This is a genomic window from Chloroflexota bacterium, assembly GCA_014360805.1.
Taxonomy (GTDB): Bacteria; Chloroflexota; Anaerolineae; order DTLA01; family DTLA01; genus DTLA01.
In genome coordinates this window covers 1-57,671 of sequence record JACIWU010000001.1, presented here as the reverse complement: position 1 = coordinate 57,671, position 57,671 = coordinate 1, and the positions used below count along the sequence as shown (strand labels likewise).

At 64.7% G+C, this 57,671-nt stretch carries 53 protein-coding genes (1 of these 53 running past the window's edge); 14 read left to right on the top strand and 39 right to left on the bottom strand.

Annotation, left to right across the window (positions count from 1 at the left end):
* On the bottom strand, window positions 1-494 hold the 5' portion of the coding sequence (locus H5T65_00265; protein MBC7257663.1) for a DJ-1/PfpI/YhbO family deglycase/protease. 280 nt of this gene lie to the left of the window's left edge; only the first 494 of its 774 coding nucleotides appear in the window; its start codon is at window positions 492-494; the stop codon falls past the left edge of the window.
* Between the two features lie 349 nt (window positions 495-843).
* Here H5T65_00265 and H5T65_00260 point away from each other — a divergent pair, with 349 nt between their 5' ends.
* The 5 genes from H5T65_00260 to H5T65_00240 are packed head-to-tail and all read left to right on the top strand — an operon-like array spanning window position 844 to window position 6,440.
* Window positions 844-1,107, top strand: coding sequence for a (2Fe-2S) ferredoxin domain-containing protein (locus H5T65_00260; protein MBC7257662.1), 264 nt, complete (start codon window positions 844-846; stop codon window positions 1,105-1,107).
* Entirely contained in the window at window positions 1,104-2,822 is a 1,719-nt protein-coding gene (locus tag H5T65_00255) for a 4Fe-4S binding protein (protein ID MBC7257661.1), read from the top strand. Before H5T65_00260 ends, H5T65_00255 begins: the two co-directional genes overlap by 4 nt.
* Window positions 2,819-3,994 (top strand): SpoIIE family protein phosphatase, encoded by a 1,176-nt coding sequence (locus tag H5T65_00250; GenBank protein ID MBC7257660.1) that lies wholly within the window; start codon window positions 2,819-2,821, stop codon window positions 3,992-3,994. Before H5T65_00255 ends, H5T65_00250 begins: the two co-directional genes overlap by 4 nt.
* A 48-nt stretch (window positions 3,995-4,042) precedes the next feature.
* Window positions 4,043-4,606: an ECF transporter S component gene (locus H5T65_00245; GenBank protein ID MBC7257659.1), complete on the top strand. Its 564-nt coding sequence runs from the start codon at window positions 4,043-4,045 to the stop codon at window positions 4,604-4,606.
* Between the two features lie 25 nt (window positions 4,607-4,631).
* Window positions 4,632-6,440 (top strand): DUF4445 domain-containing protein, encoded by a 1,809-nt coding sequence (locus H5T65_00240; protein ID MBC7257658.1) that lies wholly within the window; start codon window positions 4,632-4,634, stop codon window positions 6,438-6,440.
* A gap of 21 nt (window positions 6,441-6,461) precedes the next feature.
* Here the strand turns inward: H5T65_00240 and H5T65_00235 are convergent, their stop codons facing one another.
* The 20 genes from H5T65_00235 to H5T65_00140 form a co-directional block, all read right to left on the bottom strand.
* The gene (locus tag H5T65_00235) at window positions 6,462-7,775 is read right to left on the bottom strand and encodes a hypothetical protein (GenBank protein MBC7257657.1); all 1,314 of its coding nucleotides are present in this window, start codon (window positions 7,773-7,775) and stop codon (window positions 6,462-6,464) included.
* Between the two features lie 69 nt (window positions 7,776-7,844).
* A complete protein-coding gene (locus H5T65_00230) occupies window positions 7,845-9,353 on the bottom strand; it encodes a glycosyltransferase family 39 protein (GenBank protein MBC7257656.1) in 1,509 nt (502 codons plus the stop codon).
* 34 nt (window positions 9,354-9,387) lie between these two features.
* On the bottom strand, window positions 9,388-10,902 hold the full coding sequence (locus H5T65_00225) for a glycosyltransferase family 39 protein (protein MBC7257655.1): 1,515 nt from the start codon (window positions 10,900-10,902) through the stop codon (window positions 9,388-9,390).
* A gap of 98 nt (window positions 10,903-11,000) precedes the next feature.
* Complete coding sequence (locus H5T65_00220; GenBank protein ID MBC7257654.1) at window positions 11,001-11,474, bottom strand: hypothetical protein; 474 nt, start codon at window positions 11,472-11,474, stop codon at window positions 11,001-11,003.
* 122 nt (window positions 11,475-11,596) lie between these two features.
* Window positions 11,597-12,433 carry an ABC transporter permease gene (locus tag H5T65_00215; protein MBC7257653.1) on the bottom strand — a complete coding sequence of 279 codons (837 nt, stop codon included), beginning with the start codon at window positions 12,431-12,433 and terminating at the stop codon, window positions 11,597-11,599.
* Window positions 12,430-13,353: an ABC transporter ATP-binding protein gene (locus tag H5T65_00210; GenBank protein MBC7257652.1), complete on the bottom strand. Its 924-nt coding sequence runs from the start codon at window positions 13,351-13,353 to the stop codon at window positions 12,430-12,432. The genes H5T65_00215 and H5T65_00210 overlap by 4 nt, the downstream gene beginning before the upstream one ends.
* Window positions 13,354-13,634: 281 nt before the next feature.
* Entirely contained in the window at window positions 13,635-14,774 is a 1,140-nt protein-coding gene (locus tag H5T65_00205; protein MBC7257651.1) for a zf-HC2 domain-containing protein, read from the bottom strand.
* A gap of 21 nt (window positions 14,775-14,795) precedes the next feature.
* Window positions 14,796-15,344: a sigma-70 family RNA polymerase sigma factor gene (locus H5T65_00200; GenBank protein MBC7257650.1), complete on the bottom strand. Its 549-nt coding sequence runs from the start codon at window positions 15,342-15,344 to the stop codon at window positions 14,796-14,798.
* Between the two features lie 89 nt (window positions 15,345-15,433).
* Window positions 15,434-16,009, bottom strand: coding sequence for a response regulator (locus H5T65_00195; protein MBC7257649.1), 576 nt, complete (start codon window positions 16,007-16,009; stop codon window positions 15,434-15,436).
* Window positions 16,010-16,302: 293 nt separating this feature from the next.
* Entirely contained in the window at window positions 16,303-18,519 is a 2,217-nt protein-coding gene (locus H5T65_00190; GenBank protein ID MBC7257648.1) for a molybdopterin-dependent oxidoreductase, read from the bottom strand.
* Window positions 18,516-18,995: a (2Fe-2S)-binding protein gene (locus H5T65_00185; GenBank protein MBC7257647.1), complete on the bottom strand. Its 480-nt coding sequence runs from the start codon at window positions 18,993-18,995 to the stop codon at window positions 18,516-18,518. Before H5T65_00185 ends, H5T65_00190 begins: the two co-directional genes overlap by 4 nt.
* A 1-nt stretch (window position 18,996) precedes the next feature.
* Window positions 18,997-19,869, bottom strand: coding sequence for an FAD binding domain-containing protein (locus H5T65_00180; protein ID MBC7257646.1), 873 nt, complete (start codon window positions 19,867-19,869; stop codon window positions 18,997-18,999).
* Window positions 19,870-19,981: 112 nt separating this feature from the next.
* A complete protein-coding gene (locus H5T65_00175) occupies window positions 19,982-20,677 on the bottom strand; it encodes an NAD-binding protein (GenBank protein ID MBC7257645.1) in 696 nt (231 codons plus the stop codon).
* Complete coding sequence (locus tag H5T65_00170; protein ID MBC7257644.1) at window positions 20,674-21,342, bottom strand: TrkA family potassium uptake protein; 669 nt, start codon at window positions 21,340-21,342, stop codon at window positions 20,674-20,676. The genes H5T65_00175 and H5T65_00170 overlap by 4 nt, the downstream gene beginning before the upstream one ends.
* A gap of 11 nt (window positions 21,343-21,353) precedes the next feature.
* Window positions 21,354-23,195 (bottom strand): APC family permease, encoded by a 1,842-nt coding sequence (locus tag H5T65_00165; GenBank protein MBC7257643.1) that lies wholly within the window; start codon window positions 23,193-23,195, stop codon window positions 21,354-21,356.
* 128 nt (window positions 23,196-23,323) lie between these two features.
* Window positions 23,324-23,728: a zinc ribbon domain-containing protein gene (locus tag H5T65_00160; protein MBC7257642.1), complete on the bottom strand. Its 405-nt coding sequence runs from the start codon at window positions 23,726-23,728 to the stop codon at window positions 23,324-23,326.
* Between the two features lie 27 nt (window positions 23,729-23,755).
* Entirely contained in the window at window positions 23,756-24,439 is a 684-nt protein-coding gene (locus tag H5T65_00155; protein MBC7257641.1) for an MBL fold metallo-hydrolase, read from the bottom strand.
* Window positions 24,440-24,458: 19 nt separating this feature from the next.
* Complete coding sequence (locus H5T65_00150) at window positions 24,459-24,722, bottom strand: type II toxin-antitoxin system MqsA family antitoxin (protein ID MBC7257640.1); 264 nt, start codon at window positions 24,720-24,722, stop codon at window positions 24,459-24,461.
* Window positions 24,709-25,374 (bottom strand): deoxyribose-phosphate aldolase, encoded by a 666-nt coding sequence (deoC, locus tag H5T65_00145; protein MBC7257639.1) that lies wholly within the window; start codon window positions 25,372-25,374, stop codon window positions 24,709-24,711. Before deoC ends, H5T65_00150 begins: the two co-directional genes overlap by 14 nt.
* Before the next feature lie 183 nt (window positions 25,375-25,557).
* Entirely contained in the window at window positions 25,558-25,962 is a 405-nt protein-coding gene (locus H5T65_00140) for a YbaK/EbsC family protein (protein ID MBC7257638.1), read from the bottom strand.
* Between the two features lie 257 nt (window positions 25,963-26,219).
* On the opposite strand from H5T65_00140, the gene H5T65_00135 reads away from it, so the two are divergent.
* The 3 genes from H5T65_00135 (at window position 26,220) to H5T65_00125 (ending at window position 28,626) form a co-directional block, all read left to right on the top strand.
* Window positions 26,220-26,891, top strand: coding sequence for an LON peptidase substrate-binding domain-containing protein (locus tag H5T65_00135; GenBank protein ID MBC7257637.1), 672 nt, complete (start codon window positions 26,220-26,222; stop codon window positions 26,889-26,891).
* A 16-nt stretch (window positions 26,892-26,907) separates the two neighbouring features.
* On the top strand, window positions 26,908-27,744 hold the full coding sequence (locus H5T65_00130; GenBank protein MBC7257636.1) for a hypothetical protein: 837 nt from the start codon (window positions 26,908-26,910) through the stop codon (window positions 27,742-27,744).
* Window positions 27,745-27,807: 63 nt separating this feature from the next.
* Window positions 27,808-28,626 carry an inositol monophosphatase gene (locus H5T65_00125; GenBank protein MBC7257635.1) on the top strand — a complete coding sequence of 273 codons (819 nt, stop codon included), beginning with the start codon at window positions 27,808-27,810 and terminating at the stop codon, window positions 28,624-28,626.
* On the opposite strand, the gene H5T65_00120 is transcribed toward H5T65_00125, so the two are convergent.
* Complete coding sequence (locus tag H5T65_00120) at window positions 28,616-29,431, bottom strand: class I SAM-dependent methyltransferase (GenBank protein ID MBC7257634.1); 816 nt, start codon at window positions 29,429-29,431, stop codon at window positions 28,616-28,618. The two genes, H5T65_00125 and H5T65_00120, sit on opposite strands and share 11 nt — an antisense overlap.
* Window positions 29,432-29,636: 205 nt before the next feature.
* On the opposite strand from H5T65_00120, the gene H5T65_00115 reads away from it, so the two are divergent.
* The 4 genes from H5T65_00115 to H5T65_00100 all read left to right on the top strand — a co-directional run bounded on the left by H5T65_00115 (window position 29,637) and on the right by H5T65_00100 (window position 35,219).
* Window positions 29,637-30,215 carry a GNAT family N-acetyltransferase gene (locus H5T65_00115; protein ID MBC7257633.1) on the top strand — a complete coding sequence of 193 codons (579 nt, stop codon included), beginning with the start codon at window positions 29,637-29,639 and terminating at the stop codon, window positions 30,213-30,215.
* Between the two features lie 138 nt (window positions 30,216-30,353).
* Window positions 30,354-32,069 carry a hypothetical protein gene (locus H5T65_00110; protein MBC7257632.1) on the top strand — a complete coding sequence of 572 codons (1,716 nt, stop codon included), beginning with the start codon at window positions 30,354-30,356 and terminating at the stop codon, window positions 32,067-32,069.
* Between the two features lie 102 nt (window positions 32,070-32,171).
* Window positions 32,172-33,896 (top strand): ABC transporter permease subunit, encoded by a 1,725-nt coding sequence (locus tag H5T65_00105; protein MBC7257631.1) that lies wholly within the window; start codon window positions 32,172-32,174, stop codon window positions 33,894-33,896.
* A 3-nt stretch (window positions 33,897-33,899) separates the two neighbouring features.
* Complete coding sequence (locus H5T65_00100; GenBank protein MBC7257630.1) at window positions 33,900-35,219, top strand: AAA-associated domain-containing protein; 1,320 nt, start codon at window positions 33,900-33,902, stop codon at window positions 35,217-35,219.
* 18 nt (window positions 35,220-35,237) lie between these two features.
* Here H5T65_00100 and H5T65_00095 read toward each other — a convergent pair whose 3' ends face one another.
* The 7 genes from H5T65_00095 to H5T65_00065 form a co-directional block, all read right to left on the bottom strand.
* On the bottom strand, window positions 35,238-35,567 hold the full coding sequence (locus H5T65_00095; GenBank protein MBC7257629.1) for a hypothetical protein: 330 nt from the start codon (window positions 35,565-35,567) through the stop codon (window positions 35,238-35,240).
* Between the two features lie 22 nt (window positions 35,568-35,589).
* Window positions 35,590-36,510 carry a WD40 repeat domain-containing protein gene (locus H5T65_00090; GenBank protein ID MBC7257628.1) on the bottom strand — a complete coding sequence of 307 codons (921 nt, stop codon included), beginning with the start codon at window positions 36,508-36,510 and terminating at the stop codon, window positions 35,590-35,592.
* Between the two features lie 281 nt (window positions 36,511-36,791).
* Window positions 36,792-37,217, bottom strand: a complete 426-nt coding sequence (locus H5T65_00085) for a GyrI-like domain-containing protein (protein MBC7257627.1) — start codon at window positions 37,215-37,217, stop codon at window positions 36,792-36,794.
* 61 nt (window positions 37,218-37,278) lie between these two features.
* Window positions 37,279-37,860 (bottom strand): zinc-ribbon domain-containing protein, encoded by a 582-nt coding sequence (locus tag H5T65_00080; GenBank protein MBC7257626.1) that lies wholly within the window; start codon window positions 37,858-37,860, stop codon window positions 37,279-37,281.
* Window positions 37,861-37,922: 62 nt separating this feature from the next.
* Entirely contained in the window at window positions 37,923-39,392 is a 1,470-nt protein-coding gene (locus H5T65_00075; GenBank protein MBC7257625.1) for a bifunctional metallophosphatase/5'-nucleotidase, read from the bottom strand.
* Window positions 39,393-39,458: 66 nt separating this feature from the next.
* Window positions 39,459-40,055 carry a hypothetical protein gene (locus tag H5T65_00070; protein ID MBC7257624.1) on the bottom strand — a complete coding sequence of 199 codons (597 nt, stop codon included), beginning with the start codon at window positions 40,053-40,055 and terminating at the stop codon, window positions 39,459-39,461.
* Between the two features lie 86 nt (window positions 40,056-40,141).
* Window positions 40,142-40,786, bottom strand: coding sequence for a hypothetical protein (locus H5T65_00065; protein ID MBC7257623.1), 645 nt, complete (start codon window positions 40,784-40,786; stop codon window positions 40,142-40,144).
* A 325-nt stretch (window positions 40,787-41,111) separates the two neighbouring features.
* Here H5T65_00065 and H5T65_00060 point away from each other — a divergent pair, with 325 nt between their 5' ends.
* The gene (locus H5T65_00060; GenBank protein ID MBC7257622.1) at window positions 41,112-43,274 is read left to right on the top strand and encodes a hypothetical protein; all 2,163 of its coding nucleotides are present in this window, start codon (window positions 41,112-41,114) and stop codon (window positions 43,272-43,274) included.
* A gap of 148 nt (window positions 43,275-43,422) precedes the next feature.
* Here the strand turns inward: H5T65_00060 and H5T65_00055 are convergent, their stop codons facing one another.
* The 5 genes from H5T65_00055 to H5T65_00035 form a co-directional block, all read right to left on the bottom strand.
* A complete protein-coding gene (locus tag H5T65_00055) occupies window positions 43,423-43,944 on the bottom strand; it encodes a type II toxin-antitoxin system HicA family toxin (GenBank protein ID MBC7257621.1) in 522 nt (173 codons plus the stop codon).
* Between the two features lie 821 nt (window positions 43,945-44,765).
* Window positions 44,766-47,324: an alpha-glucan family phosphorylase gene (gene glgP, locus H5T65_00050; GenBank protein MBC7257620.1), complete on the bottom strand. Its 2,559-nt coding sequence runs from the start codon at window positions 47,322-47,324 to the stop codon at window positions 44,766-44,768.
* A gap of 190 nt (window positions 47,325-47,514) precedes the next feature.
* Window positions 47,515-47,874, bottom strand: a complete 360-nt coding sequence (locus H5T65_00045) for a helix-turn-helix transcriptional regulator (GenBank protein ID MBC7257619.1) — start codon at window positions 47,872-47,874, stop codon at window positions 47,515-47,517.
* 106 nt (window positions 47,875-47,980) lie between these two features.
* Window positions 47,981-48,313, bottom strand: coding sequence for a hypothetical protein (locus H5T65_00040; protein MBC7257618.1), 333 nt, complete (start codon window positions 48,311-48,313; stop codon window positions 47,981-47,983).
* Window positions 48,310-49,563 (bottom strand): hypothetical protein, encoded by a 1,254-nt coding sequence (locus tag H5T65_00035; protein MBC7257617.1) that lies wholly within the window; start codon window positions 49,561-49,563, stop codon window positions 48,310-48,312. Before H5T65_00035 ends, H5T65_00040 begins: the two co-directional genes overlap by 4 nt.
* 528 nt (window positions 49,564-50,091) lie before the next feature.
* Here H5T65_00035 and H5T65_00030 point away from each other — a divergent pair.
* A complete protein-coding gene (locus tag H5T65_00030; GenBank protein MBC7257616.1) occupies window positions 50,092-52,953 on the top strand; it encodes a S8 family serine peptidase in 2,862 nt (953 codons plus the stop codon).
* A 15-nt stretch (window positions 52,954-52,968) separates the two neighbouring features.
* Here H5T65_00030 and H5T65_00025 read toward each other — a convergent pair whose 3' ends face one another.
* From H5T65_00025 to H5T65_00005, 5 genes are all read right to left on the bottom strand, one after another.
* Entirely contained in the window at window positions 52,969-53,595 is a 627-nt protein-coding gene (locus H5T65_00025; GenBank protein MBC7257615.1) for a DUF47 family protein, read from the bottom strand.
* Window positions 53,596-53,623: 28 nt separating this feature from the next.
* Window positions 53,624-54,619, bottom strand: coding sequence for an inorganic phosphate transporter (locus tag H5T65_00020; GenBank protein MBC7257614.1), 996 nt, complete (start codon window positions 54,617-54,619; stop codon window positions 53,624-53,626).
* A 135-nt stretch (window positions 54,620-54,754) separates the two neighbouring features.
* Window positions 54,755-56,335 carry an L-aspartate oxidase gene (nadB, locus tag H5T65_00015; protein MBC7257613.1) on the bottom strand — a complete coding sequence of 527 codons (1,581 nt, stop codon included), beginning with the start codon at window positions 56,333-56,335 and terminating at the stop codon, window positions 54,755-54,757.
* Window positions 56,336-56,359: 24 nt separating this feature from the next.
* Window positions 56,360-57,418: a quinolinate synthase NadA gene (gene nadA, locus H5T65_00010; GenBank protein MBC7257612.1), complete on the bottom strand. Its 1,059-nt coding sequence runs from the start codon at window positions 57,416-57,418 to the stop codon at window positions 56,360-56,362.
* On the bottom strand, window positions 57,415-57,671 hold a 257-nt coding region (locus H5T65_00005; protein ID MBC7257611.1), incomplete at its 5' end, for a nicotinate-nucleotide diphosphorylase (carboxylating). The genes nadA and H5T65_00005, both read right to left, overlap by 4 nt.

Below are 57,671 nucleotides of genomic sequence, written 5' to 3'. Positions count from 1 at the left end.
CTACAGAAGTAGGGAAGGTCGTCGGGCATGCGCGACGTGATGAGGTTCCCGTCGCGGACGACCGGCTCGTCAACCCAGGTGGCGCCTGCGTTGATCATGTCGTCCTTGATCGCGAAGAAACTGGTTACCCGCCGCCCTTTGAGAATGCCCGCGGAGATCGGCACCCAACCCGCGTGGCAGATGGCGGCGATGACCTTGCCCTGCTCAAACGCCTCACGCACGAGTTTCAGGACAGCAGGGTAGCGGCGCATGCGGTCGGGCGCGTAGCCCCCAGGGATAATGACCGCGTCAAAGTCGGCGGCGGACACCTGGTCTGCCGGCACATCCACGGTAACTGGGTACCCGTGTTTGGACGCATACGTGGGGCTACTGCCTGTGCCGACGATTTTTACCTCGGCTCCGGCCTCGCGCATTCGGAGCGTCGGATACCAGAGTTCCAGTTCTTGGTACATCTCTTCGGCCAATACAGCCACGCGTTTTCCCTTGAGCGTCATGAGCAAACCTCCTTGTGGTCGCAAGATTTGACAGGGAGTATCGGACACATACAGTATAGCGGATACGCCACGGGGGCGCAATCGCGGGGGGTAGGCCAGTCGGGTATGGAAATCCGACCTACGGGTGGGTGGGCGGCTCTATCGTTAGCCACCGGGGTTCGGCAATGTCGGGTGCGGGAACCTGATCTGCGCCTTGGCTCGTTCCAGATTTCACGAATGGATTTGGCAACTGCGCCGGTTTGTGCTACAGTAGGTGGGCGCTGGTCCGTGTGGGGTGCGAAAGTGGTGTTGACATAATTGTCCATCCGTCGCAGTGATGCTCTGCCCATCAGGCACCAGGGAGGTTGCGATGATTACGGTTACGATCTGCGTTGGAAGTTCTTGCAGCGTGCGGGGTTCGGACGAGTTTGCGGACGCGCTGGAGCGGCTGATTCAGAAGGCGGGGTTGGAAGACCGCGTGCGGCTGGTGGGCGCGTTTTGCATGGAGCAGTGTTCCAAGGGCATCTCGGTGAAGGTGGGAGACCAGCAATATCGGGAGATTCATTTTCTGGAGGCGGAGTCGTTCTTTGAGAAGGAGATTCTGCCTCGTCTGGAGCGTGAGAAGAAACCATGACGCATTCCGTAGTGAGCACAAATGTCGCGCGTTGCCGCGACTGTTACCGATGCGTACGGACTTGCCCCGTGAAGGCTGTCCGAGTGCAGAGCGGGCAGGCGCAGGTCGTGGCGGAGTTGTGCATTGTGTGCGGCTCGTGCGTGCGCGCGTGCCCGCAGGGCGCCAAAAGCGTGCGCGACGACCGTCCGGCGGTGCGCGAGGCGCTGGCCGCAGGCCGAACGCTCGTCGCCAGCGTTGCGCCCTCGGCGCCGGCCTATTTCGGCATCCAGTCCTTCGCGCAGATGGAGCAGGCTCTGCGCGCGTTGGGGTTCTCGGCGGCGCACGAGACGGCCTTCGGCGCGGAGATGGTGGGCCATGCGCACCGCGAAGTGATGGAAGCCGAACCCAGTCGGTGGCCGGTGATTACCTCGTCCTGCCCTGTGGTGGTGAATCTGATTGAGATTTACTACCCCGATCTGATCCCGCATCTGGCCCCTGTGGTTTCGCCCATGATCGCGCACGGGCGTTGGCTGCGCCAGCGGTATGGCGAGGAGGCCTTTCTCGTCTTCATCGGGCCGTGTTTCGCCAAGAAGGGCGAAATCCGCGAAGAGGCGGTTGAGGGCGTGATTGACGCGGCGCTGACCTACGAGGAACTGTCGGAATGGCTGCAATCGGATGCGGTTGCCATGCCTGCGCCCCCCGATTTGCACGAGCACGTGCCCCGCGCCAATGCCCGCGTGTTCCCTGTGGAGGGGGGCCTGGTGGGCACGGCGAATCTGGACACCGATATTCTTGCGAGCGAAATCGTAACGACATCGGGGCTATCTGCCTGTGAAGACGTGCTCCAGAGCATTCGCGCCGGAACCCTGCGGGCGTCGCTCGTGGAACTCATGGCCTGCGAGGGCGGGTGCATCAACGGCCCGGGGATGGGCAAGGACATCGGCGTGTACCAGGCGCGACAGCGGGTGCTGGAGTATGCGGCGCGGCGCCAGCCCCAACCGCTGCCGTCTCGGTCGGAGTGGCCGCCGCTAACTCGGACCTATCGGGACAAAAGCGTTCCGCTGCCGGATTTTACCGAGGAGCAAATCCGCGAAGTCCTGCATCGGGTGGACAAGTACACGCCCGAAGACGAACTGAACTGTGGCGCGTGCGGCTATCCCACCTGCCGAGACAAAGCCATTGCTACCTTGCGCGGGCTTGCAGAGGCTACGATGTGCATCCCGTACACGCGCAAGCGGGCCGAGTCGCTCCGCCAGGTGATCATGGCTGTAACGCAGGACCCGGTGATTACGGTGGACACGCGGCTCCACATCCAAGACATGTCGCCCTCGGCAGAGGCGATGCTACGGTGTTCGCTCCCGCAGGTCATGGGGCACCCGCTGGACGAGGTCGCCCCGCCCGTCGTATTGCAGGGGTTTGAGTCGGTGCGCCGAACCGGCCAGCCCATCATCCGCCAGCGCCTTGCCCTCAACGGCCTCATCGTGGAGCAGACTATCGTCGCCGTGAAAGACCAGAACCTTATCGTGGGCATCCTGCGGGATGTTACCGAGCACGAGCAGCAGCGAGCCCAGTTGGAACGCATTCGCGAGGAAACGCTCCAGCGAACCCAAGAGGTGGTCATCAAGCAGATGCGCGTGGCCCACGAGATCGCGCAATTGCTGGGCGAGACGACGGCGGACGCGAAGATCATGCTGTCGCGGCTCGCCAAGTTGTTGGAGGAAGAGTCCGAGCCATGAGGCTGTTTGTTGAGATCGCGTGGAACAGCCTGGCCAAGCACGGGGAGGAACTCTGTGGCGACTGCGTGCGCGTGGCCACGACGCCGCAGTCCTTCATTGTTGTGCTTTCGGACGGCCTTGGCAGCGGGGTGAAGGCGAACATCATGGCCACGCTCACGGCGGAGATCGCTGCCTCCATGTTCCAGCGCGGCGCGTCGGTGGAGGAGGTCATCAGCACGCTGGTCGCCACGCTGCCCGAGTGCAGCGTGAGGAAACTGGCCTACGCGACCTTCGCGGTGCTGCTGGTGCAACGAGGGCGCGACGCCTATCTCGTGGAGTACGATACCCCGCCCCTGATTCTGATTCGGGAGGGGAAGATATGGGACGTGCCCCGCGTGGAGCGTGAGGTGGAGGGGCGCAAGATTCACGAAGCGCATTTCCTTCTGCAAGAAGGCGACTACATGGTGATGGTCAGCGATGGCTACGTGCATGCGGGGGTAGGCGGGTTGTACCGCCTGGGCTGGGGCTGGCAGAATATCGCCGTGTCGGTTCGACGTTGGGCGCAGACGGCCGGGGACGCGCATAGCCTGGCGCGCGCCCTGTCCAACACGGCCCTGCGGCTGTACGAAGGGAAGCCCGGCGACGACAGTACGGCGGTGGTCATGCGCGTTCGGCGGACCGTCGTCGCGAATGTGTGGACCGGGCCACCCGCCGACCGCTCGCAGGATGAGGCCGCCGTCGCGAAACTGATGAAGGCGCGCGGGGCGAAGGTCATCTGCGGGGGGACGACCGCCCAGATCGCGGCGCGCGTGTTGGGGCAAGAACTCCGGGTGGACTGGGTGCCGCCGAGCAAACGCAAGGGCGGCGCGCCTCGGGCGCGCGGCACGCCCCCCACAGCGCGGCTGGACGGGGTGGATTTGGTTACCGAGGGCATTCTCACGCTGGGGCAGACGGTGAGCCTGCTGGAGCACGCGCAGACGGCGAACGACGTGCCTCCAGGCGAGGATGCGGCCAGCCGCCTCGCGCGAATTCTCCTCTCCGCGGACGAGATTCATTTTCTGGTGGGCACAGCCATCAACCCCAATCAGGTGGCGGATGTGATTCGGGGCGAGTCCATGCGGATGCTCTACGTCAAGGAGTTGATCCGCCAGTTGGAGCAAAGGAACAAATCGGTTACACTGGAGACGATCTAGCACCGGCGGCATGCCGCAGTTGCATGCATATCTTTGGGGAGACGTAAGATGGAGACCAAGTCGCTCGTTTGGAATCGGAGTGCGGCCTGGATGGCCGCGGCGAAGTTGGCGCTTGCCCTGGCGGCGGCCCTCGCCATCACCAACATGGGGTTGCCGCAGTACCTTACCGGCCCGCTGGTCAACGCGCTGTTGCTGTTGACGCTGGAGTGGTGTGGGTTGAGTCAGGCGATTGTGGTGGGCATGGTTACGCCGATGGGCGCAGCGCTGCGGGGCATTCTGCCCCTGCCGCTGTGGGTCATGATTCCGTTCATCGCCGTGGGCAACGCGGCCTTTGTGAGCGTGTTCCGCCTGTTGCGGGGGCGCAGCCGCATCGCGGCGCTGGTGGCGGCGGCGGTGGTGAAGTTCGCCTGGCTGTACGCGGCGGTCGGGGTTCTCGTCGCATGGCCGCTGCGGGTGGCCGTCGGCGGCGAGGTGGCTACCGTCGCCATTCCGCAAGCCCTTGCCAACATGATGCGCTGGCCGCAATTGGGCACGGCTCTGGCCGGTGGGGTGATCGCGTTTGGCGTGCAGGCGCTCGTGGGGCTGAGCCAGCGCCGCCGTGGTCGTTCGTAGGAGGCTCGTGGTGGGCACATGCTGGATTGACTTTGAGCCGCTTGGACTGCGATCGGAGTGCGCTTCGGGCGAGACACTGCTGGACGCGGCCAGGCGCGCGGGTGTCGCGCTTGCCGCGATCTGCGGCGGAACCGGGTCGTGCGGGCGCTGTCGCGTGCGCGTGATGGCCGGCGATGTCTCGTCGCCATCCGAAACCGAGATTCGCAGACTGGGCGCTGACGCCGTTGCGCAGGGAATGCGACTGGCGTGCCAGACGCGCGTTCGCGGGGGCGTGAAGGTGTACGTCCCCGCCGATTCCCTCAGCACCACGCAGCGCCTACAGGTGGAGGGCCAGGCCGTCCAGGTTACGCCGAACCCGCCGGTTGTGGCCTGCGCTGTGGAACTGCCGCCCGCCGCCCTGACCGACCTCCGCGCCGATGCCGTTCGTCTGCGCGACGCCTTGCGCGGGACGTGCGGCTTCGCCGATGTTGCGGTGGACTTCGCGGCGTTGCGGCCATTGGCGGATCGCCTGCGGGCGCAGGGGTGGCGAGGCGTGGCGCATGTTCGCCGCGTGGGGGGCAAGGCGGAAGTGGTGCGCTTCGGCCCGCCTGATGAGCGGCCGCTGGGACTTGCGGTTGACCTGGGCACGACCAAGATCGCCGCGCACCTGGTGGATTTGGAGAGCGGGCGTTCGCTGGCCGCCGACGGCGTCATGAACCCGCAGATTGCCTTTGGCGAGGACGTGATGGCGCGCATCGGCTACGCCATGCAGGGGGAGCAGCAGGCGCGGGAGTTGCAGCAGGTTGTGGTGCGTGCCATCGGGGATTTGGCGGGCGCGCTGTGTCGGCGGGTGGGGCGAACGCCCCGTGAAGTCGTGGAAGCCGTCGTCGTGGGCAATACGGCGATGCACCACCTGTTCCTGGGCCTGCCCGTGAGCCAACTGGGCGCGGCTCCCTACGTCCCCACCGAGAGCGCCGCGCTGGATGTGAAGGCGCGCGACGTGGGCCTGGACATCGCGGAGGGGGCCTATGTGCATCTCCTACCCAACGTGGCGGGGTTTGTGGGCGCCGATCATGTGGCGATGCTCCTGGGCACGCGCATACCGGACATGGAAGGCATCGTGCTGGGCCTTGACATCGGCACCAATACGGAACTGGTGCTGAAGACGCCGTCGCGACTCATCAGTTGCTCCACGGCGTCGGGGCCGGCCTTTGAGGGTGCGCATATTCGCGACGGGATGCGCGCGGCCTCGGGCGCCATAGAGTGGGTGAGCCTGGACGACGGCCAGGTGCACTGGCAGACGGTGGACAACGCGCCGCCCGTCGGGATATGCGGGTCTGGCGTGCTGGACGCGGTGGCGGCGCTGCGGCGGGCTGGCGTGCTCACGGCTGCGGGCAAGATGCTGGATCACCCCCGCGTCCACAAAGGGGCCGACGGGCCTGAATTCGTGCTGGCGACGCCGGACGAGTCGGGGCACGGGCGAGCGGTCGCGCTCTCTCGCAAAGACGTGAGCGCGATTCAACTGGCGAAGGGGGCCATTCGCGCGGGCATTGAACTGCTGATGGCCGAGGCGGGCGTCGCCGTTTCCGATGTGGATGCGGTGATCCTGGCAGGCGCGTTCGGCACGTACTTGAGTGTGGACAGCATTCTGGAAATCGGGCTTCTCCCGCCGGTGCCGGCCTCTAAGGTGCAGCAGGTGGGGAATGCGGCGGCGGTGGGCGCGCGGCTGGCGCTGGTGTCGCTGGACGAGCGGGAGCGCGCGCGTGCCATCGCAGCCCGCGCGGACTACCTGGAGTTGACGATTCTGCCCGAGTTTCCGGACACGTTTGCGAAGGCTATGCTTCTGCTGCCGTAAGGTTTCCTCGACTCCGCGTGCTCACGGGCGCATGACAATGGGCAAGTAGCGGAGGAATGGCGTTGGCGTGGGAGTTGGCGTTGGCGTGCTCGGTGCGGTGGGCGCGGCGGTGGCGGTCGCCGTGGGTGTGGCTGTCGGGGCAGGCGTGGCAGATGGATACAGGGGCAGCGGGGAATCGGCGGCCTGCCAGCAATACACAATGCCCTCGGACGGGAAAAACGGCTCCGAGTCGGTCCACACGGCGTGAAGGATGCCCCGGCTGTCCAACGCAAGCGCCGGCCAGAACGAGTACCCCCAGTTATGGGACAGTTCTCGCACGCCGGACCACGCCGCCCCATTCCACCGGATGTAGTAGATTTCCCACTGATCCACCACGAGGTCGTCCCAAAGCACGTGGAGCACGTTGGCGTCATCCACGACGAGGTCAATTTGGCTACTGGCGCCGCTGGGCATGATGACGACATTCCGTGCGGGGGACCACTCGCCGACATCCCACATGGCCGCATGCAACTCCGACGTGCCGGTGGCGTTATCTTCCCACACGGCAATCACGCGGCCCTGTCGGTCTCCGACGACCGCCGGATGGCGCGAGAACGAGGGGTTGCGCGACACGTTGGCGACGGGCGCCCAGCCGTCCGGCGTAAGGTAGCGATGAAGGATTTCGGGCGCGGCCGGCATACCTTCCTGCCAGGCCACATGCACATTCCCGTTGGCATCCAGCGTGATGTCGGGGTCCTCTGACCGTCCGGGCGTGTTGGACAGATTCAGCGGCGCAGCCCACCCGTCGCCTTGGCCGGACGTGTAGAGAACCTCGCGGTTTGTGCCGGCTTTCTCCACCCACGTTACGTGCACCCTGTTGGCGTCGTCCACGGCGATGGCGGGGGCCAGCGACTCGGTGGCAGCGGATTGCGAAAGGTTGCGGGGCGTGGACCAGGCCGAGCGGTTCCACGATGTGTAGTAGATGTCGGACTGGCCCTCGTTGCCTTCGGCCCAGACGACGTGGAGCCATCCGCGCAAGTCGGCGGCAACGCGGGGTGTTCTGGATGCGTCCGCCGAGTTGCTGAGGTTGACGGGCGAAAGCCAGGCGTCGCCGTGCCGCCGCGCGAGAAAGATATCGCCGTTGGCCTCGCGTTCCCAGACGGCGTACACGTCCCCGAAGGGATCGGCCGCGATGTCAGGGTTGATGCAGCCATATGGCGAGATGGGCACCCAGTGGGTCCATGCCTGCGCATGGGGAAGGACTGCAATCACGGCCAGCCATGCACCGAAGGCCGCAAGCAGCAACAGGAGCGACAGGGTTACCCGATTGGACTTCCGGGCCGGCGACGTTGCCATAGGTGCCTCCTTTCAGCGCGGGCAGGCGCGCGAGTGGCCGGCCGTCGCGCCGCATCCCCCGCAAGGGGTTTACCACTGCTTCAGGGTGGCTTCCAATTGCTGGGGCGTGAGTGTGGCGGAGTAGAGGTAGAGTTCCATGCTGGTGAACCCTCGGATTCGCAGAGGCTTTTCCGCTTCCAGCCAATGGGCCACATCGGGCACGTAGCGCCGGAGCGCGCTTGACCAATCCACTATCCACACACGCTGATGGGCTTTTGCTGCATCTTGGATGGTTTTCAGACTGCGAAGGGGCTGGATATGGTTTTTCAACTCAGGTGCGTAGAATTCCACATCAAATGTCATGCGGAGGAGTACTACGTCCCCCTGTGCGACGTTACGAAGAAGATATCGCCCTACACCGCGCCAATCCTGCTTCTTGTGCCGATACACCTCCGAAATCGGTGTTGCCAGCGTCCATGCTGCGAGTGCCACGAGCAATACTACTATGAGGGTGTTCATGGCCTCCGTCGGCTCTCTGCGGACGGAACGGGCTGCTCCGCGCATGCCTTCTACCGCCCCCGCCGCCCCCAGGAGTATCAGCAGCGGCGCAAAGGGAAGGAAATGGCGAGTGGGGAAGAAGTGGGAACCCAGGTAGTCCAGTACGACTGCCACGGCCATTCCGCCGAGGACTACCAGTGCGAGCAGCCCCATGTTATTTCGTGCGGCCGAGCCACCCCTGATGCTCAAGCCCACGCTCACCAGCACACAGGCCCAGACGAAACCCACGAATACGGTCAGCGGGCGGAAGTTTGCGATGAGGGCATCGCCGCCGCGGGGTACGAAGGCTGCCGAAAGCAAGACGCTCTTGCTGGGCATCTGGAACGCATAGCCCGATCTGAACTGGTCTGCCAGTACCCAGGGCAGGAACAACAGTCCCGCCGCGCCCGCCGCGATGACATACGGGAGCAGGCGGTTCCACGGCAGGCGCTTCACCAGCGCCATCAGCGCCAGATACGCGCCATGAAGAATGCCCACAATGGCCACGTAGTAGTGGGAATACATCCCGATGACCAGGGTGATCCCGTACAGCGCCCACGCCCCGCGGGTATTCCTACTCACGGCATGGTAGAACGCGAAGGTCGCCAGCAACACCATGAGCGCGGGTAGGCTGTACGGGCGCACCTCTTGCGAGTAGTAGATGTGGGACGGAAGGATGGCGAGGAGCGCAGCGGCCAGGAATCCCGTCGTCTTGTCAAACATGCGCTTGCCGAGGAAGTAAACCGTCGCGACGGAGAGGACGCCCCAGAGCACGGCCGGCAGGCGTAGGATGCCCTCGGAGCGGCCGATGTAGTAGTACACGAAGTGGGTAACAAGGTAGTCTAGGGGTGTGCTCCCATCATCAAGCAGGGCGGCCTTGAATACCCGAAGGAGCGGCACGCGGGAATGGTTGATTTGGGTCAGTTCGTCAATCCAGAAACTGTCCTGCTCCAGTTGGTACAGGCGCAGGGCGAGGGCGGCGAGGAGGATGGCGCCCAGGAGGATGACCTCGTGGTGCCGTCGCAGCCATGCGAGTGGCGTATGGCGGGTTTCGGTTGTCATGAGAATCCTCCCTTGCAAGGGTTCATAATACATCTTACCACTGCTTCAGAGTCGCTTCCAATTGCTGGGGCGTGAGTGTGGCGGAATAGAGGTAGAGCCGCAGGCCGCTGAACCTCTTGACTTCCAGCGGTTTTGTGGCTTCGATCCACGCGACCACGTCGGGCACGTAGCCATATCTGCGCCACACGGTTTCCGCCAGGATCCACACGCGGGCATGTTTGTTGGCCTGGGTCTGGATTGTACCCACGTCTGTGAGCGCGATAATCTGGTTGGCTAGTTCGGGTGCGTAGTAGTATTTGAAATACGGATGGCGAGCGATGATGACATCGTTTTGGTGGGCATACTGGATTAGATACCGGCTTGCGGTTCCCCAGTCTTCCTTCTTGTAACGGTAGATGTCCGACAGCGCGCCGGAAAGAGTTCCGGCAGCGAAGAGGACGAGTACGACAGCGGCCGCGGCCGCGACGGCATCGCCGGGCAGGTGCGGCGCCAGGCGTCGCGACACGGCGCGAACGATGGCGAGCGCCCCCGCCGACCCCAGGAGTATCAGCAGCGGCGCAAAGGGAAGGAATTGGCGGGTGGAGAAGAAGTAGGGTGCTGTGTAGTCCAGTGTGACAACCGCTGTTAGTCCGAATAGAACGACCACAGCAAGGAGCCCTATGTTATTCCGTGCGGCCGAGCCTCCCGTGATAACTAGAACGACTCCCGCAAGTGCGGAAAGCCACACGAACCCTGCAAACCACGTGAGCGGATGTAACAGGGTGAACTTGTAGTTCACCCCTGTGGACACAAACGGTGCGGAGAACAAGGTACCTACGCCCGGCATGCGAAAAGTTTGGGATGTCGTGATCGTGTCCGACAGGGGCCAGGGCAGGAACAGCAGTCCCGCCGCGCACGCCGCGACCACGTACGGGAGCAGGCGATTCCACGGCAGGCGCTTCGCCAGCGCCATCAGCACCAGGTACGCGCCGTGGAGAATGCCCACAATGGCCACGTAGTAGTGGGAGTACATCCCAATGACCAGGGTAATCCCGTACAGCGCCCATGCCCCACGGGTGTTCCTACTCACGGCATGGTAGAACGCGAAGGTCGCCAGCAGCACCATGAGCGCGGGTAGGCTGTACGGGCGCACCTCTTGCGAGTAGTAGATGTGGGACGGGAGGATGGTGAGGAGCGCGGCGGCCAGGAATCCCGTCGTCTTGTCAAACATGCGCTTGCCGAGGAAGTAAACCGTTGCGACGGAGAGGACGCCCCACAGCACGGCCGGCAGGCGCAGGATGCCCTCGGAGCGGCCGATGTGGTAGTACACGAAGTGCGTGATAAGGTAGTCTAGAGGCGCTGAGCCATCATGTCCCAGGGCGGCCTTTGGCACGGCCCACCACGGGCGGCGCGCGGCCTGAACTTGCATCAGTTCATCCAGCCAAAGGCTGCTGCGCTCCAGGCCGTACAGGCGCAGGGCGAGGGCGGCGAGGAGGATGATGCCCAGGAGGATGACCTCGTGGTGCCGTCGCAGCCATGCAAGCCGGGTATCGCGGGTTTCGGTTGTCATGGGAATCCTCCGATATGCAGTATTCGCATGGGTCGGTGTGTGGAGTTTAGCCTCCATCGGTTCAAGCGTCAAGCGGGTGGCTGCACGGGCAGGCGGCGTCAGGCCATACTGCGAGAGCCCGTAGGCGGGCCGGAAGCCCGGCCTGCGGGCGCCCTTCGCGCGAGGGCGTAGGCGGCGGCGAGCAGCGCCAACCCCGCTGCATCAAAGGCGACGAACCGCATGCCCGTGGCGCGGAGGGCCTCGTGTCCGGGCACCAGCGTCGCCAGCATCCACGTCTCGCCGGCCAGGCCGATGGCTTGCATGGCGAGGATGACCCGGAAGCAAGCGCGATGGCGTCGGGGGTGCCGGATGACGGGCAGGAACGGCACTTGCCACATGAGGAACAGGATGCCCATCCCGCGCACGAGAGCCTCGCCGCCAGCGCCGATCACCTCAAAGGCGGGGGCGTAGCGGGCCGGGGCCAGGGTGAACGGGAACGCCGCCGACAGGTTCCAGGCGCACACGACGGCGACGGCAACCCGCGCCGCCCAGATGGGCCAGGCCGCGCGTGTGTTTCTGACGATGCCCGACATGGGGTTATGCCTCCGCGTCGCGAATCGAGACTTGCGAGCGAAGTGTAGCACAAAGGCGCGGCAAGGCAAACCGCGGGTGGCGCGAAGGCGAGATTCGCGTGGGTTCGCGGTTCCTCGTGAGCCTACAGGTCCTTGCGGCTGAAGTTGCGAATGGCGAACGCCAGGGCGGCAGCCAGGTACGCCAGCGTGTACACCACCATGGCCAGGCTGGGTTGTGCGTTGCTGCCGAACGGGCTGACGTTGAACGTCCGCAGGATGGGCGGCTGCATCAGGTACGCCGCCCAGCGCCAGATGGCCTCGGAAGGCATGATGAGGCTGCTGAGGATGCCGATGTTCACGACGGTCTCGTTGTGCATCATCGCGCCGAACTGCTCCATCCACCCGCCGATGAAGGCGACGCCGAACAGTCCGAGCACGAAGACGCCGTTGGCGAGCGTGGACAGGAACGTGCCGCCGAGCAGCGACAGGTGCAGCACGATGAATCCTTCCAGGATCATCAGCAGGCTGCCGCGCAGGACGTTCGGGGGCGTGTAGTTGGTGAGGAGTCGGGTGGCCAGCACGACCCCGCCGATCATGAGGGCCGCGTACAGGACAAGCATGACGGCGAATCCCAGCCACTTGCCCAGGAGGATTTCGGCGCGGCGGATGGGCTTGGCGGCGATGGCGTGGATGGCGCCAGAGGCCACTTCGCCTGCGACGGTGTCCACCGATGTGAGGACGGTCATCACGATGATGAGGAAGTTCACCGCATACAGCGCCATCATGACGAGCATGTTGAGGCCGGTGAGCGTGCCTTGCGGGTACCGCTCCATCCCCTCAAGGATTTCGCCGCGCAGGAAGTAGAGTCCCAGCGCGTAGATGGCGAGGAAGGCGAGGCCGAGTAGGACGGCCGCCCACATGATCTTGCGGCGGCGCGCCTCGTGGAACGTGAGTCGGGCGATGAGCGCGATGCGGTTCATTCGGTCTCTCCCGAAGTGCCCACAATCTGCATGAACAGGTCTTCCAGGGAGATGCGTTCGGGCGTCAGGGCGTACAGGCGCGCGCCGCTGGCGACGATCCAGTTGGCGATGGCAGGCAGGCTGTCCTCTTCGTCCACGACCATGTGGATGTGCTCGCCGTCGGCGCGAATCTCGCGGCCCCAACGGTTCAGGCCGTCCAGGGTCTCGGGCGTAATGCCCGCAGCGCGGATGCGCACGGCAGTCTCGCCCTGTGCTAGTTGGCGCAGGCTGGCCGTGCGGACGACGACCCCCTCGCGGATGAACGCCACGCGGTCGCAGGTGATCTCCACTTCGCTGAGGAGGTGCGAGTTCAAGAACACGGTGCAGGCACGCTCGCGCAGATGGTGGATGACGTCGCGCACCATGCGTCGCCCGATAGGGTCAAGGCCCGACGTGGGTTCGTCCAGGAAGACCAGTTCGGGGTCGTTGAGCAACGCCTGGGCCAGTCCCACGCGCTGGAGCATGCCTTTGGAGAAGGTTTTGATGCGCTGGTCAGCGTGGCGAAGGAGGCCCACCATGTTCAGGAGTTCGGGAATCTGGGCGCGGCAGGCCGCATCCGTCATGCCGAGGAGCCTGCCGTGGTAGTGGAGCAACTCCCGTGCGGTAAGCCAGTCGTAGAAGCGGAAGTGCTCAGGGAGGAATCCGACTTTGCGGCGGACTTCCATGTCGGCGAGGGGGCGGCCCAGGATTCGCCCCGCGCCCGCGGTCGGCGCGATGAGCCCCAGGAGCATCTTCACGGCGGTGGTCTTGCCTGCGCCGTTGGGGCCGAGGAAGCCGAATATCTCGCCGCGCTGGACGCTGAGCGACAGGTCGGCAACGGCCACTTTGGGGCCGTACTCCTTGCGGAGGCTACTGGTCTCAATGGCGAGCGATGTGGTCATAACGTCAGTTTACCATAGGGCGCCTAGAATGCCAAAGGCCAGGGGCGCGGCGGAACCCTCACCCTAACCCTCTCCCAAGCCCGCCCGACGCTGAAGCATCGGGCTGAATGGGCGAAGCCCTGCGGGCTATTCGCAGCCCCGAAGGGGCTTTGCTCCTTGAGCGCGGGGGTTTAGCCCCGTGCCCATGCCGGCCTCACACCCCTCAATCCCCCTCTCCGCGAGCGGAGAGGGGGTGGCCGAAGGTCGGGGGTGAGGTGTGTGGCCCGCGAGTGCCCCTCACCCTAGAACATGGACTCGGCGGCGGCCAGCAGTTCCTGCGCCGAGGCCGCCCCCTCCAGCCCGTACACGATGCCATCCTTGGCGAAGACGAGCAGGTAGTGCCCGGAAGCCTCCTCTGCGCTGTCACTGATGAGCACGCCGCGCGTGCCTGCCACGGTTACCTCTTCGTAAGAGGCGTAGCCCAGCGGCACAGGGATGATGAGCGTGTTGGCCCAGTCAATGACCGCAGCCATCTGGCGGGCCTGATCCGCCGGAATGCCGGCCAGTCGCAGGCCAAACTCGCCGATTTGCTGCAAGTCCAGGTTCGGCGGCAACTGAACCTCGGGCGACATGGCCTGGACTACGGTGAGCCAACCCCACTCCGATGTGTAGTTGGCGGCGAGTATCTTGGGCACGGTTACGTCCAGCACCGCCCCGTCCAACCCCGGCGGGATGGGGACGTCCGTCTTGCCCAGGGCCTCCCGAACGGCCAGCACGTAATCCATGTCCACACGCGCGCGGAATGCGAACTCGCCCTGGATGCTCATGCTGGGCTGGGCCGTGTATCCTTGGGGCAGTGCCGACGGGAGCCGCACCGCGAACCCCAGGGCCGCGGATGCTTCCTCGGGGGAGGCGACGGGGATCGCTGGCCCTGGTTCCTTGGTGACGGTGAGTTGATCCGAGAACGCGGATTGCAGCAGGTTCTCAAACGTCGGGTTCTCCAGCGCCGACACGTTGATGGGCACGGCGACGAACTTGCGGACACGGAAAATGCCCAGGAAGTCCGAGGCCGCCGTCCGCAATGGCGGGTAGAAGATGAACAGCGATGCGATGACAAGGACCGCGAGGCCGATCCAGACGGGCTTCCAGCGGCCCAGGTTGTTGTGCTTTCTCATGGGAGCGTGTCTCCTTTCGTTGTGTTCGTGGACGTTGTGTTGCTGGCGGAACCGCGCGAGGGCCTGGGACGGATGGGTGGGCACGCGGTCCTCCGGGGGCTGCAGGGTGGACATGGCGGCTGCGGCGTGGCTGCGGCGGGCTTCCAGCCTCGCCAGCCGCTCGCGGCACGCGACGCATGCGCGGAGATGTTCGGCGATGGTGCGCGTTTCTTCGGACGATGTTTGCTCGTCCAGGTATGCGCGGAGAGTGCCTTCAGGGATGTGCATCTCTGCCTCCTCTCGCAAACTTCACATGCTGCCCGGCGCGTCGCCGCGGTAGTGTCTGGCGAAGGTGCGTTCGGCGCGGGCAAGCAACGTTCCCACTGATGAGACTTTGACCCCGACGATTTCTGCGAGTTCCGCGTAGGCGTATCCCTGGTGCCGCAGGAACAGTATCTGCGCCTGGCGGAATGGCATTCGGGCCAAGGCCTGCTGCACCTCTCGCCGCGTCTCCTGCCGAAGGGCTTCCGTCTCCGGATTGGGTGTGGTTTCCACCTGCTGCTGCCACACGCCCTGCCTGCGCTCCCGCCGCGCCCGTTCTCGCAGTGCATTGTAGCCCAGGCGTGTCGCCACGCGCATGAGCCAGGCGGCCAGGTTGTGCTCTCGTTCTGCGGCCAGCGGATGCCGGTAGAGCCGCCAGAACGTCTCCTGCGCGATGTCCTCCGCCTCGTCGGTGGAGCCGAGCAGGTTTCGTAGCGCGCGGACCAGTGGGCCGTAGTGGCGCAGGAAGATGTCGGCGAAGGCCGTCTCGTCGCCGTCCTGCCACCGTTGTAGGAGAAGCGCGTCGGAAATGTCCACGTACCCTTGTCCTTTCGGGTCTACGCGCGGCGAACTCAATAGAATAACACCGCAGGGGGCGATAATGTGACACTGGGCCGCTGCCCGGGCTAGCGGTGGCGGGCCACAAGTTCCTGCGCTTTTTCGCTCAGGGTCTTCATGTCAAGCGGCTTGAAGAGGCATTCGTCGGCGCCGGCCTCCAGGGCCTGCTCGTATATGCCGGGGTGCTTGTAGCCGGTGATGCACAGGATGGCAATTTTGCGCAGTTCGGGGTCGCTTCGCACGAGGCGACAGACTTCAAAGCCGTCAATCCCCGGCAGCATGAGATCCAGGACCAGAAGCGCCGGCGTGAAGCGGAGCAGTTTCATGCCGGCCTCCACGCCATCGGATGCCGTTTCCATGCGCCATCCGGGGAAGGCAGGCCGGAGGGCCAGGAGCACGACTTCCAGGATGGAAGGCTCGTCGTCCACGACGAGGATGACGTTTCTGGGGCCGGGCGCGTCCGTACCGTAGTGCTCGGCCAGGAAGCGCGCCAGGTCAGACTCTGCGATGCGGTAGTGGCCGCCAGCGGTCGTGAGGGCAGGCTGTAGTTTCCCGGACTTGATCCAGTGAAGCACCGTGGTACGGGTTACGCCGGCCCGAGTGGCTACTTCGCCAGTGCTGAGAAGAGTGCCCTTCTTTGCCAATTTTCCCCCCACCTGAAGCACGGACGCGAAATGCCCCGTGCGCCCCTGCGCATCGGGGCTTTCCGTTTCTTACATTTTCTATTATAGCACAACTTGCGTTTAGGGATGCAATCGCGGGAAGCCGCAAAATACCCCTCGCCCTGGCCTTCTCCTCGCTTGCGCGGGGCGAGGGGACGGGCGGCTAGGGAAAGCCGCCCTACGTGTTCTCTCCATGCGGGGTACCCCTCACCCCAGCCCTCTGCCCGCAAGCGGGGCGAGGGAGCTGGCCCAGGCCGCAGATCGCGGGTGTTCGGCTAGCCCCTGCTATGAATCGCGCGCCAGACCATTTCGCTGGTGGCCGGTATGCGATTGAGCCAGACACCTGTGGCGTCGTGGATCGCATTGGCGATTGCGGCGGCTGTGGGCAGAGTCGGCGTCTCGCCCAGGCCCTTCGCGCCGAAGGGGCCGGTGGGGTCTTCCACTTCTACGGCCAGGGAGACCAGTTCGCGCGGCATGTCCAGCACGGTCGGGATGAAGTACTCGCTGAAGTGGCGGGTGCGCGGCCGTGCGTCCTGCTGCATGTACTCCTCGGTCAGGCCGTAGCCCACGCCCATGTGGACGCCGCCGGCCACCTGGCCGAAGTATTGGGCCGGATTGACCACCCTGCCCGCGTCGTGAGCGGCCCACATTTTCAAGACCTCTGTCTCTCCCGTCTCGGTGTCCACCTCCACGAGGGCGATCTCGGTGCCGTAGGAGTAGGCGATGTGCGGATTGCATTGCCCTGTCTCGGGGTCATAGGGCGTCGTGGGGCGATGGGAGCGGCCGTGGTACAGGTATCGGGCCGACACGGTCGGTTCGCCGCTTTCCTCCAGCAGGATGCGCTCGCGCTTTTCAAGTGCCGCCTTGCAGGCACCGTACACCGCGTTACCCGTGATGTACACATGGCGCGAGGCGGAGGAACTGCCTGCGTTAGGGACGTCGCTGGTGTCAATGAGGGCGATGCGCACCCTGGACACCGGAATGCCCAGCGTCTCGGCGGCGATCTGGGCGAGGGCGGTGGTTACACCCTGGCCTACCTCCACGGCGGCGGTCTTGACCGTTGCGCTGGCGATGCTGCCGTCCATCTTGAGGCGGAGGATGACTTCGGCCTCCGACTTGTCGTCAAAGCCGAAGGAGTAGCCGACGTTCTTGTACGCGCAGGCGATGCCGATGCCGCGCTTCTTGTGCGGGGCGGACGGCTGGCCCAGGTCGGGTTTGACCCAGTGCTCGCCTTCCTGCCGCCAGCCGGCAGCCAGGGCTGCCTGCCGCAGCGTTTCCTTGATGCCTACGCCGCCCCACATGGCATTGCCGGTGATGCTGATGTCGCCGTCGCCCAGCAGATTCTTCATGCGCAGTTCCACCGGGTCCATGTGCAGGGCTTCGGCCAACTGGTCCAGCATTCTCTCGTACATGACCGGCGGCTGCGTAGCGCCGAACCCGCGCATCGCCATCGTAACCGCGTTGTTCGTGAAGACGGTGTAGGCGTCCACGTGCGCGTGTGGGTACTTGTAGGGCCCCGCGGCGAAACTGGCCGCATTGTTGAGCACGGGGACGGACGTGGATGCGTAGGCTCCGGCGTCGGAGACAAGGCGAATCTGGACAGCCGTCAGGATGCCCTCGCGCGTGGCTCCGACCTTGTACTGGAAGTAGAACGGGTGGCGCTTACCTGTACGGGTGATGGACTCCTCGCGGTCCCACACCATCTTCACCGGCCGGCGCATGACGAAGGCGCAGAGGGCCAGGAGATGCTGGATGTACATGTCCTCGCGCCCTCCGAATGCGCCCCCGACTGCGGGCACAATTTCCCGCACCTTGTCCTCCGGCAGGTCCAGCATGCGCGCGATCTGGTGCAGGTCGTCATGGGGCCACTGGGCGGAAGCAATAACGGTAACGCGCCCCTCCTCGTCTATGTAGCCGATGCCTGCTTCCGGCTGCATGTAGGCGTGCTCCACGAAAGGCGTGGAGATTTCGCTTTCCACGATGACATCGGCCTGCGCGAAACCCTCTTCTATGTTGCCCTTGCGTATAGGAATGTGGTGTAGAATGTTGCTGGGGCGGTCTTCGTGAATGCGAGGGGCGTTCTCCTGCATGGCGGCGAACACGTCGGACACCACCGGCAGCGGTTCGTAGTCCACCTGCACCAGATCCCGCGCCTTGTAGGCGGTGCGGCGGTCTTGGGCCACGACGATGGCGATGCGGTCGCCCACCCAGCGCACCTTTTCGCCTTCGCCCACCAGAACGGGCTGGTCGGGGATGTTGATGCCGTAACTGTTGACGGGCACGTCGTTGGACGTGAGGATGCGCACGACGCCCGGCAGCGCCTCGGCGGCCGACGTGTCAATGCGTCGGACGATGGCATGAGGGTGAGCGGCCCAGACGACGGCGGCCCAGAGTTGCCCCTCCATGTTGAAGTCCTGCGGGTACTTGCGGGTTCCCTTGACTTTCGCGACGATGTCCAGGCGAGTATGCGGCGAGCCAATCGCTTTGCTCATGATCGCTCCTCCTCTGCGAGGCGTTTCGCGGCCAGGGCCACTGCGTCCACGATCTGGTAGTAACCTGTGCAGCGGCACAGGTTGCCCGATATGCCGTGCATGATCTCGTCTCGTGTGGGGTTGGGGTTCGCATCCAGCAGCGCCTTGGTAGCCATGATGAAACCAGGGGTGCAGTATCCGCACTGCGAGGCGGTGGCGTCCACGAAAGCCTGCTGAATGACGTGCAGTTCTGTGTCTTCGGTAAGTCCCTCTATGGTAACCACACGGCGCCCATGGGCCTTCATGGCGGGGGTAATACAGGATGTAACTGCGACGCCGTCAATGAGCACGGTGCAGGCGCCGCACTCGCCTTCGCCGCAGGCTACCTTTGTGCCGATGAGGCCGAGCCGGTCGCGCAGAACCTCGGCCAGCGTTTCGTCCGGGTAGATTTCAACGTGGACGTCGGATCCGTTGACGTTCATCATCAGCGTGTGCATCTTATCGCCTCCCGTGGCATTCCTGGGCAGCCGCAGCCAGCGCGCGCCGCACCAACACCCCGACCATGGCCGTCCGGTATTCGCCAGAACCGCGTATCAGGCTGTCGCGCGGTCGGGCCTTGGCGGCGGCGAGTCGCCCGGCCTCGGCGAAGACCGACTCTTCTGCCTTCTTGCCGATGAGGTAAGCCTCGGCGTCGGCGGCGCGGTAGGGCGTGGGCGCGACCGGCCCGATGGCGATGCGCGCCCACTTGATGGCGTCGCCGGCCATCTCCAGCACCACCGCCACCACGAGCGTGGGGAGCGTCAACGCTTTGCGGCGGGCCAAGCGCTGGTAGTTGCATCCGCAAGCGCCTGTGAGGGATCTGAAGCGGACGGCCGTTACCATCTCCTGGCAGGGGTTGATGGTGCAGACACCGACGCCGCGGTACACGTGGGCGATCGGCTCCCATCGCCGGCCTTCGGGGGTTGCGACTTCCAGTTCGGCGTCCAGCGCGAACAGGGCCACAGCGCCGTCGGCGGCGGGCTGCGCGTTGATCACATTGCCCACGAGGGTGCCGGCGTTTCGGATTTGCGGGCCGCCGACCTGCGCGCAGGCCATGGCGAGGATGGGGGCCTTCTCGCGTATCAGAGATGACGCTGCGATCTGGGCGTGGGTAACTTGCGCACCGACGACGATATGGCCGTCTTGCTCTTGGATGTAATTCAGGCCAGGGATGCGGGTGATGTCCACAATGACGGTGGCGGGACATTCGCCGCGCTGGCTTTGGAGCACCAGGTCTGTGCCTCCCGCGATGAGTTGGGCACGCCCCTCATACTGGCCTAGCAATTCCAGCGCGTGCTCTACCGAGGTCGCAAACAGGTATTCTTGCCACATGCGTTACCCATCCTTTCGTCAATGTCCTCCGTGCAGTGACACTGCGCCGGAGTGTGCGGTTATCGCCGATGACCTCGCCCGCGCTGCGCCGATGCGGGCCATTGCGGCGGGGTCAGTCTTGAGTCTCTACGGCTTCTGCCCGCGCCGGATTGGCCAGCAGGTTGCGGAAAGCCATGTGCGAGCCGGTTCGCACCAGCGCGAGGATCTCATCGTGAGCCTGGAGAACCGTATCCCCTCGGGGCACCAGGATGTCGCCTTCGCGGATTGCGCCGACGAGGAGGCAGTCTTTGGGGAGCGATAGGTCGGCCACGCGCTTGCCCTCGGCCGGCGCGCCAGGTTCCAGTTTCTCGGTAACGAGCGAAATCTCCCCTTTGCGGAGCCGGAGGAGAATCATCATGTCGCCCAGCGACATCTCTTCCACAATGAGTTTGGCCAGCAAATCCGTCTGGTTGACCGCCACGTCCACGCCCATCTCGGGTGTGAACAGCCAGGCGTTGCGCGGGTTGTTGATGCGGCCGATAACGCGCGGAATCTTGTAGACGGTTTTCGCCATGAGGGCGATGGCCAGATTCACCTCGTCGTCGCCTGTAACGGTTACGAGGACGTCGGCGCGGTCGGCGTGGGCCAAATCCAGAGTCTCACGGCGCAGGCCGTCTCCGTCCACGATAGCCTCGGTTGGGAGTTCGCGGTGAAGGCGCGCCAGCACTTGGGGGCGGTTTTCCACAACGTATACTTCATGCTGGCCTTCCAGGAGCAGCGCTGCCAGGTACGAACCGACCTTGCCGCCACCTACGATGACGACTCTCATGATCGTTCCTCTTTCTTGAGATTTTCCAGCCAGGCTTTGAATTTGTCCAGGTAGTCCGACGCGACGGCCAAGCGCAGTCGGTCGCCTTCTGCCAGCGACGTGTCCATCGTAGGCAAGGATGCCGCACCGCCGTGGAGCACCGCTACATCCGTCGTCTGGCCTGGGTGGACAAACTCCTTGACGAGGCGGCCCACCAACCCCTCGGTGGCCTGAACCTCTACAACCTGAACCTCGCCGTTGCCCAGGCTGCCCACGACGCTCAGGGTGGGCTGGCACAGCAACTGTTCCAGGCGCAGCACCCGCCACGTTACCGATGACACGGTCGCCACGCCCATGCTCTTGTAGAGCGAGGCTCGTTCGGGTTCGTAGAGTCGCGCGACCACGTTTGGCACCTTGAAGGCGAGTTTCGCAATGCGGCACACGATCATGTTGGCTGCCTCGTCATTGGTGAGCGCGGCCAGCCCTTCAGCATCCTGGATGCCCGCTCGCAGGAGCACATCGCGGTCAAAGGCAAGCCCTTCGTAAGTGCGCCCGCGGAATCCCGCGCCAAGCCTGGAAAACGCGCGCTCGTCCTTGTCAATGACGGCCACCTGATGCCCCTTGCGGCATAACGATTGCGCCAGCGTTGCGCCGGTGCGCCCACACCCCACGACAATGAATTTCATCGGAATTGCCTCTATTCCTCAAGATGGAACGGGACGTCGGTTACCATGACGTCGCGCCGGAATACAAATGCCAGGTGGATGAGGATCGCCGTCTGGTTGTGCAGCAGATTGTGCCACGGCCTGGCGGGGACGAATTGTGGCAGCACGATGGTTACCACCTGGTCGCGGCGATTGGGGTCATCCACCTTGTCCACATACTCAATCAGCGGGCCGATGATGGAGCGATACTCGGATTTCAGCGTTACGAGCCGCACGCCTTCGCCCCAGTCTGCCCACTTTCGCTGTACCTTTGGCGTGTCGGCGGGGTCTACTTCCACATACACGGCCGTAACGTCGTCCGAGATGGAGCGGGCATAGTTCAGGGCGGCGATTACCCCCCGATGCACGTCGGCGATGGGGACGATCACGCGGTGCCGACGGATCGGCGGGAGGCTGCCACGGTTCTCCAGGGACAGTTGCTTTGCGACCCGCTGGTAATGGCGGTGCACCGCCAGGAAGAAGGAGATGAAGATCGGTATCCAGAGCAGGACGATCCAGGCGCCCAGGGCGAACTTTGTCGCGGCGATCACGATGAGCACCACGCCGGTCGCCAGCGCGCCAAGCCCGTTGATGGCCGCCTTGAGTTGCCAATGGTGGGTTCTCAGACGCCACCATCGCACGACCATTCCCGCCTGTGAGAGCGTGAACGACAGGAATACGCCGATGGCATACAGCGGGATGAGGCGGGTGGTCTGGCCGCCGAACAGCACAATGAGGGCCGACGACGCCAGCGCCAACGTGATGATCCCGTTGGAGAACACGAGCCGGTCGCCCAGGTTCGCGAACTGGTGCGGCATGTAGCGGTCGCGGGCCAGGATGGACGACAGGCGCGGGAAGTCGGCGAAACTGGTGTTTGCCGCCAGCACCAGGATGAGCATGGTGGCTACCTGGAGCGCGAAGTACAGCGGCGAGCCTTCGCCGAGCACATACCGGCCCAGTTGGGAGACAAGCGTCTCGTGTGTCATCTCATTGGGCACGATGCCAAACTGGTGGGTGAGGAACGTGATGCCCAGGAACATCGTCGCCAGGAGCGCCGCCATGGCGATCAACGTCTTGCCGGCGTTGTCGGACTCAGGCGGCTTGAAGACGGGCACGCCGTCGCTGATGGCCTCAATGCCGGTGAGGGCCGCGCACCCGCTGGAGAAAGCCCGCAGGATGAGGAACAGGGTCAGTCCTTGCACGGCGGGGTAGTCTATGCGCGGGGGCTGGGCGGGCGGCATTCCCGCGGCAATCCACCGCGCAAACCCCACCGCCAGCATGGATAGCATGATGGCCAGGAAGAGGTACGTGGGAATCGCGAAGATGGTGCCCGATTCGCGCACGCCGCGCAGGTTCAGGGTCATGATGAGCGCGACGAAGAAAAGCGCCAGCAGAATTCGGTGCGGATACAAGGCCGGAAACGCCGAGGTGATGGCGGCCACGCCGGCGGTGATGCTCACGGACACGGTGAGCACGTAATCCGTGAGAATGGCCGCGGCTGCTGTCAGCCCCGGCAATTGGCCCAGGTTCTCGTGGGCGACGATGTACGCGCCGCCGCCTTTCGGGTAGGCATGCACTGTCTGATAGTACGAGAACGCCACGATGACCAGAAGCGTGGCAATGCCCAGGGCGATGGGCCAGGCAAGTCCCACGGCTGCGCTGCCGGCGACGATGAGCATGAGCATGATCTCTTCGGTCGCGTAGGCCACCGAAGACAGCGCGTCGGACGAGAAGACGGCCAGTGCCTTCACTTTCGTCAGACGCTCATGTTTTAGTTGTGCAGTGGCCAGCGGTCGCCCAATCAGGATGCGCCGCAGGCTGAATGAACGAGCCACGTGGTTTTCACCCGCTTCCGACTGATAGAAATACCCCGCAGGAACAATTCGGTTCACGGCCTACGGGGTATCTCATTCTAGGTCATTGTGATATCCTTGTCAAACGCTAGGTCGCTAGCCGAGTGCGGTCAGGACTTCTTGCGCCCCCACACGTACCAGACAACCCCGCCCCCAATCATGAGCACCAGGGCTGGCAGCACACAGCAGAGGCCGGCAGTCGCCGTGATCCAGCCCGAGTCGGTGTCGGTCGCCATCATGGACGCTCCCAGCATCACCAGGGCGCCCACGCCGCAAGAGACGGCCCCTATGAGGATGAGGATGATCCCCGTAACGATGGCCCACGTCCGATTGTCCGACGGGCCAGGGGCGGGGCGTGGGATTTTTTCGGCCGGCGTTTCTGCGGAAGGCGTGGCCTGGGCGGGGGGCGGCACGAAGGTGGGCAGGCCGCACTCGCCACAGTACCGGTCGGTAGGGCGCAGTTCGGCGCCGCAGTTGGCGCAGCGTCGGACGGGTTGGGGCGCTTCTTCTGTCATCTCATACCTCCTTGGAGTTGGGCAGTGCTACAGGCGGGCTGCGAAATCGGCGACCACAGCGCGGGCGTCGTGCAAGAGTGCCGGGCCGTGCCCGAACCCGCACACATCAAACTCGCACTGGGCAATTCGCTGGATGGACTGGATGGCTTGGGCCATGTCGGTGGTGTAGGACTTCAGCGGGAGGGCCAGCCGCCCGCCGAAGTGAGTCATGGCGTCGCCGACGAACAACACCCCCTGCGCGGGAAGGCGATAGCACGCGCTGCCGGGCGAGTGGCCGGGCGTGTGGATGACCTCCAGCCCGAAGACCGAGTCGCCATCCGCGACCGGGTGCGATACCGGTGTGGGCCGGGAGGGCATGAACACCCGAACAATCGGGGCCGTGAGCCGATCGGCCCAACTCGGATTGGTGGGGCGGCGCACCTCGCGGCCTTCCACCAGCGCGACCTCGGCCTGGTGCGCTACGACCGCCGCGCCGGTCTGCCGCACAAGCGCGTGCAGCCCTCCGATGTGATCGCCGTCACCGTGGGTGATAAAAATGGCTTTCACCGCCGACGGCTCAAATCCCAGGCGTCGGATGTAGGCGAGCACGCCCTTGGCCGCCCATGCGATGCCCGTGTCTATCAGGATCAGCCCGTCGTTTGCTATAACCAAGTAGGCGTTGCTGACGGGCGGGATGCCTTCTATCTGATGGACGTTCGGCGCGATCTCCACGAGAACGGCTCCAGTGAGTTCACATAATGCGATGACTGCGGCGGCCGTAGGGGATGTGGCGGACGTCGGTGCCGTAGCGCAGCAACTGGTCCAGTCGCCAGACCTGGTCGTCCTGGAACACGGTTTCGCCGCAGAAGTCGCAAATGTCGGCGGTAACGTTGGGCACCACGATCAACTGGTCCTCGTGCCATTCGGCATGGGACGTTCGGCGGGTGCGAATCTGTCCGATGTGGCAGATAGGGCAGATGCGCTTGGGTTCTGAAGCGGCATTATCCTTGGACACTCTGCGCCTCCTGCATGATTTTTACGCTGGCGCTGGCGCCGATGCGGTTGGCTCCTGCGGCGACCATCTGCCGAAGCGCCTCCAGCGTGCGGATGCCGCCAGCGGCCTTGACACCCATGTCGGGGCCGACGGCGTGCCGCATGAGGGCCACGTCCTCCACGGTGGCGCCTCGCGGGCCGAAGCCGGTGGAAGTCTTCACGAAATCGGCGCCTGCCCGCTTGGCCAGGGTGCAGCCCCGTATCTTTTCGTCGTCGGTGAGGTAGCAGGTTTCCAGAATCACCTTGCAGAGCGCGCCGGCGGCGTGGCACACATCCACCACGGCGGCGATGTCGGCTTCCACCAGGTCGTCGTCTCCCGCCTTGAGCGCGCCGATGTGGATTACCATGTCAATCTCGGACGCCCCGTCCCGTATCGCTTGCCTGGCCTCAAACGCCTTGACTTCGGGCGTAGTGGCGCCCAGTGGAAACCCGACAACCGAGCACACCTTGACTTGGCTTCCCTTGAGCAGATCCCATGCGAGTTTGACATAAACGGGATTCACGCATACCGACGCAAAGCCGTACTCCCTTGCCTCGGTGCAGAGTTGCACGATCTGCTCCGGTGTTGCCTCGGGCTTGAGCAGCGTGTGGTCAATCAACGATGCGATGTTCATTTGCGTCTCCGGATGTTGCTGTTCTTGCGGCGCGTGGCTATCTGTGCCGCGTGCCCGCGATGCGAATGGTATATGAGGTTGGCGCGGTTGTCAAGCGGTTCGCCTCGCCAAGCCCGATGATTTTCGCAACTTCTTCGCCGGAAGCGACCGTTCTGGGGGCGTCTTTGCCCTGCCCTTGGTTGCCTACTTTGCGAATGCCCCCACAGTCGGCGATGCCAGGCGGGCGTAGTCGGCGTATTTCATCCTGAACGTGTCGGTGTGCGTGCCGACGGCGAAGACGATCTCTTCGTTGGCGGCCAGCCCCTCGTCCACGTAGGTGGGAATGTTGTACAGGTTGCCGAAGGGGGGCATGGAGCCGACCTCGCAGTCAGCGAACAACTCGGCGAAGTCGCTTTCTCTGGCCAACGTCATGGACTTGGCGCCTAGCATCTGCGCGGCCTTGTGCAGGTCAACCATGGCGCTGGCCTGGAGCACCAGCATCACCGGTCGCTCGTCCGCCTTGACGATGACCACCTTCGCCAGTTGCTTGCCCGACACGCCCTGGGCCGCCGCCACTTCCTGCGCGGTGTAGGCGGTCGGGTGGGTCATGGCCTTGAAGGGCACGCCCTTTTCTGTCAGGTACTGGGCGAGTCTGTCCTTGCATCTCATCTCCACTCCCTCCTGTCTGGTTGGACTGTGGAGGCGCCGCGAGCACGATGGGCGCTGCGTGGCGATGGGTGCGTTGGATTGGCGGGCCTCGCGCGATTCTCCTCTGCCTCTATGATACACCCACTGGGCGAAAGCGTCAATGCCCGTTTGGCGCTTTGTGGGTGCGTGGATAGAATGGGCACAAGGATGGGATGCTTATGGACGAAATCCCTCTGTTCCCATTGCGCACGGTGCTTTTCCCGGGAATGCTCATGCCGATCAACGTCTTTGAGCGGCGATACCTGGAGATGATCGCGACCTGCCAGGCGGAGGGCCGCGTGTTCGGCGTTGTCCTCATCAAGGAGGGGCAGGAGGTAGGCGAGCCCGCGGTGCCGCATCGCGTCGGCACCTCGGCTCACGTCATCCGCGCGGAGCGGAATGCCAACGACGGGGGCCTGACTATCGTCGTGGTGGGCCGCGAGCGGTTTGTGATTCGCGAAATCCTCCAGAAGCGCCCGTACCTGGTGGGAGCGGTGGAGCCGTTCCCCCTGGAAGGCGTGGACGATCCCAGGGTCGGCCGCCTGGCGCATCGGGTCAAGGATGACCTGCGGGCGTACATGGGGTTGCTGGGGCGGGTGTCGGGCACCGTGATCCAGGTGGAGCAGTTGCCCGATGAGCCTGAAATCTTGGCATGGGTGATCGGCGTTGCGCTTCAAATCTCTTCGCTGGAGCGGCAGGAACTGCTGGAGTGCGCCGATTTGCCCGCGCTCCTTGGGCGCGAGTTGCGGCTGCTGAACGTGGAGCAGAAGTTGTTACAGTTCATGGCGCGCACCGAGGACGACCAGGAGCGCTGGAACACGTTCCCGTTCACCCAGCGGCCCCCGAATTGACGGAGTTGCGATGCGCATGGACATTGACCCGCCCGCGATGACGCCCTCGCCCCTATCCGCAGAGCAGATTGAGGTTCTTGCGCGCCATCCCTCGGACAACCCCCTGGTGGAGAAGCGCGCTCACTATCTCCTGCGCAGGCTGAGCAAGACTATTCGCGACTACGACATGATTCGCGGCGGCGACCGCGTGGCGGTGGCCGTGTCGGGCGGCAAGGACAGCCTGTCGCTCCTGGATTTGCTGTTGCGCCATCGGGCCATCGCCAAGGACAAGTACGAAGTCATCGCCATCCACGTGGCGACGGAACCGCCTTGCGGCGGGTGTCTTGCGCCAGATGATTTGGCCGCCCTGTGTCGCGCCTATGGCGTGCCGCTGTTCGTGGAGCGTGTCGCCGAAGCCGAGTTGCGCGACCGCGAGCGGGGGGAGATCACGTGTTTCGGCTGCGCGTTCCAGCGGCGAAAGGCGCTGTTCATCGCCGCGCACCGCGAGGGGTGCAACCGCATCGCCTTCGCGCACCACCGCGACGACGCGGCCACTACGGCCATGCTGAACCTGTTTCGGCATGGCATTCTGCTGGGCCTGGAACCGGTGCGGGTCATGTTCGGCGGCGTGCTGACCCTCGTCCGTCCGCTGCTGGGGGTTGACGAGAGGCGGCTAGTGGAGTTCACCCAGGCGCGGGGAATCCCGCCGCAAGTCTCGCGATGCCCCAACGCGGCGACATCCGAGCGGGTGCGCATGGCGGCCATCCTGCGGGAACTGGAGCGGGAATGCCCATCTGCCAAGGCGAATCTGCTGAAGGTCGTCGCGCGCGCTATGGCGCCAGGCTCTCAAAACGAAGCGGTTGCGCGCGAGTAGCGGCGGAGCGGGCATCGGCAGCCGCAATCCCCCTCGCGGGACTTTACCTTGGCAAGGAGCGATATGGATTTCAACGAGTATACTCGGTTTGCCGTGCAGATTGCCCAGGAAGCAGGCGCGGAACTGAAGCGCCGCTTCCATGACCATCATAACGTGCGAAGCAAATCCACGCCCAACGATCTGGTAACCGAGGCGGACGAGGTGTCGGAGAAACTCCTCGTGGAGCGCATCCGTCGGCGGTTCCCCGACTACGGCATCCTGACCGAGGAGGGGACGTCCACGAGCAGCCTCGCCAGCGAATGGCTGTGGCTGCTGGATCCGCTGGACGGCACGGTGAACTACGCCCATGGCTTGCCGAGTTTCAGTGTGAGCATCGCCCTGGTTCACGAGGGGCGTGTCGTGTGCGGGGTGGTGTACAGCCCGTGCCAGGACTTGCTGTTCGTGGCCGAGCGTGGGAAAGGCGCGTGGCGGGACGGGAAGCGGCTGCACGTGTCCAAGGCGGCGTCGCTGGCGCAGGCCATGCTGAGCACGGGATTCCCCTACCGTATGGTAGGCAATCCCGAGAACAATCTGCCCGAGTTCGTCCAGGTTGCGTTGCGGGCGCAGGCCATCCGCAGGCTGGGTGTGGCGTCGCTGGATTTGGCTTGGGTGGCGGCGGGCGTGTTGGATGGCTACTGGGAGCCCAACTTGCAGCCCTGGGACTGGGCGGCGGGGGCGCTGCTGGTGGAGGAGGCAGGGGGGCGCGTTACGGACTATGAGGGCCGCCGGTGGACTGTGGGGACGGCGCGGCTGGTGGCGACGAACGGCCGCTTCCACGGCGAGTTGCTGGAGGTGCTCCGACACGCCGGCAATGAGCAGTCTGGCGCACCGCTCACCCCGTAGCCCGCTCCGTCTTCCGCGCGCGGATCATGATGGACGGGATGATCCTCGCGCGGATGAATTCGGGCCACCGGTGCACGTTGACTGTTTGGAGGAGGTACTCGTACAAGAAGATGGGCCCCATCAGTGCCAGCGGGAGTTGCAGCACGAAGCCCCAGCGCGGCAAGAATCGCGGCTCCAGCCACGTTACCGCGAAGCCGTGGCGCCTGACCAGCGGACAGATTTCCGCCAGCAAATACACGTGGAGGTGAAACCCCACCGACCGTCGGCCATGCCATAGGCGCGAGGGAGTGAAGAACAGGTAGCACCCATCGGGTTTCAGGACCCGATGAACCTCGGCGAGGTGTCGGCTCAGGTCGGCGGGGGCGAGATGCTCCACCAGGTGCTCGCTTACCACGTAGTCAAACGACGAAGCCTCGTACCGAAGATCACGCGCATCGCCGTATTCGTAGCGAAGACTGAGCCCCTCCTGGCCCGGCCTGGCGCGCGCCCGCTCCAGGGCGATGGTTGAGACATCAATGGATACGACGGAATTCCCGCGTTGCGCCAACAGGTAGGAGGTGGCCCCATCGCCACAGCCCACTTCCAGCACGCGCTTTCCGGTGCCGATTTCGCGCAGCACGGCGACTCGCGAGCGGTCCATGCCGCGGGGGTTGACCTGCGCGTAGATGTCTCCTTCGCCGCCCTGTTCTTCCAGAAACCAGGCGTGCAGTTCATCGTAGGCCCGCTGGAAGTCCTCGGTCGTCGGATTGTGCAGCAGGCGCTCGCGCCACTTCTGTTCTATTTCGTACTCTCGTTGCGTCTTCACTCGCTGTTGGGGCATCTGCCGACCCTCCGCGCTTCTGTACATAATTATAGTATAGCAGGATTGTATCCCGCATGCAAGCGCAGCTTGAGGCCGGTGCCATCTACGCGAGCCGCCTGTGGCGTGCTTGCGGATTCTTCGCTTTGACACCGGCTACGGTTCTGCTATGCTGCGTGCAAAAGCGGCGCTGTGCCACGGGGAGGGCGGGATGGAAGTCGGGAGTGAGTGGGAGTTTCATCCGGTAACCCCTGAACGTTGGGGCGACCTGGAGGCGCTGTTTGGCCCGCGGGGCGCGTGCGGGGGTTGCTGGTGCATGTGGTGGCGGCAGACGCGGGCAGAGTTTGACCGGCAGAAGGGCGAGGGCAACCGCCTGGCGATGAAGGCCATCGTGGAGGCGGGGTGGGTGCCGGGTATCCTGGCCTATGCTGGGGGCGCGCCCGTGGGCTGGTGCTCGGTGGCCCCGCGCGAGGAGTTCTGTGCGCTGGCGCGGTCGCGGGTGCTGCGGCCGATTGACGACCAGCCGGTGTGGTCGGTGGTCTGCTTCTTCATCGCGAAGCCGTACCGACGTCGCGGCCTGACCGTTGCCCTGCTACGGGCCGCCGTGGACTACGCTGCGGCGCACGGCGCTCGCATTGTGGAGGCCTACCCGACGGAGCCGAAGAAGGCCGATGCGCCTGTCGTGTTCCTGTACATGGGGACGGTGTCGGCTTTTCGCAAGGCCGGTTTCGTGGAGGTGGCACGCGGGTCAGCGTCGCGGTTCATCATGCGGTACACGATTCGCGGCTGATGCCTTCGCCGTGCGCGGCTCTGCGCAGAACGCGAGGGGCCTGGCGCTGTTGCCAGGCGCAATGGGAGAGGCGCGAGCACGATGTTTTTCGCTGCGTTTGTTGGGGAGCCGACGGGCTCGTCTGCGTGGGCCGATGCTATGCAGCGGCACGCCGCCTGGTTGGGTCTGTCGGCGCATCTGTACTCGCGCCTGTTGGCGGACGGCAGGACGTTTGCCTTTGGCTGGGCCAGCATCCGCGCGCCCGACACAGCAGCACTCGTGAGGGACGGGGCGCAACGCTGCACCATTGTCCCATTGGACGTGCCGACCCGCGAGCACGCCCTGACCGAGGAACCCCCCAAGGGCTTCGGTACCCATGCAACTCGCATGGACGTTTCGCTGACTTCGGGGGAGGTGTGGGTAACAGTTCCCGTGCTATCTCTGGAGAAATTCTACTACGCGCGAACGGGCGACGGTTGGGTACTGAGCAACGACCTGCGCCTGATTGTTCGCATCGTCGGGCTTGACATAGACGTGCGTGCGGTCTACACGCTCTTCCAGTATGGCTCTGTCCCTTCGCCGTTGACCCTATCGCGCAACGTGCTGCGGGTCGTTCCAGGGCACACGTTGATTCTTCCCGCCGACTCGGGCGAGGCGCGACTCCAGCGTTTCTTCAGCATCGGCGACTTGGTGGAGGAGAGGCGGGAGCGCGATCCGGAGGAGTACGTCCTTGTCGCCATGGATACGGCGATCGCCCGCACGCAACCGCCCGTGGTGGTGCATTTCAGCGGCGGCGTGGACTCGGCGCTCGTGGCGGCGCGGCTCGCGGCTCTGCGTCGCACGGACGCGCGCTTGCAGCGCTTCACCCTGGGGCCATCTGACCCATTCCATGAAATGGCTCCCGCCATGGCCCGGCACCTGGGCCTGGAGTTTGAAGAGGTGTACTGGAATCCGGCGGAGATTGTCCCTATTCTGCAGAGTCTGGCGCAAGAATATGCCGCGCCCCTGGCCGACCCTGCATCTCTGCCCACGTTGATGCTGATACAAGCCATGGCGCAATGGGCAAGCCTGCCTACGGCGGTGCTGACCGGCACGGGAGCGCAGTCGCTGTTCGCATCGGGGCGCAAAGCGCGACTGTTCCGGCGGCTCTATGCTGTGCCGCGCGCCTTGCGCCGATTGGTCGCCGCAGCATATCCGGCGGGCCTGTGGCGTGGCACGTCCAGGCTGAGTTGGTTCGTCGGCGCAGTCAACAAGACGGCGCACCTACCCGCGGAATATGCGGCGGCAGGCGGCCATTCCAGCATGGACGGGTTTGCGTTTCGCATTCCGCCGCACGTGCGCGCCGAAATGGAACGAGCCGCACTCGCGGAACTGGACGCGCTGGCCGGGGACGCCGACCTGTCCGACCGCATCTCTATTTCCGGTGGGCTTCGCAATAGTATGTGCCAGTGCGGCGCGCGAGTGTTTGACCCGCTCCGTAGGCGCGGCGTAGGTACGGTGATGCCTTTCCTGGAGCCGGAGACGGTGCGCGCCGCCTTCTCGCTCTCGTGGGACGAAAAATGCCTCGGCGGTGAGCCGAAGGGGCTGCTCAAGGAACTCCTGGCGCGGCAAGTCCCGCGCGAGTGGGCCTATTGGCCCAAGGGGCGGTTTCTGCTCCCGTACTACGAGACCTTCCGACATTCGGCTGCCCGCGATTACGTTCGGGATGTGGTCTTCGCCAGGGACAACCCCATTCTCTCGTTCTGCAACGCTCGGAATGTAGAGGCCATCTTCCGCCGAGTGGAGGCGGGCCAGCCGATGCATGTCGGCGTGAGGCCGTTTGTGTGGACGGTTACGTTCCTCTCGGCGTGGCTACACGGCCTGCGTGCGGGGTGAGGACGTTGCCACCGGTTGGCAGTAATTGACAGCAGGGTGACTCGGCGCTAGAATACGCTCACCCGCCGAGGACGCGGAATCTCGTGTTGCGAGTGAGTGCCCATGGCCCGACCCCCGCGCCTTCTCCGAACCGAACAGCCACTGCATCGGCCCCTGACGTGGGGTGATGTTCTGGCTCTTCTGTTGGTCGCCGTTCTGCTATATGTGGGCGTGCGACTGGCGTTCGGCGCTCCGGTTGTGGTGGAAGGGCCGACCATCTCGCTGAAGCCGACGGCGCTGCCCTGGTATGCTGTGCTGTCGGTGGGCCGCATGTTGGCCGCCTACGCGCTGTCCATGCTGTTTACGCTGACCTACGGGCGCTGGGCCGCGTACAGCCGCCGTGCCGAGTCGGTGCTCATCCCCTTGCTGGATGTGCTGCAGAGCGTGCCCATTCTGTCGTTCCTGCCGGTAGTGCTCTTGAGTTTGAGCGCCATCTTGCCCGAGAAGATGGCGGCGGAACTGGCTTCCGTTGTCCTCATCTTCACCAGCCAGGTGTGGAACTTGACCTTCGCGTGGTACCAGTCGCTGAAGACGATCCCGCAGGAACTGCGCGAGGCCGGCACCATCTTCCGTTTCAACGGCTGGCTGCGATTCAAGGCGCTGGAACTGCCTTTCGCGGCGATCAGCCTGATATGGAACAGCATGATGAGTTGGGCGGGCGGGTGGTTCTTCCTGATGGCCGCGGAGATCTTCACCGTGGGCCAGCGCGACTTTCGTCTGCCCGGCCTGGGCGCGTATCTCCAAGAGGCAGCCAATCAAGGCAATGTAGGCTCTATCCTGTGGGGCGTGGGGACGCTAGTGTTGGTGGTTGTGGCGCTGGATCAACTCGTTTGGCGGCCACTGCTTGCGTGGTCTGACCGGTTCAAACTGGAAATGGTGGAAGGCGAGGAGCCGCCCGCATCGTGGTTCCACGACGCGGTGCGCCAATCGCGCCTTGCCGACTGGTTTGCTAGGGCCGTCTTGCACCCCATCAGCGAGCGGCTGGACGGGTATCTTGTCCGCCGTTTCCCGGCGCGGGATGCACTGGCGCAGGACGGGCGGAAGGCATCGTGGCCGGGGCGTGTGCTTGTCGTACTGGCGGGCGCTGCGCTGCTGTACGGGGCCTACCGCGCGGCGCTTCTGCTGTTTGCTGTTCCGCCAGCACAGTGGCTTCATATCCTGGAAGGAGTCGGGGCGACCCTGCTGCGGGTGGGAGTAGCGCTGACGGTGGCGCTGGCGTGGACGATCCCCGTGGGCGTGGCCATCGGCACCAATCGGCGCATTGCCGCCTGGCTCCAGCCGATTGTGCAGATTGCGGCGTCGGTGCCAGCAACGGCGTTGTTTCCTGTGCTGCTGCTGGCGCTCATTGGCGTGTCAGGTGGGCTGGAGGTGGCGGCTGTCCTCTTGATGCTGATGGGCACGCAGTGGTATCTGCTGTTCAACATCATCGCGGGGGCCTCGGCCATTCCGCAGGACTTGAGATACACCACAACACTGCTGGGGCTTGGGCGATGGGAACGCTGGCGCACGTTGATCTTGCCCGCGCTGTTCCCGTACATCATCACCGGTGCGATTACGGCCAGTGGCGGGGCCTGGAACGCCAGCATTGTGGCCGAGCACGTGGAGTTTGCCGGCCGCACCTTGAAGACCATTGGCATCGGCGCGCTGATCGCCGAATCCACCGGCACGGGCGACTATCCGCTGCTCCTGGCCGCCACGCTGTCCATGGTGTTCGCGGTGGTTCTCATCAATCGGCTTGTCTGGCGCCGGTTCTATCGCCTGGCCGAAGAACGATATCGGATGGAGTAAACCATGGCCACAAACGGATACCTGCTTGAACTTCAGCACATCAGTCAGTATTACGGCAGTGGCTCGCGCCAGTTCATCGCTGTGGAAGACGTCAATCTGACGTTGCGAGAGGGCGAGTTTGTGGCCCTGCTAGGTCCGTCGGGCTGCGGCAAGAGTACGCTGTTGCGCATCATCGCGGGCCTGCAACGTCCCAGCGGGGGCGTGGTGCTGTATCGCGGCGCGGCTTTGCAAGGGGTGAACCCTCACGCGGCGATTGTTTTCCAGACGTTTGCCCTTTTCCCATGGCTCACGGTTCTGGATAACGTGGCGGTGGCGCTGAAGGCGCGGGGCGTGCCCGAACCAATTCGGACCACGCGCGCCGTGGACCTGCTGGATAGGGTGGGCCTGGACGGGTTTGAGACGGCATACCCACGCGAACTGTCGGGCGGGATGCGCCAGAAGGTGGGATTTGCCCGCGCGATGGCCGTGGAGCCGGAACTGTTGTGCCTGGACGAGCCATTTTCCGCGCTGGATGTCCTGAGCGCCGAGGCGCTGCGGGGCGAATTGCTGGAGTTGTGGACAAGCGGGAGCATCCCCACTCGCGCCATACTGATGGTAACGCACAACATTGAGGAAGCCGTGTTCATGGCCGACCGCATCGTGGTCATGGAGAAGGACCCGGGCCGCGTGGTCGCCGAGTTGGCGGTCCCGCTTCCGCACCCGCGCCAACGCAAGCACCCGGACTTCCTGAAAGTGGTGGATGAGGTGTACGGCATTCTGGCTGGCCAGACTCAGCCAGAGCATGTAGAGTTGGGGAGCGCCCCCGGCGAACCAGGCCGTACCCGGGCGCTGCCCCATGTTACCGTGAACCAACTCGCGGGCCTTTTGGAGCAACTGGCCGAGGCGCCCGGCAATCGCGCCGACCTGTACCGCCTGACCGAAGACCTCAAGGTGGACTCGGATCACCTGCTGATGCTCACCGAGGCGTGCGAACTGCTGGGGTTCGCGACGGTTGACAAAGGCGATATCATGTTGACGCCGCTGGGCGAGACCTTCGCCGATGCCAGCATTCTGGCGCGCAAGGAAATCTTCCGCACCCGCATACGGCGTCTGCCGTTGTTCAAGTGGCTGTTTGCTATGCTGCGAGCGTCGGGCCAGAAACTTCAGAGCGAGGTGGTGAAGACTGCGCTGGAACTGGAGTTCCCGCCCGACGAAGCAGCGCGGCAGTTGGAGACGGTCATCAACTGGGGCCGCTATGCGGAACTGCTGGCCTACGACGACAGCGATGAGCGCATCTACCTGGAGCCGGCCGAGGGCGCGTCCACAACCGAGAAAGTCGCGTAGGCCAGGCAACGCGCATCTTTACGGTGCGGGCGGGACGAATCGCACCGCTCCCACCCAGATGTTCACCCATCCCACGGCCAGCGCGAGTGCGTTCAGGGCCAGCCAGATCGCGCCTGCTGTGCCTGCCAAAAGTTCGCGCGCAACGTGGCGGCGGAAGAACAACATGTCTATGGCGTTGGCGGCGGGATGCGAGGCGATGTAGAGCCCCAGCAGGACGCCGATGACCCCATCGGCCACGTCCAAGCCGGTGAGCGTGCGGAGGTAGTAGAGAGCCCCCACATAAGCAAGCCCCAACAGCGAAAGGCCCGCCAAGGCTTCGCTACCCCGGAACGGCCGCTGTGCTGCCATTGTATTCCTCGCCGTGCTTCGGCTAATCGGCCGGTATGGTCCAGATTTGCACGCCCAGAGTGCCTACGGCGACCAGGGAGCGCCCATCGGGGCTGAAGGCCAGATCCCAAACGACGCCGGCTCCGGGGAACGTCAGAGACTTGGTTTTCTTTTTCACGTCCCATACCTCTACAGCGCCGGACAAGTGGCCGAGTGCCAGTTGTGTACCATCGGGGCTGAAGGCCGTCGCGCGAGGGTTGCCGGGGAACTCCGCCACGTTCTGACCTGCGCGCATGTCAAAGAGATACGCCTTTCCAGGCGACGCGCCAGCCTGAAGGAAGAGCGACGGGCAGGCCAGCAAGGAGCCATCTGGGCTGAAGGCCATGCGGGGATAGCCCAGTGCGTAGGTCGTCTGCCCCTGCTGTAGATCGGGGAAGGCGCGGATCACGAATTTGTCCTTCTGGGCCTGCCAGTCGGCGACTATGACCAGGCCATCCTGGCGGGCCATTGCTAGCAGGCGCGTGTGGCTGTAGGCGATGCCCACGACCTGCGACGGCCCCTGGGTATAGGCCACCTTGGTGCCGTCGTCTGCATCCCACATCCACACATAGCCATCCCTGCTGCCGGTGAACAGCCACGCGCCGTAGTCGGCAAAGGCCACGCCGGCAACCTCGGCGGAATGCTCGATTAGGCGATGCTTCCGTTCCCCCGTATTCGCGTCCCATACGATGGCGGTCTTGTCGGCGCTGCCCGACGCGAGGAGTGAGCCATCGGCGCTGAAGTCCACAGTACCGACCATGCCGCTGTGCTCTTTCATGCGGCGCACTTCGCGGTTCTCGCGGATGTCCCATAGGATCACCTCGCCGTCCAGAGTGCCGAAGGCCACCCATCGCCCACTCGGGTGAAAGGCCACACTGCGCGCTCCGTCAATGGGGATGACGGCTTGCGGCGTAGCGGTGGACATGGGGGTGGCTGTGGGTTTGCGGGCGGGCGTGCTAGTCCAAGGGGGTTCTGTGGGATGGGCCTTTGTGGCCACTGCGACTGTGCCGATAGGCACGGTACGCCTGGCCGTAGGGCTTGAAGTTGCGGGGCCAGCGCACGCTACCAACAGGACAAGACCTCCCAGCGAGACAGCGAAGGATACCCATTGTTTGTTTGCCATAATCTGTACCTCCCTAGCCGCCGTAGGCGCCGGGCGGGTTGCGTCGCCGCGGCCTAGAACCCACCGCTGTGGGCAGCCGTTGCTTACTCGTCCTTGTGGGCCAAAGGGAGCAACAGGTGCAGTTCGGATTGGCTTCGGTAGTACTCTACGGTGGGGGCATCGGGGGCCATGGTGAAGCGGCGCATGAGATCGGCAAAGATGTCGCCGATTTCATCCACGTGCTTGGGCCAATCCCGTAATTTCACTCGGGCGCAGGGGCCCCCTTTGACGCGCAACACCGGGAATCCCAGCGCCGCGGCTTCCTCGTCGTGGGTCACCTCCACCGCAGCATAGTAGGCAAGTTTGTCGCCTTCGCACACTGTGAGTCCGTAGAATCGTCGCCCCTTCAAGGATGGCTTGGCGGCTTCCAGGCGATTCCACGCATCCTTGATGCCTTCCGGGAACGTGTGCGCTCTGCAAACGGCCAGGAGCAAGGCGGGCATCGTTACCACGGTCGCCCGATAGTTCATTTCGTTCTCCCTTCCGCCTTCTGGGCGGAGCAGACGTGGCTGGCCACGCGGGTTCTGCGCCCTAGCCGATGCGCACCTTGCCGTTGAACAGGATGAGCAGCACACCGAGGCCGACCAGGACGAGACTGGTGAGGCCAGGGGCAGCCTCGCGTGCCGGGGCGTTCAGGCCAGGCCACGCAGGCAGATAGCGGACGGAAATCCGAGCGCCTTCGGCGGGGAGGGTCGTGATGTTGAGCGCTTCCTGATTCCATGAGCCTGCATAGGGCTGGCCATTTGCGGTGAACTGATACGTGATTTGATACTCGTGCTCCTCGCTGTCCGACACGGAGACGTCCGTGATGACCGCCGTCGCCGATTCACCGAAGATGCTCAGAATCGGCCCGCGCAGCCCCAGGAAGATGAGCGCCAGGCCCGCCAGCACGGCCAACACACGGCCCAGGACGGGAGTCCGCGTTTTCTTCGGCATGGCTTCGGCGACGGCGCACGCCTGGGCCTGGGCGCGCGAGTCGGTCGGGGCGCTTGCCTGCGGCGGTGGTGGCGGGGCCGCCGGCGCGACCGGCCGGCCGCACTTACCGCAGAACCGCGCGTCGGGGCCCAGCGCCGCGCCGCACTGTTCACAGTAGCGTTGTTCACCTGCGTTCATGGACTCCTCTTTGCGTGGGTATGTGAGCAGCCTATGGGCTTTGGCCTGGATTGGTCTGGGGGCTATGCGCTCTTGTACACCAGGCGTCCTTCCACCTTGGCGTTTAGGTTCTGGTTGTTGCGGAAGTACTCCTCCAGCACGTCCTGGATGGATGTGCTGACGACTTTGGGCTTGCCGTGGGCGGTCAGTTCATCGTAGGTGATGTTGAGGTAGACCGCCGCGTTGTTGACATGGTAGCCTTGGAGCACCAGCGTGTACAGCGCCTCACCGTCCACGGGCTTGCCGCGCACCTCCAGGGATTCCAGTTCGCGCTTCGCCTCGGTGTACGCGGCGCGGACGCCGCGATTCACCTGGTAGCATTCGCCTTCGCCGTCTCGGTTTTCGGGGCGCATGACGTGGGCGAAGATGCGTTTCAATTGCCCGCCGGTGACGGTGAAACGGGTCAGCGCGTCGTCAAAGGGGAAGCAGGAGATGAAATTGCCCAGCGTGAGGATCGGCCCCAGTTCCTTCAGGCGAATGGAGCCGCTCCCGACCATGACCACATCGCTCTCGGTGTATTCGGCCAGGGCGTCGGCCACCAGGTTGCCCAGCGCCGTTTCCTCCTCGCGTTTGGGGTGGGTGAGCACCGTCGCGAACCTGCACAGGATCGCGTTGTACTTGCGGTCCACCTCATCTTTGAACGAGGCGATGAAGTTGTGCAAGCCCTCGTCAGGCTCGGTGATCTCGTCCGTGATGGGGATGAGTCTCCAGGTATAGTCCACGATGGAGTTCGTGTCGTCGTCCACGACGATGTCAAATCGCCCGATCTGGTCGGTGCCGACGCCGGCCTGGGCGATGAGCACGCCGTTCACCTCCACCGGCGTGCTGAGGATCGTGTGCGAATGCCCACCGATGATCATGTCCACGCCCCATTCGGGCTTCAGCAATTTGGCCAGTTCCACGTCGGAGTCAAACCCGATGTGGGTGAGGAGCACGGTTAGGTCTATGTCGTCGTTCTTGTAGGCGTTGCAGATGCGGCCTACCTCGTCGCTGGCCTCTTGCAGAGAGATGAACGTGCCGATGACGGGGTCGGTTTTGAGGGCGTCAATGACCTTGTCGGTGATGATGCCGATGAACAGGATGTCAAACCCCGCTTTGTTGATGATGTGGTACGGGCGCATCAGGCGTTTGTTGTAGGGCTTGATGTACAGGTTGGCGTTGACAATGGGGAAGTTCGCCATGCGCTCCAGGAACAGGAGGTGCGGCAGGCCGTAGTCAAACTCGTGGTTGCCCAGGGATACGACGTCGGGCGAGAGGTAGTTCATGATCTCAATGGTGGAGATACCCCTGTATTCGGTGTCAATGATGGAGCCTTGTACCATGTCGCCAGCGATGACGTACAGAACGTTTTCCTCTTCGCGGCGCACCTTGTTGACATAGCCGGAGAGCAGCGCCAGCCCTCCGATGAGGCGGCCCTCCGCTCCGCGCATTTCGGCCAGAAAATCGCCGTGCATGTCGTTGGAATGCAGGATTGTGAACCTCTTGGTATTCATCGGCTCCCCTCCTTACGGATGTCGCACCTCATGTCATTAGGCCGGATTCTTTCGCCGCGTGCGGACTTACCGCGTCGTTCTGCGTTTCGCGGCTGTGGCGACATGGGCCTGCGCCAGCGCCGCGACCTGGTCCAGCAGTTGTGGCGGGCAGTAGAGCCGCAGCAGCGACCGCCACGAGTTGCTGAGCGTAACGACCCGAAGGCGGCGGTGCACCGTAACGCGCCGCACCTCGCGCCAACTGACGCGCTCGCCATAGCCCGACGGGCCTGCCGTGGATGAGAAGGCTACACCTGGCCGCCGCGCCAGCACGCCCAGCACCGCCATCAGCCACCGGAAACGGCGGCCCTGGCCCGCATCTTCCATCTGCGCGCCCCTCGCGTCCACGACGAAACGGGCGCGGTAGCGGTTGCCGTAGATCAGCAGCGTAGCGATGAGGAAGAGTGCCGCCAGGATGCCCGCGACGAGCGCCAACACGGATGGGGGCAGCCATGCGGGATCGCCCGCAACGAGGCTCATGGCGAAGACGAAGAGTTCCATGATGAGCAGGCTTGCCGCGACCACGCGCAGGAAGTCCCACCAGATGAACGGATTGGTCGCCAGCGGCAGAGCGTAGTCCCAGGTGAGGGTCTGGCGCTCCCCACCCGAATTTTCGTCGTCCGGCATATTTGCGCCTCGCGTGAAGTAGCGCCACTGTAGCATGGCGCGGGCGGGCTGTCAAGCGCCAGGTGGCGCGCCGTGCGTTCGGCTCCCTACCCGCGTGCGGCGTTGGGCTTGGCCACGTAGACGCCCGCCATGTCCGTGCCCAAGAAACCGGCGTCGTACATGCGCTTGTCCACGGGGCGCAGGTTGTGGGCGGCTTCGGCGTCCAGCAGCGGGTAGTGGCGCACCCGATCCAGCCGCGCGCCGATGATCTCCAAATCCTGCTCGGTAGTCATCCAGTGGATGCTGTCAAATACGCTCAGGTCCAGGGGGCGCGAGTAGGCGCGAAGGGTCTTTTCCCCCAGCGTGTTGAAGTATTCCTCAAAGTACGAGAGCGCCAATTCGCGCAGGTTGCGAAAGATGGGTTCGTGGTAGCGCAGGCCGACGAAGTTGGACTTGGCGACGGCTCCCCAGTGCCCTCGCCACCGATAGACGGCGATGACGTGGTCGTCGTCGTTCTCGGCGCGGAGGTCCACGACAAGCGGGGGGTGGCCGTGGAAGCGCAGGGCCGCCGCCGCGAAGATCGCGCCCTCGGTGCAGTGAGCGCAGCGATCGCGGAGCACCCGCCTCGGCGAGCGGGTCTGATGGTCGGTGGTGTAGGGGATGCTGTCCAGGAAATCCTGCACCCGCGCAGGGGTGCTGAGCGAGGCCAGGATGGCCTGTTCTTCGTCGGTCCAGAGCGAATGTAACGACATGCGTGCTCCCGCAGTGATGGTGTGGGATGTGGCCTTGGGCCTTCTGCACGCCATTATGGGGCGAGGCGCTGCGGATGTCAAAAAGACGACGTGTGCGGGATTCACGGCTGGGGGTGCGGGGTGAAGGGCCTGGATTTCACCGTCGAGGACGCTGCGACCCACAGCGGGGCGCACGACGTTGACAGGGATGCGAAAACGGGTATGATAGCGCCGCGCGCCGGGGAATGCGCCTATGGCCTCGCGTTCCGACGGCAGGCGCGGTTGGTGCAATTGCAAATCCCGCTGTTGTCCGTGGCGAAAGACTGTTGCGACCGGGTGGTGCGACATGCTTGAATTGCTGAAGCCAGCGTCGTTTATGCTCCTCTCGTGGGTGGGCCTGTTCGCGGTGTTCAGCGGCGTGGGCCTGTTGGGGTTACGATGCGCGCCGCGACTCGGGCGGGTGGTGCCCTTCCCGCGCAGGGTGTTCCTCGCGTTCTGGATCGGCTGGGCGCTGACGCTTGCGCTTCTCCAGATTTGGCACATCTTCTTCGCCGTCAACTGGCTGGCGCTGACGGTGGTGTGGCTTTTGGGCCTGGCGGGGCTGGGGCTGCACTGGCGCGACGTGTGGGCGCTGATCCAGGCGGAATGGCGAGGGCGGAAGCGGGTCTGGCTGGCCACGGCGATCATCGGCCTGTGGTTCGCCAATCTAGCCACGGCGGGCACGGCCAACTACGACGATGCTCTGTACCGAATCCAATCCATGCTCTGGGCGAAATCGTATCCGATCGTGCCCGGGCTGGGCAACGTGCATGGGAGACTGGCGTTCAACAGCACGTACTACCTGTACGCGGCCATGCTGGACGCTGGCGAATGGACGGGTCGGGCGCTGCATCTGGCCAGCGGTTTGTTGGCCACCGTACTGATGGCGTATGCGGTGCGGAGCCTGGCGGCTCTGTTTGTGGGGCGCGACAGCGAGCGCGCCTATCGCCTGTACTACGCGCTGTTGCTGGCGCCCGTGATGGTAGAGGTCTCCGGCGGCAACATCGCCACACTGTCTCCCTCCTTGCCGGTCTTTGTCCTTGCGGTGCTGATGCTGGGGCAGTTGCTGGGGTTTCTCGCGCGGTCCGGGGAGATGGAGCCGGCCGAGGCGCAGTTCTGGCTTGTCTGGTTCGCGCTGATGGCGTGCGCCGGGGTCGTGGTGGAGCGGAGTTTTGCCGTGTTGGGCATAGGCATTTTCGCCGTGGCGCTCGGTGTGGAAGTGGCGCGTCGCCCCGGGCGTGCGCCTCGCGAGATTGTCGCAATCCTCGGGCGGAGTTGCGCGGCGGTCTTGCTGGTCGTCGTGCCGTGGATGGCACGGGGCATTATCCTGAGCGGCTACCCGGTGTACCCGAGCACCTTCGGTGCGGTCAACGTGCCATGGCGCGTGCCCCGCGCGCTGGTCGCCAGCGAGGCGAAGTGGCTACAGTCGTGGGTGCGCACGCCGCAGGTCTTCTGGGCCGACGTGCTGGCGGATATGGCGTGGGTACGCAAGTGGGCCGACAGCCTGCCGGCGGACGTGCCTCGGGCCATTGGCGTCGCGCTCGTGGCGGGATTGGCCGGGCTGTTCGCCCCCAAGTGCGGCGGACAGGCGAGCCGCAAGCGCCTTTGGCTCGTCCTGCTACCGCCCATCGTGGCGTTGGTCGCGTGGTTCTTGACGGTTCCCAGTCCCCGCCTGGGGATGGGGGCGTTCTGGGGGTTGGCGGTTGGGGCTTTGACCGTGGCCGCGACGAGGCTGGTGGGCGAGACGGATGCGGGAGAGTTGCCGCAATCGGGCTTCGTGCTCGCCATCGTGCTGGCCTTTTTCCTGTTTCTGTCGCCCATCCGCACGCCGTATTTGGTAGCGCCTGGGTCGGATGCCGGTTTCAGTGCCTTGCCGAAAACGGCGTATCAGAGCCGCGTAACCAACGCAGGGTTTGTAGTGTACCTGCCGAAGGAGGGCGACCGCTGCGGCACTGCGCCGCTGCCCTGTGCCCACATGTTCCGCCCGAATTTGGGGGCCGTCGTAGTGGCCGGACGCTACGGGTTTATGCTGGATGATTCCATTCGCTATCTGGACATCAACGGGGCCATCGCCATGCCGAATGAATCGGGCCTGAGCGTGCTGTACCAGTCGGGATGGTACGGTCCGGACCCCGGGACGGGCGTCCGCTGGATGCAGGCCACAGCGCGGATGCTCATCTACACTGAGAAGGCAAGAACCGCGCATATCTTGCTCACGCCGGTGAAGATGCACGTTCGCGGCACGTTCGGGGACTTCGGTCGGTTGCGCATTTTGGTGAACGGGCGGGAGATCGGCACGTTTGACATGCGCAAGGATGTGCTGACGGATGTAGCGCTCCCGCTGGGGCGCGATTTCAACCTCGTTACGTTCCGGTATCTGGGCGGCAGTTTTGTGCCCAAGGACTCGGTGCCCGGCAGCCTGGACGAGCGAACCTTGGGCATTGGGTTCTATCCGATTGAGGTGCGCTAGAGGGTTTGGGGACGCGAATTGCGCGAAGGGGATTTGGAACGCAAACCTCGCGACAGGGCGCGAAAGGGCGCGAAAGACGCGAAAGGGCAGCGACTGCGAGGCGCGCGAAGGGACGATTGGGAAATGAAAAGCGGGAGAGGCCAGCCCGTCAGAGCAGTTTCACGAACTCATCTACGCTGAGGCCAGCCTGCCGGATGATCGCGCGTAGCGTTCCTCTATCCAGTTCCCGATGATCAGGAGCGACAATCTGCGCAAACGGCTCGTCGCGGCGCAGAATCATGTGGCTACACTCTTGGCGCTTGACGTAGAACCCTATTAGAGTTTGGAGCCGATTCGGTGGCGGACAAGGGCCGCAGAGCCTCTCATTTGGCCCGCACAGCACGCTGGGCCCCTGCGCGGTGTGTGCCCTCGCGATGTCGCTCGTCCGAACCGTCAGGCACGTTCGCGTCGGTTCACGTGTCCGTGCGATACTCACTCGGGCCAGATGACGCTCAGGCAGGTGGGGCCGCCGTCGGCCTTGGCGAATTCGGCCAGGTTTACCGGCTGCACCTGAAACCCCAGTTCCTTGAGCAGGTTCGCGGCCCTCGGGTATCCCGCCGGGATGACAACCTTCGCGCCGAACAGGAGCACGTCGGCGGTGATCTCCTCGCCTTGCGGCACAGGGATCCATTCCAGACCGATCTGCGCGGCGAGGGGGGCGAACGCGGCGACGGCGTACAACATGCCGTTACCCAGGTAGGCAGCGCCGGATTTCAGGTGCAGCATACCCTTAGGCAGGGGGACGGGGTGAGCCTCCACGCCCAGTTTGGCGGCCAGTTGGGCGATGCCCTCTCGGTTGGTGCGGTCGCCCAGCCCAACGTAGGCGACATCTTCTACCCAGAGGACATCGCCGCCGTCCAGGGTGCCGGGCGGCTCAATCTCCACGATTTGCAGATTGTGCGCCTGGAGCGTCGGGCGCAGGGTCTCGCCTTCGCCCTGGCGGGATGGCGCGCCTGAACGGGTGAGTAGCGCCTTGCCGTTCCGCACAACGACGGCATCCTCCACGAAGCAGCCATCCGGGAAGCGCTCGTCGGGCGGGAGGATGATGACCTCCAGTCCGATGTTGCGGAGCGCCTGGCAGTAGCCGGCATGTTGTCGGCGGGCCTTGTCAGGGTCAATGCGGGCCGCCGTGGAGGATATAGCCTTGACATAACTCTGTCCAGGTGTGCGTGTGAGTGCAATCCAGCGCATGTTTGCCTCCTAGCATCGGTTGCGTTGCGCCCGGCGCTGGAGCGTCTGGCTGGGCGCGATGGATTTCGCCGCCGAGGGCACCGTGGGCCATAGATTGCCTAGTATAGCATGGTGTGCCGCTATGGACTGGCGCTAGCCCCGAAGGGGGCCTCGCCCCTTTAGCGCGGGACGAACCCCCGTGCAGGCGGGCATCCCTCACTCTAGCCCTCTCCCAGCGGGAGAGGGGACAGCGCGCGGGCGCCTTCGCCGAGCCGTCCCGCGCTAACTGAACCAGTACACCAGGCCCGAGTCAAAGGGCGTGGCCATGTCGGGATGGTGCGGCAGAATGCGCACGGTATAGCCGTGCAGGCCGCTGGTGGCGAAGTTCACCTTGCCCTCGTAGATGTAGGCCGAGTCCAATTTCTGCTTCAGTTGCATCGGCGCGATTTCGCCCTGACGGATCTCGCCGGCAGGGTTCACGTGGCCGTAGTACAGTTGGACGCGGACGTCATCGGGCGACAGGCTGCCCAGGTTCACGCGGGCCGTAACGACGACTTCGGCGTTGACGTGGATCTCGGCGAGCGTATTCGCCTCTACGCTTTCCACCCGAAGTTGGCTCCAGTTCTGGCGGAGGTTCGCTTTCCAGGCGGCCAGGTCCTTGGCGCGCTGGGCCTGATTCTCCTGCATGGCCAGGTAATGGGCGCTGACGGGCAGGTAGTACTTTTGCGTGTACTCCATGAGCATGCGGTCGGTGTTGAAGACAGGCGCCAGGTTGCCAAGGGCGGCCTTCATCTTGGCGATCCAGGCCCGAGGGAGGCCATCCCGGCCGCGCGAGTAGAACAGGGGGACGATTTCCTTCTCCAGGAGTTCGTAGATGACCTGCGACTCCACAGCGTCCTGATACTCCGGGTCGTCGTAGATTTCGCCGCGCCCGATGGCCCAGCCGACTTCGGGGGCGTATCCCTCATCCCACCACCCGTCCAGGATGCTCAAGTTGAGTGCGCCGTTGGCGGCGGCCTTCATCCCGCTGGTGCCGCTGGCCTCCTGCATTCGGCGCGGGGTGTTGAGCCAGACGTCTACGCCCTGCACCAGATAGCGCGCGATGTTCATGTCGTAGTTTTCCAGGAAGACGAGTCGGTGGCGGAAGTCCTCTTGTCGGGCCGCCTTGACGATGGCCTGGATGAGTTCCTTGCCAGCCTGGTCCTGGGGGTGGGCCTTGCCTGCGATGATGATCTGCACCGGCCGGTCACGGTCGTTCAGGATGCGTGCCAGGCGGGCGGGATCGCGCAGGAGGAGCGTGGCGCGCTTGTACGTGGCGAAGCGCCGCGCGAACCCGATGGTCAGCGCCTCGGGGTCCAGGACCTCGTTGGCAACTTCCACTTCGGACGGGGGCGCGCCTCGGGCCTCCAACTGCGCGCGCAGGCGCTGTCGGGCGAAGTGCACAAGACGCTCTCGGCGCCGCTCATGGGTGCGCCAGAGTTCTTCGTCGGGGATATCGGCCACCTTCTGCCAGACCGACATGTCGCTCGGCTCTTCCCGCCATCGGGGGCCCAGGTAACGGTCCAGCAGCGACGCCAGGTCTCCCGAAACCCAGGATCGCAGATGCACGCCGTTGGTGATGTGGCCCACCGGAATCTCGTTTTCGGGCACGCCCGGCCAAAGGTTGCTCCAGAGTCGCCGGGCCACGGTGGCATGGAGGGTGCTCACGGCGTTGGTGTGGCTGGACATGCTCACGGCAAAGACGGCCATGTTGAATGGCTCGCTGGCGTCGGCGGGGTGCTGGCGACCCAGGGCCATGAACTGCTCGCGCGTGATGCCCAGGATCGGATACCAGCCGCCGAAGTAGCGGTCCACCAGGTCCGGCGCGAACACGTCAATCCCCGCCGGCACCGACGTATGGGTGGTGAACATGTTTCCGGCGCGGGCTAGTTCGGCTGCCTCGTAAAAGTTTAGGCCGAATCGGTCCATGAGTACCCGCACGCGTTCCACGCAGAGAAAGGCCGCATGTCCTTCGTTCAAGTGGCAGACGGTGGGTTCAATGCCCAGCGCCATGAGGGCGCGATAGCCGCCGATGCCGAGCAGGATTTCCTGGCGGATGCGCATCTCGCGGTCGCCGCCGTAAAGTTTGCCCGTGATCTCGCGGTCGCGGGGGCGGTTCTGCTGCAGGTTGCTGTCCAGCATGTAGAGCGGCACCCGCCCGACCTGGATGCGCCAGATTTGGGCGCTTACGGGTGCGTCGGGGTAGTTGACCTGGACGATGACAGGCGCGCCGTCGGGCTTGCGCATGAGTTGCAGGGGCATGTTGTAGAAGTCGTTGACCGGATAGTACTCCTGTTGCCAGCCGTCGGGGCTGAGGTACTGGCTGAAGTAGCCGAACTGATACAGCAGGCCCACGCCCACCATGTGGATCCCCAAGTCGCTGGCCGACTTGAGATGGTCGCCGGACAGGACGCCCAGGCCGCCCGAATAGATGGGGATGCACTCGGTGAGGCCGAACTCGGGCGAGAAGTAGGCCACCCGGCACTCGGGCACTTCGGCGCAATGCTGGGAATACCAGGCGCGCTGATTGGCCATGTAGCGGTCAAACTGCTCGCAGACGCGCTGGAAGTGGGCGAGGAAGCCATCGTCCCGCGCGGCGGCTTCCAGGCGCGATTGGGCGATGGCTCCGAGCATGGCGACGGGGTTGTGGCCGCTCTGCTCCCAGAGGTCGCTGTCCAGGCGGCGGAACAGGTCTCGCGTGTCGTGGTCCCATGTCCAGCGCAGGTTGTACGCGAGTTCTGCCAGCCGAACGAGGCTCGGCGGAAGCGATGGGATCACGTTCAGGATCATATAGGGTCGCATGAAGCGTTTCCTCCTCAGATCCGGCGCCGGGCCAACATCTCTGGCGCCTTGGATTGTGCTTTGGGCGAATTCGTCTGCCCCATGATAACACAGAGGGCTTGAGGCCGCAAAAGGCAAACAATTAGCGGCTGCCAGGGAACAGCCGCTAATTGGGGGTAGCAAGCGGTGCCAGGGAACACCGCGTTGGGGGCTACTCTTGGCGAATGTGGGCCAGGGCCTCGGCGAAGACCTTGCCGATGTGTTCGCTCGCGAGGGAGTAGTACACCATCCGCCCTTGCTTTCGGTTCTTGAGGATGTTGACGGTGCGTAGCAGTCGGAGTTGGTGGGAGATGGCCGACTGTGTCATGCCGAGGGAGCCGGCGATGTCGCACACGCAGACTTCTCCGACGCTGGCGACGGCCGAGATGATGCGCAGGCGGGTGGGATCTGACATTGCGTCAAATACGTCCGCTAGATGCGTGGCATCCAGGCCACTGATGAGGGTTTCCGAGATCTTCTTGACTTTCTCGGCGTCAATGATACGAACCTCGCAGCGATCCTCTCTACGCATTTCAGCCTCCTAATATAAATTTGGGTTCGCACGTCTTACATTGTACCATACCTTCGTACTTTCGTCAAGTAGGGAATTTTCTGTTCAGGCAAGAAAAGGTCGCCCACTAGCCTTGCGCATCGTCGCGCCCACACTGTCCGCAACCGATATGCGGTTCGGAGACGACCTGGCGAGTCTTCTGGCACACGGCTGTAACGCCCACGCGTTGCCATAGCCCCAATCGGCGCTGGACGCGCGCGTAGAGGATCATGTGCGGGCAGGCGTTGGCGCGGAGGATGCCCGGAACGGGGCACGTTCGGCACAGCACGGGTTTCCAGGGCTGCTCGGCGGCTTCCAACAGGCGGCAGATTTCGGTGTGCCTGCCGCGCGCATAGTCTCCGTAGAAGAAACGGCACTCTTGTCCGTTTGGGGTTCGGATGGTGCACCTCCTTGGTATCAATATGCGGGTATGGGCAGGTCAAGCCATGTCTGGCCATCATCGCGGCCGACGAGGAGACGATAGGGTTGTTCGGAGACGGTGCTGTTTCCCGATACGGCTACGTAGAGGGCTTTGGGTGCGCGGGCGTCCACCGCAAGAGGCTCCACGTAGCCCAGGGCGAACGGCGGCGTCAACGTGCCCAGCGTCAGCGCCTCGGCCCAGGCGATGTTGCGCGAATCCGGCTCGTGGGCGTTGTCAGAGACGAGCATGAACAAGCGGGAGTTGTTGTAGTAGTAGGCATCGCATCCCACGTACAGGCGGCGCAGGTTGGGGTCAAACGCCAGGCCGTGGGGCATGCATGCGCCCTCGGAGAAACCTCCGCCTGTCGGCTGGTCACCCACAGGCAGCGGCTCCCAGTTCCCGACCCGGCCGCCTCGGTAGAGCCAGCCCTCCGGCCACCCGAACCGCCCGCCGTAGCGAAGATTGGCGTAGAGGATATCGGGGTTCGCAGGGTCAATGAGGATGCGGGTAACGCCATAGCCCAGGTATGCCTGGATGCCGAAATCGGCCTTGCCCCAGGTTCGCCCAGCATCGGTGCTTTTGAGAATGACGGCTTTGTACTCCGTCGTCCAGGATACGCCCGCCCACAGGACGTTGGAATCCACGAAATCCACTGCCAGCGTCTGCGCTTTGAGAGGATGCACGAACTCCCATGCAGACGTGCTAACGCGCCGATAGATGCCGCTGCTGGTGGTCAGGTACATCACGGACGGGTTGCGGTAGTCCAGCGCCAGGGCGAACAGGCGCGACGCGGGCGCGACACCCGTGAGGTCCAGCGGCGTCCACGTCGCGCCCCCATCGGCGCTCCGATACGCGCTGTCGCCGATGATGGCGTACAGGGTACGGTCTTCTCCCGAGGAGACGACCAGGGACCGGACAGACGGAACCGGGACGACGGTCGCGGTGGGCGTTGGCGTGGCGGGTGTGGATTTCGTCGGCGTGCGCGTGGGCGCCGGCGTTGCCGTGGGCGCGAGGGTCGCGGATGGTATCGGCGACGGCGTAGCGGATGGGGGCAGCGCGGTCGGCGTGGGCGAAGGCGCCAGGGTGGGCGCGGCAGGCGTTGCAGGAGCCGACGTTGCGGTTGGGGCCGGCGGCGTGGGCGTTGGCCCGCAGGCCTGGGCAAGCGCGACGATGCCCGCAAGTGCTGCGAGAGCGAGAAGGCGAAACGAGGCGCCGCACAGAGAATGTAGGCATTGTCGGTTTCGTGTCATTGGTGTGCTCCCCGGTGTGTCTGCGCGATTGGTGATGCGAATTGCAGACGCGCGACTATTGTAGGAGGTTCCGCTCGGTCGGTCAAGTGCGCACCTGCATGTCGGCCCGACGCTGAAGCATCGGGCTAAAGGGGCGAAGCCCTGCGGGCTGGGGCCTGTCCGGATGCACGGCAGGCGGGCGCTGGATTCTACGCTGGGGACGCCGAGGGCGTGGAGGATTCTGGATTTGCCCGCGGCACGTCTGCATGTCCGCTCGACGCCGAGGCATCGGGCTAAAGGGGCGAAGCCCTGCGGGCTGGGGGCCTGTCCGGATGCACGGCAGGCGGGCGCTGGATTCTACGCTGGGGGGGCGCCGAGGGCTACGGATCGGCCTGCACAGCATGCTGTGCCCGTGCCTAGCGCGCCGTCGCGATGTCACCCACGTTCACCTCGTTGCGGCCACCCGCAACGTTTCGCCAACTTCTTCGTTGATAGAGTTGGTAGAAGGGAGCGCGTTGTTCTGTGGGTAGGGGCAGATCCTTCGTTCGCATGATACTGTGGACGGCAGGGCGCGGCATCGTGACCCTGGCCATTGTGTTTGCGCTGCTGCCTGCCGGCGGCCACGCAACGGAGCCAACCCCTGCCGCCAAGATGAGCGCGCTTCTCCAGTACCAACTGGCGCTGAAGCGGGAATTTCTCGCCAACCCCGACGTGGGCATCGCCGAGGCGCTGACGGCCACCGCGGGCAGCCGCTGGAATCCCCAAAGGCAGCACCTGTTCGTGTACCTGCAAGGCGCTCCAACCTCGCAGTGGGCGCAGCGGGCGCAGGCCCTGGGCGTCGTCCTGTACGGGCAGACGTGGATTCCCCCCGTGGGAACGCATCCGTATGGCTTCGTGGTTGCCGACGCACCCGTCCAGCAGGTGACGGCGCTGGCTTCGCTGGACGACGTGGTGCGCCTGGAGACGGCCGAGCAGGTTCTGCGCCCCAACAACGATTTGGCGAGGGACTTCTCGCAGGCGTCTTGGGCGCAGGCTCTGGGGTACACGGGCGCCGGGGTGCGGGTGGCGATTCTGGACGCGGGGCTGGACGTTGGCCATCCGGATATCCCCGCACCGATTGTGGCCAGGGACGTGTCCCGCTTCCCCGCGATGGACGACGACGTGAGGAATCCCTATTCGGGGCATGGCACCCATGTGGCGGCCACGGCGGTGGGCCGCGGCGTGCTCTCGGGAGAGCGTTATCAGGGCATGGCGCCGGGCGCCGACCTCATCTTCCTGAAGATCGGCCTGGACGAAGAGGGCGCGCCCGCGACGGACGATGCCTTTGTCGCGGCGATTCGCCAGGCCGTGGAGTCCGGCGCGGAAGTCGTCAACGTCAGTTATGGCGGGTGGGATGCCTATCACGACGGTTCCTCTCCGCTGGCGCAGGCGGTGGATTGGGCTGCAAGTCAGGGGCGACTGGTGTTTTGCGCGGCGGGGAACGCAGGCGACGAGGGCCGCCATGCGTCAGTGGAACTGGGGGCAGGCGGGGCGTCTACAAAAGAAGTGGGTCTCCAGGTTCGGGCCGACGCCCCGCTTTTGTTGCGACTGGTGTGGAACGATGGCGTTGGGCGGAGCGAGGCATACACGGTTACGCTATTCGCCGCGGGCAACATGGATGTGGCGGTGGACGTCATTCGGGAACCCCGAGAGAGCGAGGCGGGCACCGAGTCGGTTTTGATCTCCGCTCCGACGCTTCCGGCAGGCGACTATCTGCTGCGAATCCGCAGCATGGGGCCTGTGGTGGTGGGCCGCCGCCTGCATGTGTACAGCGAGAATGCCGCCGCTGTGTTCACCCAGCCCGATCCCAACTATACCGTGGAGACGCCGGCGGACGCGGCGGGGTGCGTGGCCGTCGGCGGGTATGTCAGCCGGGCGTCCTGGACGAACTATCAAGGGCAATCGTACGCTTTCAGCCCCTCGCCGGGCGCCGAGCAAGGCATGGCTTCGTACAGCGGGCGGGGGCCGACGTTGGATGGCCGCAGGAAGCCCGACATTGCGGCGCCCGGCACGGCCGTGATTTCCGCGCGCGACCGCGTGTACCCCCTGGGCAGTGGTTACGACCCGCAAATTGTGGACAACGATGGCGTCTTGGACGGCGCGGGCCCGGCGGACTATTTCGTCATGGGCGGGACAAGCATGGCCAGCCCCGTTGTCGCGGGGGCGGCGGCGCTGCTCCTGGAGGCTTATCCGGTGCTGAGGGGTCGCCCCGACATGCCGGACATCGTCAGGGATGCGCTGATGCACGGCGCTGTTACCCATCGCCTGCCCCAGTGGGAGGGGGCAGGATACTTGAACGTGAAAAACGCCTATTCGCAGCTGCGGCCGTTCGCCGAGCCGACGCCGAATCCCTCGTCCACGGCCACCCCCACGGATACACCGATGCCGACGGCAACGACCACGCGCACGGCGACGGCCACGCCGGCCGCGGAGCCGTCCCACACGCCCACGCCTCCCGCGCCTACCCCTGCACCGTCGGCGACCGCGACGCCCACATGGACGCCGACGGGGACACCCAGCGCAACGCCGACCCTGACCGCGACGCCCACACCGATTACGCCATCCCCGACGCCACAGGGGCCGACGGCCACGCCTTCGGCTACGGCTACGCCATCTCCGACGCCGCGGGAACTGACACCGACGGCTACGACAACCCCCACGCCCACGCGGACGGCGACGGCTACCGCGCCCCCAACGCCCACGCGGACGGCTGTCGCGCCGCCGCAGTGCTACCTGCCGCGGGTGGCGCGGAACTATCGCTACCCGGTCGGCGGCACGCCAACGCCGTTCTTTGACGACTTCAGCGATCCCATGAGCGGCTGGCCGAGGTCTGCGGACAATCCGGCATTCGCGATGGGGTATGTGGGCGGGGAGTATCAGATTCTGGCGCGGCGAAGCGGCCTGGTCTTCGTAAGCCTGGCGCCGGTGCAGATGCAGTCTGACTGGGTTCGCATCCGCGTGCAAGCCCGGCGCGCGGGCGGGGGCGAACCGGCCTACGGAGTCGTGTTTGGCGGATCGGCAACGCACGCCTTCATGGTCTCGCCGCGGGGGTGGGTGGCGCTGTGGCGGTACGACGCGCAGGCGCGGCAGTGGTTGGAGGTTCGCGGCTGGACGCGGTGCGACGCGGTTCGCGGAGGCGATGCGGCAAATATCCTCACAGTGGACAAGGAAGGCGGTCTGGTGCGTTTCTTCGTGAACGACACGCCCGTGGAATTCACGCCCGCATGGCAGGACAAGGATGCGTTCCTGGTGCGGAGCATGGGCCTCGCGGCCATTCTGTTCTCGGAGTCAGGGCCGGCGGCGGATTGCCGCTTTGACGACTATGCAGCCACGTACCCGAGCGCGGCGATCGTAGAGCCGCCCGTGCCGTAGGGGGTTCGGAGCCGGCTATGTCCCCTTTACGACGATGTCGCTGATGAGGTTGGCGGCCTCGTCTCCACGGTCGGCGCTGTTGCTCAGGTGGCGCAGGATTTCCCGCAGTTTGAGCACGCGGTTCACGTCCTCTATGGTTTTCACGCCCTCAAACAGGTGCACAAGCGCCTGCCGGTAGAGATCTTCCACGCGGTTTTCCAGGGACTTGGCGCGTTTGGCGTGCTCAATGGCGACGCCAGGATGGTCGCTGAGGCGCAGGACGGCCAGGTGAATCTCTGTGGCGGCATCGGCGAGGAGTTTCACGATGGCCACGATGTCTGCGTTCGGCTCCACCTTGAACAAGGCCATCTCGTCCACGGAGGTATGGGCGTAGTCAATGATGTCGTCAATGGCGCGCGACAGGCCGAAGATGTCCTCGCGGTCAAACGGCGTGGCGAAGGTGCGGTTGAGTTCGTCTATCAGGATGCGGCGCAGTTCGTCGGCTTCTTTCTCGGCACGCCTCAGGGCGTCCACAATTTCGGGGCTTGGGGCGCGCACGTACTGCTCCAGGAGTTGGACACCCTCCAGGGTTTTGGCGGCCTGTTCGGCGAGGAGTTGCCGGAACCGGTCGGGTTTCCTGCGAAAGAGATCTTTCAAGCCCATTTGTTTGCCTCCGAATGCTGGATAGGACTTAGCCGAGCCACGCATGAAGCGGGATGTAGATGAGCGCGGACATCAGCATGGACGCCGGGATGGTGAGTAGCCAGGCAACGGCGATGTCGCCTGCCACCCCCCAGCGTACTTTGGACACGCGCTCGGCCGAGCCGACCCCGATGATGGTGGAACTCACGACCTGCGTAGTGCTGACCGGCCCGCCCAGTACGGCCGCGCCTAGGATGACGGCGGCGGATGCGGCCTGCGCGCTGAAGCCGTGGATGGGGCGGATGCGGTAGAACTTGGCGCCCAGCGTGCGGATGATGCGCCAGGCGCCGGTGAACGTGCCGAGGGCGATGGCGCTGGCGCAAAGCGCGATGACCCATACGGGCACGTGGAAGGACTCTATCAGCCCACCGCTCACCAGGGCCATGGTGATGATCCCCATGGACTTCTGCGCGTCGTTCGTGCCGTGGCTCAGGGCCAGGCCGATGGAGGTGAGCACCTGCGCGCCCTTGAAGAAGTCATTGGCGCGGGGCGTGGCGGCCCGCGAAAGCCACATGAGGAGTTTCATGAAGAGGTAGCCGACGATTAGGCCCAGGATGGGCGACGTGAAAAGGGCGATGACGGTCTTGCGGATGCCCGCGACCTGGATGGCCGAGAAGCCATGGGCGACGGCGACCGCGCCGACAAGCCCGCCGATGAGCGCATGGGAGGAACTGGACGGGATGCCGAGAATCCACGTGATGATGTTCCAGGCGATGGCGCCGAGCAGGCCGGCGAAGATGACGGTCGGGCCGATGGCCGTGGGCGAGACGATGTCGTGGCCTATGGTGGTGGCGACGGCAACGCCGAACAGGAAGGGGCCGGCGGCCTCGGCGAGGGCAGCAAGAACCAACGCCTTCCTCGGCGACAGGGCGCGCGATGAGATGGTCGTGGCGACGACGTTGGCGCTGTCGTGGAAGCCGTTCAGAAAATCAAAACCTACAGCCGTGACGATGAGCGCGATGGTGATGGCGGTGTCGGAACTCATGCCTACTCCTGATCTCGGCGTTGCGATATGACGGCGATTGTACCATAGTTTCCAAGTTTTGGCAACGTGTGCAGGGCGAGAATTTGCTAAACGATTGCCTGGCATGGTCTGACTTCGGATGTCGTCAGGATGTCGTCAGTCCAGGCGGAAATGGCATCCTCGGCTCTCGCGGTTGCGCCAGGCGGCTTCGGCGACGATGGTGGCGGCCTGAACCGCGTTGCGCAGCCCGACGAGGGCGTCGTTCAGCCGCGTGGTGCGGTAGAAGCGTGTGATGTCATCCTGCAGGTCGTACAGGTCGCCGATGGCGCGCTCCAGGCGCTTGGTGGAACGAATCAAGCCCACGTAGTTCCACATGATGTGTTGGATGGTGCTGAGATCCTGCTGGATGAGGGCGGGGTCGGCGAGGTCCTCCAGGCCCACGTCGCGCCACGGGGGCAGGTCGGCAGGTCCAAGCGGCGCCCGCTTCGGCAGGTTCTGGCGGATGTGGTCGGCGGCCCGCCAGCCCCAGACGAGGCCTTCCAGGAGCGACGCACTGCCCAGTCGGTTCGCGCCGTGAACGCCGGTGCAACTGACCTCGCCCACGGCGTAGAGGTTGCGAATAGTGGTGCGGCCTACCGAGTCGGCCCAGACGCCACCGCAGAAGTAGTGCGCGGCCGGCACCACGGGCACGGGCTCGCGGGTGATGTCCACGCCGAACTTCAGGCATGTCTCATAGATGTTCGGGAAGCGGCGCAGGATTTTGGCGCGGTTGATGTAGGAAGCCAGGTCCAGGTACACGCAGTTGGCGCCCGTGGCCAGCATTTCCTGGTGAATGCTTCGTGCGACCACGTCGCGGGGGGCCAGGTCTTTCCACTGGGGCGCGTACTTCTCCATGAAGGGTTCGCCCTGCTTGTTGATAAGGCGGGCACCAGCGCCCCTCACGGCCTCGCTGATGAGGAATTGCGCGGCGTTCAGGTGGAAGAACACGGTGGGGTGGAACTGGATGTACTCGGCGTTGATGATGCGAGCGCCCGCGCGGGCGGCCATGGCCAGGCCATCGCCGCGCGCCAGCGGTGGGTTGGTCGTGTGCAGGAAGATACGCCCCAGGCCGCCGGTGGCCAGCACGGTGGCTCTGGCCAGGAAGGTGTCCACGCGGTTTTCTGCCTGATTCAGTACGTAGGCCCCGCCGCACGAGAGCGGCTCATAGACGCGCAGCCGATTGAGGGCATGGTGCGATGGGGTGAGCAAGTCTACGGCAGTGTGGGCCGACAGCACTCGGACATTCGGGCAAGCCCGCAGAGCCTCAACCAGTTTGGTTTGAATGGCCTGGCCAGTGGCGTCGGCGGCGTGCAGGATTCTCTCGGTGGAGTGGGCAGCCTCGCGGATGTATTCCAACTGGTCGCCATGGCTTCGGGCGAAGGGGACGCCCAGCTGCTTGACCAGGAATTCCTCCACGAGGCGCGGGCCTTCGGTGGCGAGGATGCGCACGGCACGGCGATTGTTGAGGCCGTCGCCCGCCGCGATCAGGTCGCGGGCCAGTAGGGTCGGCGAGTCGTGCACGCCGCTGCCGATGATGCCACCCTGGGCGTAGAACGTGTTGGATTCCAGCGGGTCGGCGGCGCTGGTGATGACGGTGATGGAGAGCGTGGGGTCTTCGGCCAGACGCAAGGCGGCTACGGCCCCCGCAATGCCGCACCCGATGATGAGAACGTCGCTTTGAATGATGTCAGCGCACATGGGAGATTCCCTTCATGCAGTGGTTTAGGCCAGGGCGAGCATGCGCTCTAGCGCCTCGTTGGCCCATTTCTGGATGTTCTTCGGGACGCGGACGCGGTTGACCAGGCGGCCCTGGGTGAGTTCGTCCAGGACGTAGGCCAGACTCTGCGGCGTGATGCGATACATGGCCCCGCACTGGGAACGGGCCAGCGGCACGACGGTCTTGTCGGGGTTCTGGGCGGCGAGCCGCTCTACCAGATGGATTTCGGTGCCGATGGCGACGGTGGTTCCTGCGGGCAGGTCGCGCACGTATTTCACGATGCCGCTGGTGGAGGCGGAAGCATCGGCGCGGGCCACCACTTCGGCGGGACATTCGGGGTGGACGATGATTCTCGCGTCGGGGTAGCGGGCGCGGATGGCGTCCACGTGGGCGGTCGTGAAGCGCGTGTGCACGTGGCAGAAGCCCTTCCAGACGATCATGCGCGCGTCGCACATGGAGTCGGGGTCGGGCGCGTCGGGGTCCCAGACTCGGATTTGGGATGGCGGTACGCCCAGCGCCAGCGCCGAGTTGCGCCCCAGGTGCTCGTCGGGGAAGAAGATGACGTGCCCGCGCTGCGAGAAGGCCCATTGGAGGACCTTCTGCGCGTTGGCCGACGTGCAGACGGCCCCGCCATGCTGCCCGCAGAAGGCTTTCAGGTCGGCGTAGGAGTTCTGGTAGGTAATCGGCACGATGTCGTCGCCCCACAGGGCCGAGAGAGCGTCCCAGGCCAGGACAGCCTGTTGGCGGGTGGCCATGGCGGCCATGGGGCACATGGCGGTCCTTTCGGGTATCAGGACGGCTTGGTCGGGCGCGCAAAGCATGGCGGCGGTCTCGGCCATGAAGTCCACGCCGCAGAAGACGATGTAGCGGGCGTTGCGCACCTGGGCGGCGCGGCGCGAGAGTTCCAGCGAGTCGCCGACGAAGTCGCCGACGGCCACGATGGAATCGCGCTGATAGTGATGCGCCAAGATGACCAGGTCGGAGCCGAGGGCCGCTTTCGCTGCTCGTATGCGTTCGGCGGCCTGCTCTTCAGTCATGGCGGCATAGGTCTTGGGCAGTGTCATGATCCTGCTCCTAGCGGGTAAAGTTCCAGGCTGATGTCCAGGGCCTGGGGCGAGTGGGTGAGCGCGCCGACCGAGATGTAGTCCACGCCGGTGGCGGCGATTTTCGTAACGGTGCTCAGGCTCACGCCGCCGGAGACCTCCAGTTTGACGCGGCCCTGGGCGCGGCGCACGGCCTCGCGGATGTCATCCAGGCTCATGTTGTCCAGCATGATGCGGTCCACGCCTAGCGCTAGGGCCTCGTCCAGTTCGGCCA

Coding starts and splice junctions, on each gene's coding strand:
- nadA (MBC7257612.1), bottom strand. CDS start 57,418: ATGACACTGCCCAAGACCTATGCCGCCATGACTGAAGAGCAGGCCGCC.
- H5T65_00185 (MBC7257647.1), bottom strand. CDS start 18,995: ATGCACACGCTGATGATGAACGTCAACGGATCCGACGTCCACGTTGAA.
- H5T65_00230 (MBC7257656.1), bottom strand. CDS start 9,353: ATGACAACCGAAACCCGCCATACGCCACTCGCATGGCTGCGACGGCAC.
- H5T65_00135 (MBC7257637.1), top strand. CDS start 26,220: ATGGACGAAATCCCTCTGTTCCCATTGCGCACGGTGCTTTTCCCGGGA.
- H5T65_00225 (MBC7257655.1), bottom strand. CDS start 10,902: ATGACAACCGAAACCCGCGATACCCGGCTTGCATGGCTGCGACGGCAC.
- H5T65_00190 (MBC7257648.1), bottom strand. CDS start 18,519: ATGAGCAAAGCGATTGGCTCGCCGCATACTCGCCTGGACATCGTCGCG.
- H5T65_00030 (MBC7257616.1), top strand. CDS start 50,092: ATGATACTGTGGACGGCAGGGCGCGGCATCGTGACCCTGGCCATTGTG.
- H5T65_00260 (MBC7257662.1), top strand. CDS start 844: ATGATTACGGTTACGATCTGCGTTGGAAGTTCTTGCAGCGTGCGGGGT.
- H5T65_00245 (MBC7257659.1), top strand. CDS start 4,043: ATGGAGACCAAGTCGCTCGTTTGGAATCGGAGTGCGGCCTGGATGGCC.
- glgP (MBC7257620.1), bottom strand. CDS start 47,324: ATGCGACCCTATATGATCCTGAACGTGATCCCATCGCTTCCGCCGAGC.
- H5T65_00215 (MBC7257653.1), bottom strand. CDS start 12,433: ATGAACCGCATCGCGCTCATCGCCCGACTCACGTTCCACGAGGCGCGC.
- H5T65_00210 (MBC7257652.1), bottom strand. CDS start 13,353: ATGACCACATCGCTCGCCATTGAGACCAGTAGCCTCCGCAAGGAGTAC.
- nadB (MBC7257613.1), bottom strand. CDS start 56,335: ATGTGCGCTGACATCATTCAAAGCGACGTTCTCATCATCGGGTGCGGC.
- H5T65_00250 (MBC7257660.1), top strand. CDS start 2,819: ATGAGGCTGTTTGTTGAGATCGCGTGGAACAGCCTGGCCAAGCACGGG.
- H5T65_00070 (MBC7257624.1), bottom strand. CDS start 40,055: ATGCCGGACGACGAAAATTCGGGTGGGGAGCGCCAGACCCTCACCTGG.
- H5T65_00125 (MBC7257635.1), top strand. CDS start 27,808: ATGGATTTCAACGAGTATACTCGGTTTGCCGTGCAGATTGCCCAGGAA.
- H5T65_00075 (MBC7257625.1), bottom strand. CDS start 39,392: ATGAATACCAAGAGGTTCACAATCCTGCATTCCAACGACATGCACGGC.
- H5T65_00095 (MBC7257629.1), bottom strand. CDS start 35,567: ATGGCAGCACAGCGGCCGTTCCGGGGTAGCGAAGCCTTGGCGGGCCTT.
- H5T65_00090 (MBC7257628.1), bottom strand. CDS start 36,510: ATGTCCACCGCTACGCCGCAAGCCGTCATCCCCATTGACGGAGCGCGC.
- H5T65_00115 (MBC7257633.1), top strand. CDS start 29,637: ATGGAAGTCGGGAGTGAGTGGGAGTTTCATCCGGTAACCCCTGAACGT.
- H5T65_00205 (MBC7257651.1), bottom strand. CDS start 14,774: ATGCACATCCCTGAAGGCACTCTCCGCGCATACCTGGACGAGCAAACA.
- H5T65_00080 (MBC7257626.1), bottom strand. CDS start 37,860: ATGAACGCAGGTGAACAACGCTACTGTGAACAGTGCGGCGCGGCGCTG.
- H5T65_00170 (MBC7257644.1), bottom strand. CDS start 21,342: ATGAAATTCATTGTCGTGGGGTGTGGGCGCACCGGCGCAACGCTGGCG.
- H5T65_00110 (MBC7257632.1), top strand. CDS start 30,354: ATGCAGCGGCACGCCGCCTGGTTGGGTCTGTCGGCGCATCTGTACTCG.
- H5T65_00105 (MBC7257631.1), top strand. CDS start 32,172: ATGGCCCGACCCCCGCGCCTTCTCCGAACCGAACAGCCACTGCATCGG.
- H5T65_00055 (MBC7257621.1), bottom strand. CDS start 43,944: ATGGATCCCTGTGCCGCAAGGCGAGGAGATCACCGCCGACGTGCTCCT.
- H5T65_00160 (MBC7257642.1), bottom strand. CDS start 23,728: ATGACAGAAGAAGCGCCCCAACCCGTCCGACGCTGCGCCAACTGCGGC.
- H5T65_00180 (MBC7257646.1), bottom strand. CDS start 19,869: ATGTGGCAAGAATACCTGTTTGCGACCTCGGTAGAGCACGCGCTGGAA.
- H5T65_00020 (MBC7257614.1), bottom strand. CDS start 54,619: ATGAGTTCCGACACCGCCATCACCATCGCGCTCATCGTCACGGCTGTA.
- H5T65_00235 (MBC7257657.1), bottom strand. CDS start 7,775: ATGGCAACGTCGCCGGCCCGGAAGTCCAATCGGGTAACCCTGTCGCTC.
- H5T65_00085 (MBC7257627.1), bottom strand. CDS start 37,217: ATGAACTATCGGGCGACCGTGGTAACGATGCCCGCCTTGCTCCTGGCC.
- H5T65_00035 (MBC7257617.1), bottom strand. CDS start 49,563: ATGACACGAAACCGACAATGCCTACATTCTCTGTGCGGCGCCTCGTTT.
- H5T65_00130 (MBC7257636.1), top strand. CDS start 26,908: ATGGACATTGACCCGCCCGCGATGACGCCCTCGCCCCTATCCGCAGAG.
- H5T65_00255 (MBC7257661.1), top strand. CDS start 1,104: ATGACGCATTCCGTAGTGAGCACAAATGTCGCGCGTTGCCGCGACTGT.
- H5T65_00100 (MBC7257630.1), top strand. CDS start 33,900: ATGGCCACAAACGGATACCTGCTTGAACTTCAGCACATCAGTCAGTAT.
- H5T65_00175 (MBC7257645.1), bottom strand. CDS start 20,677: ATGAGAGTCGTCATCGTAGGTGGCGGCAAGGTCGGTTCGTACCTGGCA.
- deoC (MBC7257639.1), bottom strand. CDS start 25,374: ATGAACATCGCATCGTTGATTGACCACACGCTGCTCAAGCCCGAGGCA.
- H5T65_00140 (MBC7257638.1), bottom strand. CDS start 25,962: ATGACCCACCCGACCGCCTACACCGCGCAGGAAGTGGCGGCGGCCCAG.
- H5T65_00045 (MBC7257619.1), bottom strand. CDS start 47,874: ATGCGTAGAGAGGATCGCTGCGAGGTTCGTATCATTGACGCCGAGAAA.
- H5T65_00220 (MBC7257654.1), bottom strand. CDS start 11,474: ATGTCGGGCATCGTCAGAAACACACGCGCGGCCTGGCCCATCTGGGCG.
- H5T65_00060 (MBC7257622.1), top strand. CDS start 41,112: ATGCTTGAATTGCTGAAGCCAGCGTCGTTTATGCTCCTCTCGTGGGTG.
- H5T65_00025 (MBC7257615.1), bottom strand. CDS start 53,595: ATGGGCTTGAAAGATCTCTTTCGCAGGAAACCCGACCGGTTCCGGCAA.
- H5T65_00065 (MBC7257623.1), bottom strand. CDS start 40,786: ATGTCGTTACATTCGCTCTGGACCGACGAAGAACAGGCCATCCTGGCC.